Consider the following 56,838-nt stretch of genomic DNA (forward strand, 5'->3'; position numbering starts at 1 on the left):
AAAGCCTGCCCAGCCGCTCCATCACTTTATCTTGATACGTAAGAGCCTCGTACAAATAATCGGCTGAATCTGCCAACTTTCCTTTATACTTAGATAAATTAGGAATTAATTCTTTTACAGCTTGAAATTCTTTATTCCAGGCCTCATCATTAGGAAAAATATCCTCAAGTCTCCATGTGTCTTCTGCCTTTACCTCACTTCTGTCAGGCAGTTGATTTGCTTTTTTTTCCTCAGCCATGGTGATCCCCCTCGTTTTCTTTGATTCAAGCCAATTGAAAAAACCGCTGTTTCTCAATAAACTTGTGTTGTGAATATCTTCCGGTTTTTCACTGCCTTTTGTCAAATCATATGCAGTAATGAAGAGAACGAATGCCAAAAAGGCAGTAAAAACACGAAAAACCTTTCCTTTTGTGCCTCTCACAGCCAGCCCACCACCTTTGTCTTAGGGTGAGCCAAATGAGACAAACTCATTCTATAAAACAGCTGCGGTCTCTTTCCATGAGATCCTGTATTGAGCGTATACCCTCTTTAGGCTGATTCAGCATATATATTTCTTTCTGAGTCTCCCTTAAAAATCCCTTCTTGCACAAAAAATCAATGTACTGTTTCACCGCTTCTGAAAGACAATCTTCGCTGCATTCGTATCTGAGCGAAATGTTCTTTTTATAAATGTGCAGTTTGCACTGCTGTAAAACGGCGGAAAAGCGAATTGGCGCGCCTTTATATCCAAGATCCGTAATAAACAGATATAGAAACCCCTGCCACACAAAAACCGGACTATGAAAAACAGCCCCTTTTATAACAGGAACAAACACTTCAGTCGGAAGAAAAGAAAGGGGCGTCTGCCGCTTTTCATAAAACAGCAGCCTGAGGCGATTTGTTTCCTTGGAGATGAACCGGTGGGGTTTATGGCGAAAACGATGAATCGCTTTTGTCCAGCCGGAGTATTGAAATGAGGGCATCGGTTCAGTGAAAAAAAGATCTTTTACACCTGCCCGATGGATAGGGATCGTTTGAACGGAGGAATAAGAATGGTTTGTGTAAAACGGGATGATATGGCTGAGCCGGCGGAAAGAACGCGTTTCCGGGCAATAACAGATCAGTTCCCTGTACGGGCTCGCATTGATAAACTGCCAATGGAAAGCAGAAAGCTGATAAAAGGATGGAGCAGTTCGTTTTAAGCGGCTGTTTCCCACAATCCACTGCGGGATGATTCCTTCTTGTTTGAAGCCCTCTGTCCGCTTTTGAAAGACATCGGGAGCAAGATTGGCACATTGATACTCAACAGCAAGCATGTGTCTCTTGAACTTTGCCATGATGTCGGGTCTTTGATTGATTTTCTTGATATACGGTTCTAATAGTGGAGAAGCCTGTTGCGTTTTCAGCCATACATACAGCTGTCTTTTTCCTTCTAAGTGATAGGCGCTTTCCGGTTCTATGTATATCGAGCAGGACTTGTTCTGTTTATGGGCGAAATGCGGCGCTTTTTGAAGTCCGAGCTTCACATCAAGCTCTCCCCCGCACGCCGGACAGAAGAATCGTCTCTGCTTTAATTTCTGGCTTCGCTGAGCGCCTAGAAGGTGAACCATTTGGCCGTCTTCAGTCACAGCACTAAACACTTGTCATCTCTCCTTTCCAGATGAGGTATACTTTCTGGAAAAGATGATCAACTCCTGTTGGCTATATTTTTCGCCTGGAAGTATGATTTTGATTTCAGTTCTCAAAAATGGCATTTCAGCGCATAAAAAAAACCGATTTCCGGAAAGAAATCGGCTTTGCTATGATGCAAAGTGTTTTTTTATCGTTTCTAGAGCATGCTCTGAAATAATCAGCTTGCCGTACTCTTCAAGACGGTGTATGCTGATTGAGGATTCATTTGCGTACTCCAACAGGATGCTTAGCTGATTTTCAACCTCTTCATCAGTCATATTGCAAAAATCTACATATAAATAATATCGGTTCTCAAACGAATATAAAGTCGTTTTGCTTCCGTTAACGTTCAATTTAGATAGAGAAATAACATCCTCAAAATCGCCAAACCGCAAGACAAATTGAAGCTTTTGCTCCTTTTCTTCCTGATTGACGGCTTGCTCTTCTTTCTGGAAATCATCCAGCAAGGCGTCAAGATCCTCAGATGCTGGTTCTTGCTTTTTATCCTCAGGAATCGGCAGTTCGAGCTTTTGTCCGTCTTTGGAAAGCTGGGCTTTTGTGACGATGATTTCTAATCCTTTGTCCAGAGCCTGAACTTGGATCCAAAGAGGGCCTTCCACAGCGAATTCCTCTTCCTCATGAACTTCATCCATGACTTCCCAGAACAGTTCTTCACTGCGCTCACGGTTATACCAAATTTCTTCTCTGTCAAAACCGCGATCTTCAATATCTCCGTAAGACATATAAAATTTTACTGTATGCTCGTTAATTCTTTCAATTTCCATTTGCCAACCTTCCCTTCTATATAAGATGTTGAAGGGACATCTAAGCTCCCGATTAATTGTACTTTACTACACTTTACCCATTCCGTCCACATCTTAACCTTGAAGCAAGGCCAGTGTGAATTCCTTTGTATTTCTATTTTATGATAAAACAGTCACAAAAGAAATAAAAATGCACCTTTGCCTAAAAAACGGCAGATCTGCGGCTGATATCATAAAATACGACCTGTCTCATATAGTAGTAGTACAAGCGATGGAACGAAAGCGAGGTGCCGATTCATGGAGCATGACTATCTGATTTCTCTGCTTGTCATTGTTGGAATCGATCTGATCCTTGGCGGAGATAATGCGGTCGTCATTGCCATGGCCAGCAGAAATTTGCCGGACAATCAAAGACAGCAAGCCATTATTATCGGAACATTTATTGCCGTTGCCATGAGAATCGGATTAACAAGCGCAGCCGTATATCTTTTGAACATTCCTTTCTTGCAATGCGCCGGCGGAATTTTCCTGCTGTATTTGGGCTATCAGCTGCTGATTGAAAAAAAAGACACGCAGCACATCAAAAGCAGCACCTCCCTGTGGAGAGCGATACGAACGATTGTGCTTGCAGATCTCTTTATGTCGCTGGATAACGTTATAGCGGTTGCGGGAGCGTCACACGGTGAGTTTTCTCTTGTTATCATAGGTTTGTGTGTATCGGTGCCGGTTATTATTTGGGGCAGCAAACTCATCCACATTGCACTTGAGAAAATCCCCCTCCTGATTTACGCGGGAAGCGGGCTGCTTGCTTATACCGGCGGAGAAATGATTGTCAGGGACAAAAAGCTGTCTTTTTTTATGGCGCAGCACGGCGCAGTCGAAACGCTCCTCCCCATTTTAACGGTCGCGTTTGTCATCCTTGCGAGTATTTATTATCAGCAGGTTGAAAAATAAAAGAAGGCTGATGACTCAGCCTTCTTTTGATGTTACGATCTATTAGTTTGCCAAACGCTGTGCTTCTCTTAATTGGAAAGAGCGGACTTTTCTTGGCAGGAAACGTCTGATTTCGTCTTCGTTGTATCCAACTTGCAAACGTTTTTCGTCGATGATGATCGGACGGCGAAGCAAACCTGGGTGCTCGTTGATCAAGCGGTACAAATCTTGCAGCGGCATAGATTCAACGTTCACATTCAGTTTTTGGAATACTTTTGAACGGGTTGAGATGATTTCATCTGTTCCGTCCTCAGTCATTCGAAGAATTTGTTTTATTTCATCAATAGATAAAGGTTCAGAGAAAATGTTTCTTTCTTCAAATGGAATATCGTGCTCCTCGAGCCACGCTCTCGCTTTTCTGCATGAAGTACAGCTTGGTGATGTGTATAATGTAACCATTCATCTTCACTCCTCTAATTAGTAGGATGAACATCTATTTTATTCTTAAATTGAAATTACTCTAAAAAAGGAATCTTTATAGGTATTATACTATAAAAAAGTAAGTGTGAACAGTATCCTAAGAAAAAAATGTGTCAATCCAGCAAATTTTTAATTTTAATGATATGTTCTGATTCTCAATTAGCTTAACTGATCGAAAATATTTTTTTGTTTTTCTTCATCAATGAGTTTCAAGACCTCATCTGTTTTTTCGTACGATTCCCCGTACCATTTCTCATCTTTATAAGTATGAATGTTTTCATATGTCTGTTTCATGGCTTCAAGAATTTCTTCTTCTGATTCTGTTTTCGGTGACCAGTACAGAATCTCCATCTTGTTTACTTCATTCGTAGCCAATGACCGGCGCCGGTACCCAATTGACTGAGCATGCTTGAAATGCTCTCTTTGATAAAACCTCAGGCGTTTTTCTGTATCAGCATCATCTTCATCCACAGGCTCCACCTCGAGCAAGATCGGCTTATTTTTCTTTTTGAGCTTTGCGATCAATTTGCCGCCAAGCCCCTGCCCTCTTGCATCCTTAGACACATACAGATAATCAACAAAGATAAAAGAATCGAATTCCGCAAACATTAGTATATGATGCTTGCCTTCGTCTTTATGATAAATATCGCTCCGCTCTTTCAGAAGAGCTTCCATATGCGCTTTTGATTTCATTTCTTCAATTGGAAAGTACTCGCTAAGCTTTTCGTACCAGTTCATTGATTTGCTCCTTATGAGTTCATTGTCTTCATACTTTTAGATATACCCCATTTCTTCTTGTTTAAACAGTTTTACATCTATAAAGACGTACGAACTTCCGCCATGGTTTCATTTTTTTTCAGCAAAAACCGGAGCCGGATGCTTCGTTCATTTTGAAGCGTATGCAAAAAGCTCTCATTGAGCTCGGCTTTCCCGCTTGTAATGAAGCAAGCGGGGCTGTGCCAGTGCAATAAGAAACGTCATGCCATACAATACTCCAGCCGTGATAAAAGCCATTTTCGCACCAGCCGCATCAGCCACGAGCCCCATGATGGAGTAGGTGATGCCAGACCAAGGAGTCAAAATCGCATTTTTGGCAGCCATGATCCCGATACGCTTCTGTTCCGGAATGGCCTCCTGCAGCACGGTTTCCTGGCAAATATCACGCACCTGATAAAAAGGCCCCATTGCAGCACAAGCCAGAGCGCATAAAAACGGAATTGGAGAAAATGAAAACAAAAGGGTCAGCACCGACATCACAAGCGAGCTGAACATAATCGCATAGCCCATGTTCTGCTCAAAAAAAACAGAAAAACGAATGGCAATTATACTGCCGACAATTGCACCTATAAAATAAGAAGCGTTAAACATTCCCCACCACACCTCTGTTTCATGCAAAACAGCCGCAGTGAATGCGAGAAGAATAGCAGACGACCAAACTGAACCCGCCAAAGCTTCTATCATGTCCATTACAGTAATATCTCTTACAACCGGGATGATCATTAAATCCTTCCATATACTCCTGGCAGATGCTGTTTCAGCTTTTTCATCAGTCTCTTCTTCATTTATATGGAGCAAACTGATGGAAACCCCCGAAAGAACAAACAGGCAAATGGCTGCACCTACAACGAGTTCAAACGGTACGGCATACGTCAGAAGGCCGCCTAGGCCCCAGCCTGCTGTTAAAAACAATTGATTCGAGAGGGAGATCACACCGTTCGCTTTCACATATTGCTCTTTTGGAACAATAATCGGCAGCAGCGCGAATCTTGCCGGCTGAAAAAAGGCGCCCGCAAAGGAAAAACAGAAGACAAACAGCAGCGTGATCCAAAAGAAAACCTGTCCGTGATGACTGACGCTGTATGCCATTAGTATTGTAAAGACCGCCCTCAGCAGATTTGCGAACACAAGCACCTTTTTAAAACCAAGATTGCGAAGCACCGGAGAGATGCAAAAGCTTGCCGCTATACTCGCAAACGACATGAACGATAAAACAAGACCAGCCAAAAAGACAGAGTCTGTCATTTGATAGACCCGGACCATTAAAACGATTGTGACAAGGACTCCTGCTAAAGATTGAAGAGATTGAGACAGCAGCAGTGCAAAAACATTTTTGTTATGCAGAAATTGAATCGTATTTCGCCTCCGCTTTTTCCTCTACTTGTAAATGTTATCATTCTCACTTTCTATGTAGGCGCAAAAAAATCCTTCAAGACATTTATCTTGAAGGATTGATGAATCATGAAAAAGCTTTAAATTCTGCTTCCGTACACATCACAAAATGTCCCGGTTTGACTTCACGGAATTCCATCGTTTCCCCATCCTTTAATTGATGGACGGACGGATCGTATTTCTGGCGGACACGATTTCTCTCATAGTCCGGATCAGGAAGCGGAATCGCTGAAAGCAATGACTTTGTATATGGGTGAAGCGGGTTTTCATAAAGCTCATCTGCCGGCGCAAGCTCAACCAGTTTCCCGAAATACATGACTCCGATGCGGTCGCTGATGTATTTGACCATCGATAAATCGTGGGCAATAAACAGGTAAGTGAGCCCTTTTTCTTTTTGCAGTTCTTTCATTAAATTCACGACCTGCGCCTGAATGGATACATCCAAAGCCGAAATCGGTTCATCCGCAATAATGAATTCCGGATCAACAGCAAGAGCTCTGGCAATCCCGATTCTTTGACGCTGGCCGCCGGAAAATTCATGCGGATAGCGGTTCGCGTGTTCCTTGTTTAAACCGACTGTTTCCAAGAGCTCGTGGACCCGCTGCATCCGCTCTTTTTTCGTTTTCGCCAGCTTATGAATATCGAGACCCTCAGCAATAATATCTGCAACTGTCATTCTCGGATTCAGTGATGCGTATGGGTCTTGGAAAATCATCTGCATTTTGCGGTTGAATTCCAGCAGCTTTTTCCGCGATTTTTTCCCGTGCACATTTTCTCCGTTGAACAGCACCTCTCCATCGGTCGCTTCGTAAAGCCGAATAATGCTTCGGCCTGTTGTTGATTTACCGCAGCCAGATTCACCAACCAGCCCTAATGTTTCACCTTTATAGATATCAAATGATAAATCGTCTACAGCCTTAACCGTTCCTCTCGGCGTGACAAAGTGCTGTTTTAAATGTTTGATTTCTAATAGTTTCTCAGTCAATTTATTCACCTTCTCTCACTAAGACAGGTTTTTCATACGTGTTTGCCAGTTTCCGCATTTTCGCTTTTACCGCTTCAGGCGGCTCTACCTTTGGCGCGTCAGGATGAAGCAGCCACGATTTGACATAATGAGTATCAGACACCTTAAACATTGGCGGCTCCTGTTCAAAATCGATTTTCATCGCGTAAGAGCTCCGCAGTGCAAAAGCATCTCCTTTTGGCGGGTTTGTCAAATCAGGAGGCGTGCCCGGGATTGCAGTCAGCTGTTCCTCTCCTGAGCTTTCCAGTGTCGGCATAGATGCCAGCAGCCCCCAAGTATACGGATGTCTCGGATCGTAGAAGATCTCGTCTACCGTACCGGTTTCTACAATTTGTCCCGCGTACATGACAGCGACCCGGTCAGCAACGTTAGCCACAACACCAAGATCGTGTGTGATAAAGATGATTGACGTGTCAATTTTCTTTTGTAAATCCTTCATCAATTCCAGAATTTGTGCTTGGATCGTTACATCAAGAGCAGTCGTCGGCTCATCGGCGATCAGTAGCTTCGGATTCGCCGCAAGCGCCATGGCAATGACAACTCGCTGTCTCATCCCGCCCGAAAACTCATGCGGAAATTGATTGACCCGTTTTTCCGGCATCGGGATTCCGACTAAATCCAGCAGCTCAACGGCGCGTTTTTTCGCCGCTTCCTTTGAAACCTTCTCATGTTTAAAAAGCACTTCCGTAATTTGTTTGCCGACTTTCATCGTCGGGTTTAAAGAGGTCATCGGATCCTGGAATATCATCCCGATCTCTTTCCCCCGGACATTTTGCATCTCTTTTTCGGACAGCGGCACCAGATCCTTGCCGTCAAACAAGATCTCACCGCGCTTAAAATAACCCGGAGGCATTGGAATCAGCTTCATGATCGCTTGAGAGGTCACACTTTTTCCGGAACCTGATTCTCCGACGATGGCCAGCGTCTCCCCTTTATTCAGATGGAAATTCACTCCGCGGATCGCCTGAACCTCTCCGCCATATGTTTTAAATGATATCGCTAAATCTTTTACTTCTAATAGGCGTGTCACCCGTATCACTCCCTTATTTACGTAACTTAGGATCCAATGCGTCTCTTAATCCGTCGCCGACAACGTTAAAACCAAACATTGTAATGCAGATAAATCCGGCAGGGAAGAATAAACGCCACGGATAATAGGTCAATGCAGGCAATCCGTCAGAAGCCATCGTTCCCCAGCTTGCCAGCGGAGCCGGAACACCAAGTCCCAAATAGCTTAAAAAGGCTTCTGTGAAAATCGCAGTAGGAACTGTCAATGTCATCGTGACCAAAATAGAACCCATTGCGTTTGGCACGATATGTTTAAACAGAAGACGGGATGTTTTTGCACCAAGTGTCTGTGAAGCAAGCACATACTCCTGATTCTTCAGCTGCAACACTTGTCCGCGTACAATTCTGGCCATATTAATCCAGCCCGTAATCGTCATGGCAATAATAATTGTAAATAGCCCTTTCGGAAGAACAACCATCAGTAAGATAACCATTAATAATGAAGGAACTGCCCAAAGGATATCAGCGATACGCATCATAATTTCATCGGTTCTGCCTCCGCGGAATCCTGAAATGCTTCCCCAAATGACGCCGATCAGCAAATCAAGAACAGCGGCTGCAACACCGATAAAGATTGAGATTCGAGCTCCTACCCATGTACGGACGAAAATGTCCCGTCCAAGATCATCTGTGCCGAACCAATGATCTTTTGAAGGCGGCTTATCCGCATTTAAGAGATTAGTAGTTGAATAATCATACCTTGAGAACATCGGCGCAAAAATCGCCATAAGGATAATAAGCACGATAATGATAAGCCCGACCATTGCAAGCTTATTGCTGCGGAAGCGAAGCATCGCATCTTTCCAGAGGGAAAGGCTCTTTTTACTTATTTTTTCTGCATCGCCGGCATTCGCTGCGGCTGGTTCAAACATGTTTTTTGGAATGTTCTGCATGGCCTAGGCTCCTTTCTTTGCTTTGGAAAGCTTGATTCTTGGATCAATAATGCCGTATAACACGTCTACAATTAATACACACAATAGCAGGATGACACTAAAGAACACCGTTACACCCATAATGACTGTATAATCACGGTTTGTAATACTGTTTACGAAATGTGCACCAAGCCCCGGGATACCAAAAATGGTTTCAATAATGAAGCTTCCCGTTAAGACCTGCGCGGCCATCGGGCCCATGTATGTAACAACTGGCAAAAGCGCGTTTCGAATGGCATGCCGCACTGTAACTGCTGGACGGGACAGCCCCTTTGCTTTCGCTGTGCGAATATAATCACTGTTCAACACTTCGATCATGCTTGAACGGGAAAGTCTGGCAATGAACGCCATCGGCATGGAAGCAAGTGCGATTGAAGGCAAAAAGGTGTATGCCCAGGACTCCCACCCCGCGACCGGAAACAGCCCAAGCTTCATGGAAAACACATATTGCAGAACAGCCGCCATGATAAAGCTCGGAACTGAAATACCAAATATCGTTAAAATCGCGACGGTATAATCCTGCCACTTATTATGGTAAAGGGCTGCAATGACCCCAAACAATACACCTAACGCTAAAGCGAGGAGAATAGCTTCTGCTCCAAGAGTGAATGAAACGGGGAAACCTGAACTGATCAAGTCGTTAACACTCTGACCTTTATATTTAAATGACGGTCCGAAATCCCACATTGCAACTGATTTCAAATAACTGACATATTGTACAAACAGCGGCTTGTCCAAGCCATAATGCGCATTTAAGTTTGCTTCAATTTCAGGCGGAAGCTTTTTCTCACCTGAAAATGGCCCGCCCGGTGCTGCTTGCATTAAGAAGAATGTCACAGTTACAATCACAAATAGTGTGATAATCATATAGACTAAGCGTCTTCCGATATATTTTAGCAAGGGGGAACACCTCCATGGTTTTTACATTTTTATACTCCATCAGTAAGAAAGGTATATGGGGTTTTTCTCCCCATATACCTTGAGGTCTTTTATTTTCAGACGAAGCCTTATTTAAAATATGCGTTTCTGAAATAAACCTCACCAGTACCTGGCATGATAACACCATTTAAGTTTTCATCCTGTACCCAAGTATCTGTATAGAAATAGATTGGGGCAACTGGCATTTCATCAATGAAAATACCTTCTGCTTTTTTCAGCAGCGCTGCACGTTTTGTTTTATCTGTTTCAGTTTGTGACTGGTTCAGAAGCTTTTTGAATTCTGGATTTTCCCAGCCAGTATCGTTATTTCCTCCGTCCTTGTCACGGAACAATTCAAGGAAGTTAATAGGATCATTGAAGTCGCCGAGCCAGCCCATACGGCCGATTTGATAGTCTTGGCTGTGGAGTTTATCAATATATACATTCCATTCTGAGTTATCAAGCTCAACATTCACGCCTAAATTTTTCTTCCACATTTCTTGTACAGCTTGAGCGATTTTCGCATGTGCTTCATCAGTGTTATAAGACAATTTGATTTTCGGCAGGTCAGATGCCTTACTCAAGCCCATTTCTTTCAGGCCTTTTTCAAGGTATTCTTTTGCCGTTTTGATATCGTTGTCTTTGAAGTAGCCTTCTTTGTTATCTTCAAATCCCTTCATTGTCGGCGGCACCGCAGCCATTGCCGGGATTTGCTCTCCCTGTGTAACGTTTTTAACAATCGATTGACGGTCAAGCGAATATGTTAAAGCTTTACGGATATTTACGTTGTCTAACGGCTTAGCCTCAGTGTTGAATTTGTACCAATAGACACCTGCAATCGGCTCAACATGTAAAGAACCGTCTTTTTTCAAGGTAGGCAGAGATTCTGTCGGAAGCTGTCCGAGCGGCATACCGGCCCAATCAAGTTCGCCAGCTTGGAATTTTTTCAGTTCAGTATTGTTATTGTTGATCATAACCATATTAATGTTCTTCAGTTTGACTTTGTCTTTATCCCAATACTGGTCATTTTTTTCAAGTTTGATAGATCCGCTGTGTTTCCATGCCGTCATTTTGAACGGTCCGTTTGATACGTAATCATCTCCGGCATTTGTGTTCCACTTTTTATTTTTCTCTGCAATTTTCTTGTTGATCGGCATATACGTGTAGAACGCAGTTAATTCAGTGAAATATGGAGTCGGGTTATTTAATTCAACCTTCAGCGTTTTGTCATTTACAGCTTTTACTGCCACATCATCAAGGCTGCCTTTGCCGGTATTCGCCGCTTCAGCACCTTTTATGTAGTAGAGCTGGTAAGCGTATTGTGATTCGTTATTAGGATCAAGCGCCCATTTCCAAGCATATTCAAAGTCTTGTGCTGTTACAGGGTCGCCGTTTGACCATTTTGCACCATCACGAATTGTAAATGTATATGTCTTTCCATCTTTGCTCGTTTCAATTTTAGAAGCAGCGCCTTCTTCAGGCTCACCATCTGCATTGATACGTGTCAATCCTTCAAAAGTCTGACGGATGACACCGCCTGATACTGAATCATTTGCCAATCCCGGATGTAATGAGAACGGCTCAGTTTTAATATTAATGTTAAGTGTCGTCTTTCCTTTGCTGTCCTTTTTCCCTTCACCGTTTGACCCGCTGCCGCCAAAGCCGCAAGCGCTCAGCACGAGTGTGAAAATGAGCATCAACGTGACAATCGACCAACGTTTTTTCAATTCGCAAACCCCCTAATAATAATTTTTTCAGCTCCTTACGGCTAAATCCTCAGAAATATCAGACAAATGAACCTGAGTTTCCATAACTTTTATTCTGTTCCGTCTTTTCTGATTATTTTTGTAAAAAAGCTGTAACAATAGAGTGAACAAGTTCATTATAATGAAACAAATAATTTATTGCAATATTATTTTATCAATTTAAAATATTTAAACTTCGTTAGTTTTTCTTCCACGAACATAATATCCTTCTACCATTTAAAGCATAAATTGATTAAAAACTATTTTATGGGTTTTTTGCTCATATTGCTTTTTACATATAATATCTTGTTATTTTCACGCTGATAGCAGTTATCATTTAGGGGTTTTACAGCTCCCCTGGTATTTATATCATTACAATGTTACTGGAAAAAAGAATGTTTTTTCATGATGACAATTGGTTATAATTGATTTATAATGAAGCAATCAAAAGAAAAGCGTGCTATGAAAAAGAGTAGTACACATTTCACCCGTTTGAAGAGAGTCTGCGGTGCTGGGAGCAGATAACGGGCAATGTGGAATGGACTTTGGAGCAGCTGACCGAACCCGAAAAGTAGGCTCAGCCGGAGCAGACTCCGTTACAAACGTCAGAGTGATTCCATTTTAATGGAATAATCAGGGTGGTACCACGGTTCATTCGTCCCTTTTTTACAGGGGAAGAATGAGCCTTTTTTATTACGTTTTAAGAAATGAGGTTGATTTTTTATGAAACAAACGATTTTTTCAGGCATTCAGCCAAGCGGCTCCGTTACGCTCGGCAACTATATCGGTGCAATGAAGCAGTTTGTCGAACTGCAGCATGATTATAACAGCTATTTTTGCATCGTGGATCAGCATGCGATTACCGTGCCTCAAGACCGGCTTCAGCTAAGAAAGAATATCCGCAATCTGGCGGCGCTTTACTTAGCTGTCGGACTTGATCCAGAAAAAGCAACATTGTTTATTCAGTCAGAGGTTCCCGCGCATGCGCAGGCCGGATGGATGATGCAGTGTGTCGCATATATCGGCGAGCTTGAACGGATGACCCAATTTAAGGATAAATCCAAAGGCAATGAAGCCGTTGTTTCCGGCCTGTTAACGTATCCGCCGCTGATGGCCGCTGATATTCTGCTGTACGGAACGGATCTTGTGCCTGTCGGCGAGGATCAAAAGCAGCACCTTGAGCTGACGCGGAATCTCGCGGAACGCTTCAACAAAAAATATAACGACATCTTTACCATTCCGGAAGTGAAAATCCCAAAAGTCGGCGCACGCATCATGTCTCTGAATGATCCGCTGAAGAAAATGAGCAAATCCGATCCGAACCAGAAAGCTTATATTACATTGCTGGATGAACCGAAGCTCCTTGAAAAGAAAATCAAAAGTGCTGTAACAGATTCTGAAGGCATTGTAAAATTTGATAAAGAAAACAAACCGGGCGTTTCCAACCTTCTTACGATTTATTCAATCCTCGGCAATACGACAATTGAGGAGCTTGAAGCAAAGTACGAAGGGAAAGGCTACGGCGAGTTTAAAGGTGATTTGGCAGAAGTCGTGGTTAACGCATTAAAACCGATCCAGGACCGCTATCATGAACTGATTGAATCTGATGAATTAGACCGGATTCTTGATGAAGGCGCGGAACGGGCGAACCGGACAGCGAACAAAATGCTGAAAAAAATGGAGAACGCCATGGGTCTTGGCCGAAAAAGACGCTGATCAAAAAAAACCGCTCTATGCAAAGAGCGGTTTTTTTCAGTTTACCTTCGATTCGTTTTCCATTTCCCATAGCTTTTCGAAAAAAGGCTGTCCTTTTATCAGATTTTCGCAAAAAGCCAGATGCTTGTCCGACCAGCCTTCAATTGTTTCGTTATACAGCATGTCCCAAATCTCTTCAAAGCTCATCCGTTTGATTTGTTCATACATATGCGGGTTCCACTCTGTGTACCAGTAGCCGATTTCAGCGCGGTTTTTCAGCCCTTTTAATTGGTCAAGCGCCATAAACATCAGCTGCTTGATTTGCCGCTCTTTTCTTGTTAGTCCTCTGACGTGCTCTGGCGCTAATGATAAAATGTGATATTCTTTGGAGGATTCCAGCTTCTTTGGCTCAAATTCATATGTTTCAGGCTCCACATCTTTTACCATTTCATAAACGAGCTGCTCCTGTCTTGGGATCAGACGGCTTTTTCTGACAGGGATCGTGTAGCCGATCGTGTCGACAGCCAAAATGCCAATTCCGTCTGTTACGACAAAACAATACTCCAGCTTTGTCCGCTCGTGGTTTTTCCGAATGTACGATTTCTGATGTACGTCTTCAAGCAAACCTTTCGGAAGCTCAGACAGATCGTTTTCTATGTAATGAAACAGTACCGACGGCACCCTTAACAGCGGCACCTGATCCAAAAGCTCAACCGTATCTTCCTTGCGCCATTCGTGAAAGTGGCATACATTGTAGCCATTTTCTTCCCCTTCAAACCAATTGACCCACACATCATGAAGAAATAACATCTCTAACCCCTCACTTTTATAAAAACTGTTGTCCACAGTATAGGCAAGGGACAGAGAAATTATTCCAAAGAGATTGAGGAAATCTGGAATCTCTGGGTTTATGTAAGAATCATAAAAAGCAGATCTCTTTGTATATTTTCTGACAAAAAGAGATCTGCTTTTCTTCTGTTTTCGTTATATTTTGTAACCAATATTGTTTTCATTTTTATTTAATATTTTTCGGGTCCAGTGCATCCCGAAGGCCATCACCGACAAAGTTGAAGCACAAAACGGTAATTAAAATAAATAGCCCGGGAAATAATGGGTACCACCATGCTTGAATCATTAATGTAAAGTTTTGAGCATCCTGAAGCATATTTCCCCAGCTTGCGATTGGCGGCTGGATTCCGAAGCCCAAGTAGCTTAAAGTTGATTCAGCTAAAATGACACTGCCCACTTTTAAAGTAGCGGAGACAATTATTGGCCCAATACAATTCGGTAAGATATGCGAAAAAATAATTTTGTAATTTTTGGTGCCTATTGTTTTAGCAGCCAATACAAATTCTCTTGACCTAAGAGATAGAAACTCACCTCTGACAAGCCTCGCTGTTGTAGTCCAACCCGTCAGAGAAAAAATTAAAATTAACTTATCCATTCCCGGTTGAAAAATTGTCACTAAGGTAATAAGCAGAAAAATATCCGGAATAGATAAGACTACATCGACAGCCCTCATCAATACAGCATCTACTATTCCTTTAAAGTACCCTGCTAAGGCGCCAACAACGGTGCCTATAGTAATCGCACCAACTACTGAGACAAAGCCGACCAATAAAGACACACGAGCCCCATATAACACCCTTGTAAATATATCGCGTCCAAACTTATCTGTCCCCATTAGATTTTTAGGGCTTGGCGGCTTCAATTTATTTAAAAGAGATTGACTCTCAGGCGAGTAAGGCGCAATAAAAGGGGCAAAGACCGCCATTAAAATGATAACTGTTAAAATGATACCACCTATAACAGCAAGCTTATTTTTGAAAAACTTCTCAAAAAAGATCCTAGTCATTGTTTCTGGTTTTTTTCTAATATTTTCTTTTAGCTTTACCTCATTAGAGGGAGCCGCAGTGTTTGGATTTGCCATATGTGCCTCCCCCTTTTAATATTCAATTCGCGGATCAACTAATGCATACAAAATATCCGCAATCAAGTTTCCCAGTACAACCAAAACAGCAGAAATAACAGTCATGGCCATAATAACCGGATAATCTCTAGAGAATGCCGAATCAATAAATAATTTCCCTAATCCAGGCCAAGTAAAAATCTGTTCAACCACGACAGCACCTCCAATAAATGAAGGAATCATCAATCCGAAAATTGTAATAACAGGCAGAAGACCATTTCTCAAGCCATGTTTGAAAATAACTTTATTTTCTTTAAACCCTTTTGCTCGAGCTGTTCTTATATAATCCTGCTTTAATACATCTAGCATACTTGATCGTGTATAACGAGTAATACCAGCCATATCAGCAGTTGCTAAAACAAACGCTGGCAAAATTAAATGATGGATCCTGTCAAAAATGCTAAAGTCAGTGTTTAAAGTGCTGACACCCCCCGTAGGAAACCAACCGAGATTTACGGAAAGAACCATAATAAGAATTAATCCGAACCAGAAATTCGGGATAGCCAGCCCTAAAAATGATGTAACAGTTATCCCATAGTCAAGTTTAGAATAAGGGCGTTTCGCGGAAAGCACTCCGAAAGGAATTGAAATCAGAAGAGCAACAAGAGTTGAAAAAACCATAAGCACCAAGGTATTCGGTAAACGTGAAAGGATTAGATCGGAAACTGGTGTCCCCTTTTTAACAATAGATGTCCCGAAGTCACCCTGGAGCATATTTCCAAGCCATTTTAAGTATTGAACAGGCTCTGGGTCATTGAGTCCATACTTTTCAATAAATTTCGCTCTGTCAGCTTGGCTGATTGTCGGGTCCATCATTAATGACATCGGGTCACCTGGCGCCGCTTTCATAATCGCAAATGATAATATTGTAATGCCCAAAAGGATTGGCAAAGACATTAATGTTCGACGAACAATATATGTAACCATCTTCTTGTCCCCTTTTCTAAAATAGGATAAAGAGGAAAGGATGCTGGATCCTCACCTCTCTAGGGATTCAAAATTATTGTTCAAGCCACCATTTTTCAATATGATATAAGTCATTCTTTGGATGGAACACATAGCCGTGCATGTTTGCTGGGATTGCCCTATGATAATTGTAATAAAATAAGAATGAATAAGGCTGATCCTCTGCAATCAATTTATAGATTTCTTCGTATTTTTTCTGATATTCTTTTCTGTCTGTAATAGATTTAGCTTCTTCCAAAAGTTTATCGACTTTAGGGTTCTTATACCATATGTTATTTAATCCGTTCTTTGATTGACTGGAGTGGAAAATTGAAAATTGATCCGGAAATGTAGCCAAGCTCCAGCCAAGCAGCAAAGCATCATAGTCCCATTTCGGTGCACTTGTTTGTTCAATAAGTGCACTAAATTCTACAATTTGCGGTTTTGCTTCAATTCCCACTTCTTTTAGTTGCTGCTGAACAACAACCGCTAAATCTTCCCGAATTTTATTGCCTTGATTTGTCTTAATGGTAAACGAAAACTTCTTTCCATCCTTATCAAGGTAACCGTCTCCGTCTGTATCTTTCCATCCCGCTTCTTTCAAAAGCTTCTTAGCTTTTTTAGGATTGTAATCAAATGTAGGTACATCACTTTTCGGGTAATTCCAAGATAGCGGACTTTCAGGAACGTTTGCGACTTCACCATCACCGTTTAACACTTGATCCACCATTGCTTTTCGATCAAGTGCATGCGTAAGAGCTTGGCGGACTTTTTTGTCTTTAAATAATTCATTTTTTTCATTCCAGCCAATATAGCTGTAATTCAAACCAAGATCCGATTTAACTTGCACATTATCAAATGTCTTGACTGTTTCGAAATCAGTACCCGGAACAACAAAGAAATCAATATCTCCAGCCTTTAACTGGGCAACAGCTGCATTTGAATCCGGGATTGTTTTTACTGTAACTGTATCTAAATATGGTCTTCCGCCGTAATAATCTTCATTAGCTTCAAGTTTTACATAATCTCCTTTTTTCCATTCAGCAAACTTGAATGGACCCGAACCAATCGGATTCTTTCTATTAAATTCATTTTCGCCTAGATCTGAAACTGGTACTTTCCCTAAAATGTGTTTAGGCAGAATACCGTAACTATCTAAAACAACATTGTAAAAATACGCATCCTTTTTCTTTAATTTAAATTCAACTTCATAATCACCTTTTTTCGTCACTGACTTAAGTGACTCAAAACCAGAGCCGCGTTCACCATTATAATCCTTGTTTATGGGGATGCTGTATGTGAAAACAACATCATCCGCTGTAAGTTCCTTCCCATCATGGAATTTTACACCTTTTCTAATCTTGACATTATAAGTCAGACCATCCTTGGATTCTGTCACTTTCTCGGCTAGCGCAGGCTTCACATTTAGTTTTTCATCTGTTTCTAATAATGTACTATAGATCATCCCTTCAATATCTGAACTGGCGACATCTGTAGAATAGAGTGGATTAAACAAAGTTGGCTCCCCAGTTGAACCAACAACCAAATCCCCGCCTTGCTGCGGTTTGCCTGCTGATTTTTTCTCGCTGCTGCTGCTCGATTTTGATCCCGAGCAGGCCGATAAGAAGATGGCCAGAACCATCAATACACTTAGCATCATCAGTGCGGTTTTCCGTCTTTTCATTCGATATTCCCCCTCTTGAAATGTTCGTTCTTCTCAGCTGTTGTTTATGTAGTGCGCATACCCCCTCTCAAAGCTGTGCGGGCAATAATTAGCTATAAAGGTGACAAGCCACAAAATGGCTGGGAGCAGCTTCTTTGAATTCTGGTATTTGTTCCTTGCATATCGGCTTTGCGGCAGGACATCTTGTGTGGAAAACGCAGCCTTTTGGCGGATTGGCCGGACTTGGCAGTTCTCCCTTCAGGACGATGCGTTCCCGTTTGACAGATCCTTTTCTTCTTGTAACCGGGACGGACGATAGAAGTGCTTGGGTGTATGGATGAAGCGGATTGTCGTAAAGCTCATGCTTGCCGGTCAGTTCCATCATTTTGCCAAGATACATGACTCCGACTCTGTCGCTGATATGGCGGACGACACTTAGATCATGAGAGATAAATAGATACGTCAGATTAAATTCTTCCTGCAATTCTTCCATTAAGTTAATCACTTGAGCCTGAATGGATACATCAAGTGCGGAAACCGGTTCGTCTGCAATGATCAGCTCTGGATTCAAAGTGAGCGCTCTGGCGATGCCGATCCGCTGACGCTGTCCGCCGGAAAATTCATGGGGATAACGGCTGGCAAACGATGGGTGAAGACCTACTCTCGTAAGCAGTTCTTCGACTTTCTCGTTTCGTTCACGCATCGTATACATGTGGTGCGTATTAAACGGCTCCTTTATGATAGAACGCAGCGTTTTTCTTGGATTCAAAGAGGCAAATGGATCTTGGAAAACCATTTGAATATTTTTGCGGACACTTTTCCGCAGCTTCTCCTCTGACAGGTTGGAAATATCCTGCCCTTTAAAAAGGATTTGGCCTTCAGTTGGTTTATACAGCCTGATCATCGTCCTGCCGGCAGTCGATTTTCCGCAGCCGGACTCTCCAACGATTCCGAGTGTTTCTCCTTTTTTTAACGAAAATGAAACACCGTCCACCGCTTTTACATCGCCGACTTTTCTTTGAAAAAGGCCTGAGCGGATCGGGAAGTATTTTTTTACGTCACGAAGCTCTAAGATTGTTTCTTGATTAGCTGCTGTCATGATTGTTCGGCACCCTCTTCCTCATATAAAAAGCATCTCACTGTTCTTCCGCTTTTGTGCGTTAAAAGCGAAGGCTGATGTGTCCAGCATTTATCCATGGCTTTCGGACACCTTGGAGCAAAACGGCACCCCGGCGGCAGATTATCTGGTGTCGGCACGCTGCCTTTAATCGCATTTAATTTATCAATCTCTCCATCTATGACAGGAATCGATGTAAGCAGGCCTTCTGTATAAGGATGAAGCGGCTCTAAAAATAAATCGTCAACAGTAGCGTTTTCTACGACTTGTCCGCAGTACATGACAATCACTCTGTCGGCTGCTTCCGATACAACACCTAAGTCGTGTGTGATAAGAAGAATTGAAGTATTGAACTTCTGACAGAGATCTTTCATCAGCTCCAGAACTTGGGCTTGTATTGTCACATCAAGCGCTGTCGTCGGTTCATCGGCAATGAGCAGTTTAGGGTTACAGCTGAGTGCGATGGCAATCATCACCCTCTGTCTCATTCCGCCCGACAGCCGGTGCGGGTACTCCTTCATAATTTGCTCGGCCCGGGAGAAACCGACCATCTGTAAGAGTTCAACAGCTCTCTGACGGGCTTCTTTTTTCTTCATGTTTTTATGGTAAATCAGCACTTCGGTAATTTGTTCTCCGATTGTTAGCACCGGATTAAGGGAGGTCATTGGTTCCTGAAAGATCATGGATACTTCGTTTCCGCGGATTTTGCAATAGTCGTTTTCAGTGAATGAGGTGAGGTCTTTGTCTTCGAGTTTAATAGAGCCGTCCATGATTTTTCCGCCTGAGCTTTGGACGAGGCCCATAATTGATAAAGAAGTAATGCTTTTTCCGGAGCCCGATTCACCTACAAGCGCGACGGTTTCGCCTTTGCTGATGTGAAAATCGACTCCGTCAACCGCAGGGATCGGCTCCTTTTTTCTGAAAAAATAAGTCTTTAAATTATTCACTTCTAAAAGTGTGCTCATGCTAGCTCCCCTTCCCCCTCTTGTTTCGAACGTTTTCAAGAGAAAGCAATCCCTTTATTCAGAAATAATAAATAATATTGAATTATCGAAAAATTTTATAGTTGTATATTATTACAATCATTTTGCAAAATCAAGAATTTTTTAGGATAAATGTAATATTATTAATGGAATTCCATTATTTTATTCTTTTAAAGCGTTGCATCCAGAAAGGTTTCAGCAGGAATGGACAGCCCGTCTGCCGTGTTTGCCTTGTTGGCTGTTAAATATTTTTTTACAATATTGAATCCGACTGCGTATCCAAGCATTTTCGGCTGATATCCTTTGCCGAACAACAGCTGGGAGAATAGTCGATTGTCCCGTTTGATATCCTGATGGGGGGCAATCTTTTTTTCGTATAAAGCTTGCAGCTGCTCAGGGGTATACCAAGACGTCCATTCAGCCATTTGACTTCGGCCGAACCTCTCATATACAGCATATTCTGCAAGCCCTTCCATGATGATTGTATCAAGTAATGTGACATCCTTTTCCTCTTTTGTCAGATGATCTAACCGGCAAACGTGATGATATTCATGTGTCATCAGGGCAGATACCGATGCAAAATCCAAATCTGACGAGAGAAAGAGGAACATTTTGTCTTGAAAGGCGAGTCCTGATTTTGATCCGAATTCTAAACGAATTCTCCTGTTTCGTTCATCAACCGGCAGCGTGACAATTGGTACATCAGGACCTTGCCATTTGTTTTTCAGGTACTGTTCTTCCTTTTGAATATGCTCGTAAAAACCTTTTTCTTTCAGATTGGAAGCAGTATGAATTCCTTCTTTTATGTTTTTAAACATCCCATGATGCTGAAGGTGGCCCAGAATGCCTTTCCAGTTCTTTTTCTCCACACCTGAAAAAAGCGGTACAATGTAATGCGCCAAATCATCTATTGAAGCAGCCTTCCCGAGCCAGCTATATGTTTGTTCCACACTCATGTGATCGCCTCCTCTTTTTTATCCTATGCGCACAAAAAAAACCGGCTACCCTTTAAGGGCAGCCGGTTTGGCGTGATTATGATTGATATTTCTTAAAGATTAATGTTGCATTGTGTCCGCCGAATCCCAATGAGTTGCTGAGAACATAATTGAGATCCTGTCTGCGGGCTTCATCAGGCACATAATCTAGATCGCATTCTTCGTCTGGTGTTTGAATATTGATTGTCGGTGGGATCACACCTTCTTTAATGGCAAGGACAGAGAAAATCGCTTCAATACCGCCAGCTGCTCCTAAGAGGTGGCCTGTCATCGATTTTGTAGAGCTTACCGCAAGTTTATGCGCATGCTCGCCGAAGACGGTTTTAATCGCCATTGTTTCGTATTTGTCATTGTAATACGTGCTTGTCCCGTGAGCATTGATATAATCAATTTCTTCAGGGGTAATGCCCGCATCTCTAATGGCTTCTTGCATCGCTCTCGCTCCGCCTTCACCGTCTTGTGCCGGTGCTGTGATATGATAAGCGTCTCCCGTTGAGCCGTAGCCGACAATTTCTCCGTAAATCTTAGCGCCGCGGGCTAGGGCATGCTCAAGTTCTTCAAGAACGATAATCCCTGCACCTTCACCCATGACAAAGCCATCACGGTTTTTATCAAACGGACGGCTTGCTGTTTTCGGATCTGGATTAGTAGACAACGCTTTGTTGGCGCTAAAGCCCGCGAATGACATTCTTGTCAGCGGCGCTTCTGTTCCGCCTGTGACCATAACGTCTGCATCGCCGCGCTGAATGACTTTGAACGCGTCACCGATTGAATTCGTTCCTGTAGCACATGCTGTAACGGTACAAGAGTTAACCCCTTTTGCTCCTAATGCAATAGAAATCTGGCCTGTCGCCATATCAGGAATCATCATTGGCACGAAAAACGGGCTTACACGTCTTGGGCCTTTTGTTAAGAAAATTTCAAATTGAGACTCTAGTGTTTCAAGTCCACCGATTCCGGAGCCTACCCAAACACCGACTCTCGGTGCGATCTCATCGGTAATGTTGAGATCTGCGTCTTCAACTGCCATTTTCGCAGCTACAACCGCATATTGAGTAAAGCGGTCCATTTTTCTAGCTTCTTTTTTATCCATATAATCTTCAACATTGAAGTCTTTTAACTCAGCGGCTACTTTTGCCGGATATTCTTCAGCATCAACACGAGTGATCGGACCGATTCCGGACACACCGTTGATTGCGTTATTCCAACTTGTATCGACGTCGTTGCCAAGCGGAGATAATGCTCCAAGTCCTGTAACAACTACTCTCTTTTTACTCATCTTGTGTGCACCTCACCTTTTTTTATCGGCCCCAGCGGATTGCAATGGCGCCCCATGTTAATCCTCCGCCGAACCCTACCATGACGATCACATCGCCATCTTTGATTTTACCGGCTTCCAATTCTTCTACAAGAGAGATCGGAATGGATGCGGCAGAAGTATTTCCATATTTATGAACGGTTTTAGACATCTTTTCGACAGGAAGCTCTAAACGCTCGCGAGCGGCTTCCATAATGCGGATGTTCGCCTGATGCGGAATCAAAAAGTCGACGTCCTCTTTTGAGAGTCCGGCTTTTTCAATGACATTTACGCATGATTCACCCATTTGGCGGACTGCAAATTTGAAAACTTCTCGTCCATTCATGATTGTATGTCCTTTTTCATTCAGATACAAGTGCTGACCGCCTGTGCCGTCTGCTCCTAGTTCAAATGAAAGGATTCCTCTGTCATCACTGACTGGCCCGACTACCGCAGCGCCCGCTCCGTCTCCAAACAGAACGGCTGTGTTGCGGTCTTCCCAGTCTGTAATGCTTGAGAGCTTTTCTACACCGACAACAAGAACATGCTTGTAGGTTCCGGATTCAATAAATTGCTTACCGGTTACAACCCCGTACATGAAGCCTGCACAAGCCGCGCTGATATCCATAGCACACGCTTTCTTCGCGCCGAGCTGTTCTTGAATCATACAAGAGACCGTAGGAAAAGCCTGATCAGGTGTAACAGTTGCAACCAGGATCATATCCAGGTCCTCGGCTGCCACTTCAGCTTGTTCCAGCGCCTTTTTCGCTGCTGCAACAGCCATATGTGATGAATACACATCATCTGCGGCAATTCTTCTTTCTTCTATTCCTGTTCTTGTACGAATCCACTCGTCAGAAGTTTCAACCATTTTTTCAAGATCTTGATTTGTTAAAACCTTCTCAGGAATGTAACGTCCAACACCAAGTATTCCAGCTTTCATAAGGGAAGACTCCTTTATATCGTAAATTTAGAAGATCAATCGGTTGTGATCAATTATTAGTATCAGGTACTAATTCTATCCTATTTTTTTTCACATGGCAATATATTCGTCTAAACTATCAGTTCATCTTACTCATAGAGTATGGTATATGGAAAGGAGGCGTATGCAGTTGGATGTGTTTTCAAAGATGATGTTCGGCGATTCCGCAAAACAAACAGCAGAGAAGGAAGAACAGCAAGAGGAGGTTTCCCAGACAAACGAAGAAGAAACGATTAATTACATGCATATTATGGACCAAATCGGTTCAATTATGAACTCTCTTGATCAAATCAAGCCCGCTTTAAAGGAGCTTGCACCGATGATTTCCGCTATTAAAAAGAAAATCATGTGAAAAGCCACTTTCAAAAAAGTGGCTTTTTCTTATTCGGTTTCAGATTTCGCGTCAGACTTGCCAAGCTCATAAGCTTCCGCCATTACCGTTGTAAATAGATTCATAAACGGCTGGATGGCCTCCATTGACAGCTCAATGCCTGATTTTTCAAGCTGTTCTTTCGCTTCAGGCAGATATTTCATGGCAATTTGCAAGAACTCCAGTGATTTTTCGTGCTGCATGTGAAGTCACTCCATTACTCATTTTTTGGCAGTTCGCCTGTTTTGTTGTACGTTTTGATCAGCTTGGTGATTCTTTGCTGAAAGTCTTTATCGACAAGCGGACTGAATGTTCCCATTTCTACAACTCCCGTTTTCAGGTCGTAGTAATGATCTCCGCCTTCAAGGGTGCCTTTGTTGAATTGCTCAGCGATGATTTCATAGGCCTTGTCCACATTTTGCACCGTGCTGGTTAATACGGTATTCTCGCCGAGATCTGATTGATCTGTGACATAGCCGATGGCATAAAGGCCGTCTTTTTTGATTTGCTGAATGACAGGAACATTATACCCGTCTCCGGCGGGATACACAACATCCGCGCCTTCGTTCTTCATTTTCTGATAAAGCTTTACTGCCGTCGAATCATCATCCCAATGATCCGTATATTTCGTGTTTACTTCTATATCAGGGTTTTCATATTTGGCACCTTTGATAAAACCGTCAACCTCTGGCTGCCACGTAAAGGAAGCAATCACGCCGACCTGATTCGTTTTCGACATATGGGCAGCTGTCATTCCTCCAAAAAAGCCCATTGCTTCGCCGCTGAAATGGACACTCGTCACATTATCACCTTTCGCTTCCGCATTAGAAATGACAAATTCCATATCTGGATAATCTTCGCTGACCAAGTTAAATACCTCTGCATATTCACTTCCATGGCCATAGAGAAGGTTGACGCCCCGCTTATGAAAATCCTCAATCGCATTTATGATATCTTCATCTGTTTTAACGCCTTCTTTATAGTAGACGTCCACATTGTATTTTGATTGTATATTCAGTAATCCTTTATACCCTTTTGTGCCCCATACGAGGTCATTAATCGTATCAGGAAAGAGCATGCCGACCTTCTCAATTTTTCCTTTAAACGGAGTTTGTCCACATCCGCTCAATAAAAGGAGGACAGAAAAGATCATGACAAGCCTTGTGATCAAGTCATGTTCAACTCCTTTTGACAAGCTATAACATGTATTATTTTTATACGTTTATTGTATCTAGAAACCTCGAAACATGGAAGGTTTTTCTTAATATTTGTCGAAAATTGATGAAAATTGTCTTTTCCACTCGACAATTTTTGTTTTTGCTTCTTCTTTCGAGGTTTTTTGTGTGACTTGCAAATTAAAAATCTGATTATTGCTTTTATCACGGCTTGGTTCAAGCAGAAACCTCAGCAGTTCGTCTGCCACATCGTCTGTGTAAAAGCCGTCTTCCTCAGTTTCTTCTTTCCAGGGCCCATACATTTTCGGCAGGATCACCGCTTTTTCTGAACCTGACTTTTTCATTTTTCCCCATTCTGTTCGGTCTTGTTCATATACTAATACATAGGGAGAATCATATTGGTCTAAGGGCAAGCCGTCGAACTGGATACAAATTGTATCATATTTTTGATCTCCAATACGTTCAAGCTGGCGAAAGAGTCCATTTCTCCCAAGCCACATGAGTCTTTCTTCTAGGTACATTTGCCTCATTTCATCTTCTGTTTCAGCCAGAATAACGTCAACATGTATGCCTTCATCCATCATTCGCTCGCATAATGAAAGGCCGAAAAATTCGTCCGCACCTACAATCAGCGTTGATTCCATTGCATCTGCCGCCCTTCCGGTTTTTCATTTCCCAAAGCAAAACAGCCTCCGCAAAAGAGAAGGCTGTTGTTATTGTATTCTCTATAACTCTTTTTCATGACTGTGAAAGAATTTGCAGATTGATGCATATATTCTGCTTGGATGCTCAAATAAGTGAAATGTCATGTCGACCGGTGAGCCTTGCTTCTGCTGTTTTTCCTTGAATACTTCGGCATGTACGCTGTACGGATAGGGAGCTCCGGTCATTCGCTGCCATATATGAACCGGCACGCCGCTCGGATAGCTTTCAATTGTTTTGTAACACAGCGCTTCCGCTTCTTTTTCAGAAATTCCGTAGCTTTCCGATACTTCTCTCAAAAATTGCTTATAGAAAAATTTATTTTCTTTCTCCGATTCATAATGTGCATGAAGATCGAGACAAGGATTCAACATTGCGGCTGAGCGGATATGATCCGGGGAAAAACGAAGCAGTTCATCGGCCACGAGAGCACCCATGCCTTCTGCTAAAATATGAATCTTCGGATTGAGGATTTCCTGCTTCAGCACGGAATGTATGAGCTGTTTGGCATAGGTGACCGCTTTTTCCGCACCCCAATGCCTTCCGAACAGATTGCTGTTAAAAAGGGTATATCCTTCATTCCTCAGCATGTTCAGAAGCTGATTTCGGCCGTAATGCTGAAGCCAAAAGCTTGAATCATTCCCGACAAAGTGGGTTCTGTCCCCTAAGATAAAGATGCCGAAGCCGTTCGGGCGATAGGGCAGATGAATGACGTTATGCTCCGTTCCCAATTGAAAATACCTTTCCGTTATTCCCATCGCTTGCCCGCCTCCTTTCACACTTCATCTCACGCTATCATATGTAGAAAGAAAAGAAACGAATAAGGTAAAGTCCTAGCCTTTTACAGTTTTGGCTATTATACCGATTGACGATTTTTTATATTTTACCATTAAAATGTGACGAATCAGACTCTTTTGTCACCTCACTTTCTTCTAAAATTGGATTCCCCCTTCGCTTTTTGTATGGTATGATAGCTTCTAGAATAGAATGAGAAGGACGAGGTGGAAACGTGCGATATATTATTGCCTTTATTTGGACGTTCCTTTTATCACATATGGCATGCTACTTGATTGCCAGCATGAACAGCGCTGCGTATAATTTCAAAACATCATCTGTAATTGCTGTTGTACTGTATGTCTTAATCATGGTTTTAGCAGAAATCATGCCTATGAACAAAAATGCAAGCCAGCATTAATGCCAAAAACCCAAAACATTTCATTGTTTTGGGTTTTTTCTTGATCACGGCTTTCTTTTATATGTCCACAGCCGGTTGTGATTTGATGTTTCAGGAAACATATCCCCTGCTGATAGATGGACCTTTTGAGGGTTTTTAACCATACTCCCCGTCTCGCCGATTTCAACGTAGATGCCATTGTTGGGCGCTTTTTGTCCGGGCCGGAATTGATGCTGCTGTCCCACTGTTTTTCCTCCTTTTCCTTTTTGCTGTAGTATGCGCCTAAGCGGCTGTGAATATGTTGCCATCAAAAAAACTGCTGAGTGCGGCTCAGCAGTTTTTTTGATTATTCTCCTTTGTATAAAATGGCCTTCAGCAATGCTTTTTGCACATGGAGACGGTTTTCCGCCTGCTGGAATACTGCTGAATTTGGCCCGTCAATAATCTCCGCAGTCACTTCTTCCTCACGGTGCGCAGGGAGACAATGTAAAAATGTATAGTCAGGCTTGGCGTGGCTGACAAGCGCTGCATTCACCTGATAAGGCGCAAAGACAGCGAGACGCTCTTGTTCTTCCGCTTCCTGCCCCATGCTGGTAAACACATCAGAATAAATCACGTCCGCGTCTTTTACAGCTTCAATTGGATCAGCCGTAAGCGTGATAGAAGCACCGGATTGAAGTGCAGCTGATTTTGCCGCTTCAACTGCTTCATCTAACACTTCATACCCCTTTGGCGAAGCGATCGAGATATCACAGCCCATTTTCGCGCAGCCGATCATTAATGAGTGCGCCACGTTATTTCCGTCACCGATGTACGCGACTTTCACGCCTTTAAGCTTCCCTTTCATTTCCTTAATCGTCAAAAGATCCGCCAGTGCCTGGCATGGATGGTATTTATCCGTAAGTCCGTTGATGACCGGAATGTCAGCTTCTTTGGCAAGCTCCTCCACCTTTTCATGCTCAAAGGTCCGAATCATGATGGCATCCACATAGCCTGACAGCACTCTAGCCGTATCAGCAACAGTCTCACCGCGCCCCAGCTGCAGATCTTTCTGGCTTAAGAAGAGGGCACTCCCGCCCAGCTGCGCCATGCCGGCTTCAAATGAAACACGGGTTCGCGTTGATGACTTTTCAAAAATCATCGCCAAGGTTTTGCCTTGAAAAATAGGCTGGATTTTGTTTTGTTTCAGTTCACCGGCTTCTGCGAGCAAGGCGTTTATATCCTGTTCACTAAGATCCTTTAACGTTAATAAATCTTTTCCGTATAAACTGGTTTGCGTCACTGTGTGCATGATGCCACTTCCTTTTTATAGAGATCTTTGAGAGATACAGGCTGCGGATGGCCTGAACCGCTTTGTAAAAACGCCCGCACGGTTTCTTCTTCTGTAAAGACGGTGATGCCGTGCGTCATGGCTTCCAAACGTTCTTTGCGCGCTTCTTCAGAGGCGCTCAGATTGATGTGGAGCGCTTTTCCTTCCTGTTCCATCCATGAGGCAAATGTCCCTTCATGAACTGTAAAACCGGCTTTTTCCGCTAACTCCTTGACATCTTCCGGCCCGTTTTGCAAATAAATTCTGCCTTTTTGATTCCAGACACGCGTATAGATTTTTTTCAAGGCGCTGTCGGCATCATATGCAACACACATGCCTTCTCCCGTTGATTTCATTTCCGGTCCAAGCTTGACATCCACATCCTGGATCGCATGAGAAGAAAAAACAGGGAACTTCACGGCAACCCCATGATGATTTTGAACTGCAGGGTTTACATCTTTTAAAGACGCCCCCGCCAGCAGACGTGTAGCGAGCGGGATCATCGGAACGCCCATTACTTTGCTGACGACAGGAACCGTTCGGCTCGCTCTCGGATTGACTTCAAGAACGAGAATGTTTCCATTGTCGATCACAAATTGGATGTTCATGATGCCTTTAAATGAAAGCTTTCGGGCAATTTTTTGCGCGGCCTCTTTTATGCCCTGCTGCAGCCCGCTTGTGATGGACGGTCCAGGAAGGATGGCAAAGCTGTCTCCCGAATGGACACCTGCCCGTTCAATATGCTCGATATATGTCGGGATAAAGACATCCTCGCCGTCGGAAATCAAATCAATTTCGACTTCCTTTCCTGACACATACTGATCAATTAAAATCGGGTACGGCATGCTGTCCTCACCGTTCAGAAGCTGAGAAAGCTGAGCTTGCGAATCAACTATGATCATGCCCATTCCGCCGATAACGTAAGATGGGCGGATTAGCACCGGATAGCCGATCTCATCTGCTTTTTCAGCGGCCTCTTCTTTTGTATAGGCGATTTCTCCTTTTGCGTGGTTCAATCCAAGCTCATCAAGAAGCTGATAGAATTGATCCCGATCCTCTAACACATCGAGCGTTTCAAACGAGGTGCCGAGAAGGGTAATACCGGCTTTTTCGAGTGCTTCAGCAGCATTGATCGCGGTTTGGCCGCCGAATTGCACGATTGCAAAATCAATGTTTTCCTGCTCCGCCACGTTTAAAATGTGCTCAGTTGTCATCGGTTCAAAATACAGGCGGTCCGCAATTTCATAATCGGTGCTGACCGTTTCCGGGTTATTGTTGATCATGATGGTCTCAAACCCAAGCTCTTGCAGTGTCAGCACGCCGTGTACAGCACTGTAATCAAATTCAACGCCTTGGCCGATCCGAATCGGGCCAGATCCGATAATCAGCGCGCGTTTTTTCTCTTTGCGGCTGATGTCCCCATCAGTCTCTCCGAAATATGTGGAGTAAAAGTAGTTTGTTTTCGCATCAAATTCAGCCGCGCATGTATCTACAATTTTGAAGGAAGGCGTAATACCCATCTCCTTGCGAAGCGTACGTACCTCTTCTTCTGTTTTGCCGATCAGCGAGGCAATCGTTGCGTCTGAAAATCCTTTTTCCTTTGCTCTTTTCAATAATTCAAAAGAGAGATCGCTGCCCGCTTCCATCATGCGATTCTCCAGTTTGATGATGTTGTCAAAGGTATGCAGGAAAAACGGATCAATTTTTGTTTTCGCATGAATGTCATCAATCGTCACGCTTCGGCTCAACAGCTCCATGACAACGAAAAATCTGCGGTCGTCCGGAGTGACTGCCAAATCCCAAAGCGCTTCAATCGACAAGCCGCTGAGCTCTGGAAGGTGCGTACCGACATTTTTCAGTTCAAGGGACGCTGCTGCCTTCTGTATCGCCGCTTCTAAATTCCGTTCAATCGCCATCACTTCACCGGTGGCTTTCATTTTTGTGCCAAGCTTGCGGTCTGCATTTTTGAATTTATCAAACGGCCAGCGCGGAAATTTGACGATCACATAGTCCAGCGCCGGTTCGAAGCTTGCGTAAGTCGAGCCTGTGAGCGGATTTTTGAGCTCATCAAGGGTGTATCCGACTGCCAGTTTCGCAGCCATCTTTGCAATCGGATAACCGGTGGCTTTAGACGCGAGAGCCGATGACCTGCTTACCCGCGGATTGACTTCGATGACGTAATATTGCTTGCTGAATGGATCAAGCGCGAATTGAATGTTGCAGCCGCCTACGACATCAAGTGCTGAGATGATCGTCAGGCTTGCCGTCCGCAGCATTTGATAGTCTTCATCCGTCAAAGTTTGTGAGGGTGCTACAACAATGGAATCACCTGTATGCACACCGACCGGATCGATGTTTTCCATATTGCAGACGGTAATGCATGTGTTATGGCTGTCACGCATGACTTCGTATTCGATTTCTTTAAAGCCGGCAATGCTTTTTTCCACAAGGCATTGATTGATCGGGCTTGCTAATAGCGCCTGCTTGATCATGGCTGTAAAGGCTTCTTTATCAGGAGCGATTCCTCCGCCCTTTCCGCCCAATGTGTAAGCAGGTCTGATAATGACAGGAAAACCGATGGATTCCGCAAAACGGATGGCGTCGGTCACGTTATCAACAATTTCACTCTCCGGCACGGGCTGGTTCAATTCGTTCATTAACGAACGGAATTTTTCCCGGTCTTCTCCTTTTTGTATCGTCTCAACGGATGTGCCGAGAAGTTTGACGCCGTGCTCTTTTAAAACACCTGTTTCTTCAAGCTCCACTGCTAAATTCAAGGCGGTCTGCCCGCCTAAATTGGCAAGAAGTCCATCAGGCTGTTCTTTCTTAATGATGGCTGTCAGGCTTTCTGCTGTCAGCGGCTCGAAATAAATTTCATCAGCGAAGGCTTCATCGGTCATAATTGTCGCCGGATTGTTATTGACGAGGATCACCCGATAGCCTTCCTCCTTTAGCGCGATGCACCCTTGAGTGCCTGAATAATCAAATTCTGCCGCTTGGCCGATGATGATCGGGCCTGAGCCGATTACTAATATGCTTGAAATACTGGTGTCTTTAGGCATGAGCGATTTCTCTCCTTGCTGGTATCACATTCTTTAGATAATCATCAAAAATCCATTCGCTTTCCGCAGGTCCGGGATGGGCTTCCGGGTGGAATTGGACACTCATGACAGGAAGTTTTTTATGGGCAAGCCCTTCAATTGACGTATCATTGACATGATGAAACCTGATCGTGAGCTCTTCTTCATTAATGGACTGTTCATCAACCACATAGCTGTGATTTTGGCTTGTCATGAAGACGCGTTTCGTTTCACGGTCGATGACCGGATGATTTGCGCCCCTGTGTCCGAATGGCAGTTTGAATGTATTCCCTCCGAACGCGAGCGCGATTAGCTGATGGCCGAGACAGATGCCAAGAGTCGGATAACGGCTGATGATGCTTTTGATCTTTCCTAAATACGGCTGAATGGCTTTCGGGTCTCCAGGTCCGTTCGATAGCACAATGCCGTCCGGCTTCATGTCGTATACAGCTTCCATTTGCTGATACGGCACCACTGTGACCTTGCAGCCTCGTTTGACAAGTGATGAGGCGATTGATTTTTTATAGCCGAAATCGATGAGGGCGATATGTTTATGTCCGTCGCCGAATGTGCTGATTTCCTGTGCGGATGCCTGTTCTGCCACGTTCTCTGGCTGAAGGGCGATCTCAGCTGCTTCTTTAGAGGCTGTGACAGTCGCACCCATCGTTCCGTTTGCCCGGATTTTTTTCACGACAGCCCTCGTATCAACATGGGTCAACAGCGGAATGTTCCATTTCTGCAAATACTCTTTGAGGCTGTATACCGCTTCATGATGAGAAAAATGATCACACGCCTCGTAGACAACCGCGGCTTTCACTTGCGGTTTTTTGCTTTCAAAATCCTTTTCATTAATGCCATAGTTGCCAATCAGCGGGTAGGTAAATACGATAATCTGTCCTTTATATGATGGATCTGTCAGCACTTCCTGGTAGCCTGTCATTCCTGTAAAAAAAACAGCTTCTCCCGTGCAGTTTTCATGACCGTCCAACTCGCCGCTGAACGCTGTTCCATCTTCTAACACTAAATAACCTTCCATCTAACAGCCCACCTCTTGATGAATAATTAATTATAAAAATGAATTTTTATACTTTCATACCGAAAAAAAATTACTGGTTTACAGCGGAATGATGAGTGATTGCCTGTTTCAGCTTGCTGACAGCTTCTGCTATTTCATCCTTTGTCACGGTGAGCGGCGGCAGCAGCCGAATGACGTTCGGGCCGGCCGGCAATACAAGCAAGCCTAATGTCTGCAATTCAGTAATAATGTCAGCAACCGGACCATCACACTCAATTCCAAGCATTAATCCTTTCCCGCGTATTTGTTTGACAAACGGGCTCTTTAGCTCAGCCTCAAGCTGTTCTTTTAAAAATGTCCCTTTGTCAGCAGCCTCTTGCAGAAAGTCAGGCTGGAATACAATTTGCAATGTGGCATTCACAGCAGCCATCGCCAACATATTTCCTCCGAAAGTCGTTCCGTGAGAACCAGGGGTAAACGCTTCTCCCAGCTGTTTCTTTCCGATGACAGCGCCGACTGGAAAGCCGTTTCCCAATCCTTTTGCGGCTGTGATGATATCCGGCGAGAGTCCGAAGTGCTCGTATGCGAAGCCCTTTCCCGTCCGTCCGATGCCGGTCTGTATTTCATCAACGATCAGAAGAGCTTTCTTTTCCTTGCAAAACGACTGTACAGCTGTTAAAAATTCAACGCTCGCCGGATTGACTCCGCCTTCTCCCTGCACTGTCTCAAGCATCACCGCGGCAATGCCGTCTTCCTCCCTAAGAGCCTCAAAGGCGGAAGGATCGTTGTATGGCAAGTAATGAAAACCTTCCAGCATCGGGCCGAAACCTGTTTTGATTTTATCCTGTCCGGTCGCAGCCATCCCTGCATACGTGCGTCCATGAAACGACTGAAGAAAAGTGATGATTTTCGTTTTTCCAGTTGCTTTTCGGGCGAGCTTGATCGCGCCTTCATTCGCTTCCGCACCGCTGTTGCAGAAAAAAACGAGATCTCCCGCACTGTGCGCCGCCAGCTTCTGTGCCGCTTGCTCCTGTAGACTGTTTTGAAACAGGTTGGATACGTGCCATACGCTGTCGAGCTGTTTTTTGACTGCTTCTGTGACCGCTTCATGGCAGTGGCCTAGGTTAGATACCGCAATCCCCTGAATGAAATCGAGGTACTTTTTGCCGTTTTGATCCTCAACGTACGTCCCCTTTGCTTTTTTGATATCAATATCCCAGCGGCCGTAGGTTTGAAATAAGCTGCTCATGAAACAGCCTCCTTTGCTTTGACGATTTTTGTTCCTTGAAAGGTTTGGTCTGTGAAGAATGATCCTTTTCCGTTTACAATCATGACTTCAGACACCTGATCTGATAAAGCCGACAAGGCTGAATTGACCTTCGGAATCATTCCCCCTGTGATTACTTCCTGTTTGATCAGCACTTGAACCTCCTCAGGGGTCAGGACGTCGAGACGCTGCTTTTCCTTCATGATCCCATCGACATCAGTGACGAACATCAGCTTATCAGCTTCAAGCGCTCCGGCGACTGCTGAAGCAGCCAGATCGGCATTCACATTCAGCGTCTTGCAGTCACTCGTCATAGACAGCGGCGCAATAACAGGAATGATGCCCTTTTCCATCAGCGCGTTCACCATGGATGCATCGACCTTTTTGATTTCTCCGACTTCCCCGTATGTTTCCGGATCGAGATAATCCGCCTCCAAAAGACCGCCGTCTTTACCAGAGATGCCTGCGGCTCGCAGTCCGTGTTTGGCAAGCTCGGCAACGAAAAATTTGTTAACAGAACCGGATAAAACCATTTCAGCCACTTCCAGCACCGGCTTCGTTGTTTTTCGCTGCCCTCCCGAAAACTCGGTTTTGATATTTAACCGTTTCAACATATTTGTGATTTCCGGGCCGCCGCCGTGCACGATCGCCAGTTTCCATCCTGACGCCATCAGTTCTTTCAGGTTATGAAAAAATTCCTCCGACAGCTCACGGATGACACTTCCCCCACATTTAAAAACGATTGTTTTCTTCATTGCGCTCCCCTTTATTACGTGCGATAGCTCGCGTTAATTTTGATATAGTCGTAGGTCAGGTCACAGCCCCACGCTCTACCGTTCCCGTCACCTTCATCCATCTTGATGACAATGGTGATTTCATCTCCTTCAAGGTATTCCTTGGCGAGAGATTCAGAGAATGGCTGGGGTTCATTATGCTTAAACAGGCATTGGCCCCCGAGATAAACCTCTACTTGTTCTGCCGTCACCTGAGCTGCGCTGTGTCCGATGGCTCCGATAATGCGTCCCCAGTTGGCATCTGTTCCGTAGACCGCCGTTTTCACGAGACTTGAGCCGACAATTTTTTTGGCAATCACGTTTGCATCAAGATTGTTTTTTGCACCTTGCACTTGCGCTTCGATTAGCTTAGTCGCGCCTTCTCCGTCTCTGGCAATCTCTTTAGCCAAGTCCTCGCAAGTCAGCAAGAGCGCTTTTTTAAAGACCGGCCAGTCTGGATGATCTTCCGTCAGGCACTCATTTTCCGCGCAGCCGTTTGCCATGACCAAGACCATGTCGTTCGTGGATGTTTCACCGTCAACTGTGATTTGGTTAAATGAAACGTCAGTGATTTCGCGAAGCGCCTTTTGCAGCGCTTTTTCTTCGATTGCCGCATCTGTTGTCACAAACCCCAGCATCGTTGCCATGTTCGGGTGAATCATTCCGGAGCCTTTAGCCGCTCCGCCGATCGTGACTGTTTCGCCGCCGATTGTCAGCTCATAGCACGTCTGCTTGATCACCGTATCGGTTGTTAAAATCGCTTCCTCAAAATCTCCTGATCCCGCAGGTGTTTGTGTCAGCAGCTCGATGCCTGCCTGAATCTTTTCCATGTCTAAATGTTCGCCGATGACGCCCGTTGATGAAACAGCGACAAGCTCCGGCTCAATGCCAAGCTGTGAAGCAAGGCTCTCCCGCATTGCGTATGCATCCTTTAAGCCCTGTTCTCCCGTGCAGGCATTGGCAATGGCGCTGTTGACGATGACGGCTTTCAATGCTGATCCATGCTTTAAGCTGTCTTGTGTGACTTTGATCGGAGCAGCCTGAAAATGGCTTTGGGTATAAACTGCGGCACTTACTGCCGGTGTCTCGCTGATAATGACGCCGAGGTCTTTTTTCGAGTAGCGCAGCCCGCAATGCACACCCTTTGCCTGAAACCCTTTTGGCGAGGATACATCACCTGTTACTTTTACAATTTGATCTTCACTTAACTGAATCATGGTTCGATTCTCTCCCGTTCTATGGATAAATTGGCGTCATGGTGAGACCGGTCTCTTCATTCCAGCCATTCATCAAATTAAAGTTTTGCACAGCCTGACCGGCGGCACCCTTCATTAAATTATCGATTACCGAGACGATCGTGACTCTGTTCGTTCTCTCGTCGAGGGTAACAGCGATATCACAGAAATTGCTGCCGTACACTTCCTTCGTTTGCGGATATTGCCCTTTTGGCCTTACTCTCACAAAATATGAATCTTGGTAAAATTCCGAATATAAATCATGCAGGTCATCTGCCGATAGATCAGAAGTTGTTAATTGCGTATACATCGTCGCCATGATGCCCCTTGTCATCGGAACCAAGTGAGCCGAAAATGTAATAGGCCCGAGCCCCGGCTGCCATTCATTCAGCGCCTGTTCAATTTCCGGCGTGTGCTGATGTTCATTGACTTTATAAATTTTAAAATTGTCGTTCAGCTCTGAAAAATGAGTTCCCATAGATGCTTTTCTTCCCGCCCCGGAAACACCGGTCTTCGCGTCAACGATAACGAAAGACTCATTGAGCAGTTTCTTTCGAGCCAATGGCGCGAGGCCGAGCAAAACAGCAGTTGGAAAACAGCCCGGATTAGCGATGAGTTTCGCCTGTTGAATTTGCTTTTGATTCAGTTCCGCCAGGCCGTAAACCGCCTCATGAATCACTTTCTTCGGTGCCGCTGTCCGTTTATACCACTTTTCATATTCAGCCGGCTCTTGTATCCTCAGATCACCTGACAGATCAATAACCGGAATTCCCGCATCTGCCAGCTGCGGAGTCAATTCACTTGATACCCCGGGCGGCGCAGCAAGAAACATGATATCTATTTCGTGTTTGATCGTATTCATATCAATGGGCTTCAGCTTCTGATCGGCTAAGCCGGTAAGATGAGGATAAACCTCGCTATAGACATTCCCTTCACCGCTGGATGAATAAAGTATACATTCCTCTGCATGAGGGTGATGCGAGAGAATCCTGACAAGTTCGGTGCCTCCATAACCTGTAGCGCCTACAATTCCTATTTTCAAAACAAGTTCACCTTCTTGGTCTTTGTGAAATTATTTAACATTATAACATGAATAAAAATTAATTCAATCGTATATTTAATATTTTTATTCATTTGTAAATTTTCTGTTCAATAAAAAATTCGCTCTGAAAAAATGGCGCTATTGCAGCAGAAAACGTTGATCTCCCGCTTTTCTCAACCGCATAAAAAAACAGGCTGACGCGGTCAGCCTGTTTTCATCATCATTAATCCGCTCAAGAAATAAAGAATAGAGCTTGCATAAAAAATCATTTGTACCGTAAAAAAGTCGGCGAGAAAGCCGCCGAGCATAATGGCTGCCGCTGAAAAGACAGCCGTCCAAAAATGATAATTCCCAATCTTCTTTCCGCGCTCTCCGCTGTCTGTAAAATCGGCGATCAACACTTTTTCTCCATGCTTCTGCATCGCCCCAAAGAGCCCTAACAGCACTTGGACGATATACACTTGAACGATGCTTCCGATATGCGGGACATACAAAAGCAGCACAGCCATGCCCCAAGAGTTCGCAAGCAGAAAATAGCGGCTGTCGAGCCTTTCAGACAGCCGTCCGAGCAGCGGATAAATGAGCGCCCCGCTCAGCCCGAACAATCCGTAGGAAAAACCGAACTGTGTGTAGCTTGAGCCGATGTTTTTCACAAACAGAATATAAAACGGAAAGATTAAGCTGCTTGCGAAAAACACGCTGCTTTGTGATAATGTCAGCCATTTTAATTTGTTTTTCCCCATTATTTATACCTCTGATAAAAATAATTCATAAAGCGCTCATCCGGATCATACATACGTTTTTTCTGAAAAAACGCTTCGCTTTTCGGATACGCCTGCCTCATTTGCGCTTTTGTCTGATAAGTCATATACGGCAGATAATAGCTGCCGCCGTGCTTGATGGCAGCGTCGGTCATGCGCCTGATGATCCGGGCAGTGTCTGCCTGGTCTTCTTTTGAAAAGCCTTCGTTTATTAAAAGCACGAGCGAAAACATATCATCCTTCGCATAAGAAAGGTCGGCTTTTTCATTTTTCTGCACGTAGCGGAGCGTAATGTTCAGCAGGTTCAAGTCCTCGGCCGACAGCGTTTGTCTCAGGTCGTCAATATAGGACGCATACTCCTTTACCGGCACAAAGTATTCTTGCAGGACATCTGTGTTGTCATTGTTTTCATATTCGAGAAATTTTGATTCGGACCGCATGACGTTATTGCGTGAGATCATTGTGCCGTTTTGGCTCAGGAAATAGGATTGCTGCGTGTCCCACAGCCAATTTCTGCCCCATTCATACCGTCTTGACAAACCGAGTGCAAACTTTGTGACTCCCGTATACTCGTCTTTTTTAAGATCGCTGTATGATGACAGCTCATCCTGATGATCAGCCAATACGTAATTCGTGACATACATGTCTTTCAGAAATCCTTTTTTCCCTGTTGAAATTCGCGCCAAATGCATTCGGACATCCGGATCGCCTTTTACGTGCTTTGTAAAATAGTCTGCGTATGCGCTGTAATTCATTTTTTCAGTCTGCATGACATACAGCTCATCATCCGTCAGCTCAAGCGTTACATCAAGAATCACGCCGAAAAGACCGTATCCTCCGATGACTGCCGTAAACAAATCATCTTTTGGAGTGACGGTGACGATCATTCCGTCCGCTTTTAAAAGCCGAAATGATTTGACTGTATCAATCAGCGAGCCGTAGCGGATATCACGTCCGTGGGCATTGGCGCTGAGAGATCCCCCAATTGTAAAAATATTTTGTGACTGCATGACTTTTACCGCGAGTCCGTATGGATTCACGTATTTCTGGATGTCATTCCACGTCGCACCGCTTTGCACTTTGATGGTTTTCTTCTCTTGATCGAGTGACAGGATTTTGTTGTAGCCTGTCATGTCGAGAACGATGCCGTCCTCATAATATGTATGGCCGCCCATGGAGTGCTGGGCCCCGGCGATTGAGATCTTTATGTTTTTTCGATTTGCTTCTTCTACCGTGTCAATGAGCGTTTCCTCTTCCTGCCCTTTCACTGTCTGCTTAATTTTCACAGGCATCAGGCGGCTGACATCCGTCATCTCGCTTGTGTCTGTTTTTTGATCTGAATGCACAGAGTACGCAAACAGGGCCGCATACGCGCCTGTACAAAGCGCGAATGCAAGCAATTTCTTTTTCATGGCGCTCTCCCTGCTGTTTTTTTATGACCATTATACCATGTCTGCGTCCTCATTTTTCCAGATTATCTTCTTGCCCGTTTTTCGGCACGGCGGTCGGCGACGATAAAGCAGGCATGAATCGCGCCCGGCAGCCAAAAGATACAGGTCAATATGAGATTCAGCAATGCCTGAAACGGTTTTCCCGAAAACAAAACAGCGAGCGGCGGGCATAGGACAGCAAGCAAGTACATCATTTCCTTTCACTCCTTTCAGCTGTAAAAAAGACAGCCTCACATGTCAGGCTGTCCTCTTTTGTTTTGTTTTATTGAATGCCAAGCGCGATTTTCGCGTATCTGGACATTTTATCTCTTGTCCAAGGCGGATTCCACACAATGTGAACCTCCGTCTCTTTTACTTCCGGAATGTCCGCTAACGCTTTTTTCACTTCATCAACGATAATTGGCGCTAAAGGGCAGCCCATTGATGTCAGTGTCATCGTCACGTGCGTTAAGCCGTCTTCATCCATGTCAACATCGTATACCAAACCAAGGTTCACGATATCAACGCCAAGCTCAGGATCGACAACCTGTTCCAGGGCGCCCATAATGTTTTCTTTTAATGCCTCTTCCATGTTCCCTCACTCCTTTTTTTCTACAGTATAACGTAAATTCAGCTCTTGTTAATAACTTAGTGCTTTATAAGTACATATCAAACCATTCAATCGTTTTTAACACAGCTGTCCGCGGGACTTTATGGTCGGCGTGCTCATCTCCGATAAATTGGAGGCGTTCCGGCTGCTCGCTATAGTGGGATTTGATCGTGTCATAAAATTTCCGGGTCGGCGCGTAAGGCACGACTTTATCTTTTACGCCGTGCCAAAATAATAGCGGGCGCTGGCGCAGTTTCTCCGGCTGAAGGCTGAGATCACGCAATTCAAGACGCTCCATCAGCTCCTGCACCTTTTCTTCCGGCACATCGATCTCAATGCCCTGAGATTGAATATGGTCAATCTGCTGCTGAAACAGTTCCACGTAATTCGGGCTCCCCATCAGACTGACGCCGGCTTTTATCCAATCATAAGCAGTCAATGCGCCAAGCGTTGTGATGCCGCCCATCGACGTGCCTGCAAGCCCGATGCGGCCGCCGTCTATCAGGCCCTCTTTTTCAAAATGAGTTTTGAGTACGCCGATCTCTTCAATCTCGTTGAGAACAATGTCCCAAAAATGGCCGGCGAGCTCTTCAACAGCCATTTGCTCTCCCCGTTCGCCATGGTGCAGAGCCTCCGGCAGTACAGCTCTGAAGCCCTTCTCCGCAAGCAGGTAAGCAATATGAAGGTTGTGTTCCTTCGCGCTAGTAAAACCATGTATAAAGATCACAAGAGGAACAGCGCGGTGTCTGTTCTCTTCCTTTACAATATGTAAAAACGGAATACCGGAAACGGTTTGATTTTCAATTTGAATCACAATGTGCACCTCCTTAGGATAACCATAATCATAAGTGTAACATGTAGACAATAAAGATGGTAAAAAGCTACACTGTAATTAAGGCAAAACAAGCAAAATCTAAGGTAAAAGGAGCTTTTCATGGAGACAAAACCTTATCTAATCGCATTAGACTTAGATGGAACGCTATTAAAGGATGATAAAACCATATCAGAAAACACCCTTCAGATCATACAGCGCCTAAAAGATGACGGGCATTATGTCTGTATCGCGACGGGTCGTCCGTATCGTTCAAGTTCCATGTACTACCAGCAGATGGAGCTGACAACGCCGATTGTCAATTTTAACGGAGCGTTTGTCCATCATCCGCAGGACGACAGCTGGGGACGGTATCATACCTCGCTGCCGCTTGATGTTGTCAAACAGCTAGTGGATATCAGCGAGAACTACAACGTACATAATGTGCTTGCTGAAGTCATTGACGACGTGTACTTTCATTACCATGATGAGCACCTGATTGATGCCTTTAACATGAACACAACGAAGGTGACGGTCGGAGACTTGCGGGAAAATCTCGGTGAGGATGTTACATCCGTACTCATTCACGCAAAAGAAGAAGATGTTCCGGCAATACGCTCCTATTTATCGGATGTGCATGCCGAGGTGATCGATCATAGAAGATGGGCCGCGCCGTGGCACGTCATTGAAATTATTAAAAGCGGCATGAACAAAGCGGTCGGCCTGCAGAAAATCAGCGATTATTACGGCGTGCCAAGGGAACGGATCATTGCTTTTGGCGATGAGGATAACGATTTAGAGATGCTTGAATTCGCCGGCTGCGGCGTTGCCATGGGAAATGGAATTGATGCTGTCAAGCAGATTGCAAACCGAACAACAGCTGCAAATGAAGAAGACGGCGTGGCAAGGTTTTTGAAAGAATATTTCTCCCTTTAAAGGCCGGTCCGTATTAATTTTTCCCACTCATAAACCTTACTTCGCCCCACCATACTATTGAAGACGACTCATCTCGTCAAAGTATGGAAGGGGGCAGTCTCAAAATGGGTAAACGAAGCAAATCCAGAAGGTTTATTCAGCAGGGTAAAGACTCCATCGGGCTACACGCCGCTAGATTTCCATATCGGTCTACATTAGAAGAAGCTCACCAGCATGCCGCGGCACGAGACTCGGCCGAAAGACAGGTTGAATATTAAATGAGAAACGAACTGTTTCAGCAGGCAAAATCATTTGTTCAACAGGCTGTCATGGTGACAAACGGCTTTGAGGAAGGCGATCAGGAGCAAGCGATTCTGAGAGCCAAAAACGCTGTGTCTTCTGCGTATGCCAACTCGACAGATGCGGAACGTCGCCAGCTCCATCAATTTCAGGATCAGCTGGACAAACTTCAATAAAAAAAGGCTATGGCGATTCGCCATAGCCTCTTATTTGACTTCAAACTGCTGAACAGCCTGAACCTGCTTCAGATTCTCCGCTCTGCCCTTAAATGTCACCTTCACCTCGTAGGTTCCGGGCTCAGGGACTTCCTTCCACACATCAGAGAAATCATATGTTTCTCCAGGCTCAAGCGTCAGGTTTTGAAAAGCCTGCGTAAACATTTTGTCTTTCGAATAACGGTATCTTTCTTTGTTCTCAGAATCATACACGACAAGTTCAAATTTTTGTCCTGTGCTGAATTGAAACTCGACAGCACGTTCGCTTTGGTTCTTCAGCGACATGTTAAACTTGATTTGTTCAGGCTCCTGAATTGCGTCAACAGATAAAACAACCTCTTGATTCTCCATTCCGCCTGATACCTCCTTATCGGGTTCTGTCTGCTCATCTTTCCCGCAGCCTATCAAAAGCAGCACGGGCAGGAGCATCACAAGCAGCCGTTTCACGACTTCCACCTGCTTTCGTCAGTCTTTTCTAAAGAAACCAAAAATCCCAGTCGTTTGAACAATGTTCGTAAATGCTTTCGGATCAACTTCTTTGACGATCTTCTCTAAATCGTACAGTTCATACCTTGTGATGACGATAATCATCATTTCTTTCTGTTCGTTCGTAAAGGCGCCTTTGGCCGGAACAGTTGTGATGCCGCGCACCATTTTTCCGTAAATGGCTTCTTTGATTTCGTCCGCTTTTTTCGTCACGATCATTGCCGTAAGCTTCATGTGGCGGGTGTGAATAGCGTCGATCACCCTCGTTGTCACATACAGTGTAACCAGGGTATATAATGCTTTCTCCCAACCTTGCAATAATCCTGCCGTCAAGATGATAATCCCGTTCAGAATGAAGAAATACGTGCCGACGGGTTTATCCTTCCACTTTGCAAGCACCATGGCGACGATATCAAGCCCGCCTGTCGAAGCGCCGTATTTTAATGTTAAGCCAATACCGACAGCGGAAATGACGCCGCCGAACACCGCGTTCAGCAAAATGTCATGCGATAAGCTTGTTTCCGGCAGGATCCCCATAAACACAGTAGTCAGTGCGACACTTAGAATGCTGTACACCGTAAACGATTTGCCGACCTTCAGCCACCCTAAAATACCGACCGGAATGTTTAAGAGGAACAAGAGCGTTCCTGTCGATATGTAAAAGGGGGCGTATTGCACAATGACGCTTGATAAAAGCTGGGCGACACCCGTAAATCCGCTGGCATATACATCTGCCGGAATCAAAAATAAGTTCAGCCCGGCCGCATTGAGTAAAGCGCCGATGATGACGATGAGTAATTTTTTTGTTTGATCTAGAACCATGGCATGTTCCTCCGCTCTTTCTTCTTTATTATGTTTTCCCTTAAAACAAATATTTGAACACGATTTTGGCAAATTAATATGATATAGTTGGCTTAACTCTCTTGATAACGAACGATAACGGAAAGAAGGGAAGCAATATGACAGTTCATCTCATCGCTGACAGCGCCGCCGATCTGCCCCGTTCTTATTTTGAAGAAAACGGCATCGGCTTTATTCCGCTCAGAGTTTCTCTCGGAGATAAAGAATTCGAAGATGCAGTCACGATTGATGCGGATCAAATATTTGATGCGATGCAAAATGGAGAAACGCCTAAGACGTCCCAAGCCTCACCGCAAGCGATTAAAAATGTGTTTTTGCATTATGCCGAAACAGGTGATCCCGCTCTTTACATTGCCTTTTCCTCAGGCCTCTCAGGCACGTATCAGACGGCTGTGATGATCGCCAATGAAGTGAAGGAGGAATTCCCCGATTTCGATTTGCGGGTCATTGATTCCAAATGTGCTTCATTAGGATACGGTTTGGCCGTCCGGCATGCCACCGATCTCTGTATCAACGGGAATACAATACAAGAAATTGAAACGTCTGTAAAGAACTTTTGTGAACAGCTTGAGCACATTTTTACCGTGGATGATCTCACGTATCTTGCAAGAGGCGGCCGCATCTCAAAAACATCCGCTTTTGTCGGCGGTCTGCTGAATATTAAACCGCTGCTTCAGATGGAGGACGGCAAGCTTGTGCCTCTGGAAAAAATCCGCGGACAGAAAAAACTTTTCAAACGGATCATCGAACTCATGAAAGAGCGCGGTGATGATTGGAGCAATCAAACCGTAGGGATCAGCTACGCCGCGAACGAAGAAAAAGCCACTGACATGAAACACTTGATTGAAGATGAGTTTAAGCCGAAAGAGATCATCATGCATTCGATCGGTTCTGCGATCGGCTCGCACGCCGGCCCCGGCACATTAGCGATATTCTTTTTAAGAAAATAAGCAAACAAAAACAGTCAGACTCATATGTCCTGACTGTTTTTGTTTGCTTATTGAATTTTTAAGAAAATAAGCAAACAAAAACAGTCAGACTCATATGTCCTGACTGTTTTTGTTTGCTTATTGAATTCCGACAGCTTTATACGCTTTTTCGACTGAAGCGGATTGCTTCGAGCCTTCACCGTATAAATCATTGGCCGCTTCGATTGCCGCTTGCTTCATCATGCTGAAATCTGTAGACGCCGTTACATAATATGTTAAAGCCCGATAGTAAATTTGTTCACATGCTTCACGCCCAATCCCTTCAACCTGTACATCGTGGTGCACGCCTCCTTCTGCCAGAAGGTAAGCTGCTTTATTGTGGATGGACGAATTGATATGGACTCCGCCATAATCCTCTGTTCCTGTGTAACGGTTCGAGTAATGATCGGGATTTCCCTGCTTGGATGGGTCCTCTAATGATCGTAATGAGTCTCCCGCAATATCCGGGGTATAGACATCCTCGCCGATTTCCCAATCATCACGGTCTGCCATCGCCCCCATAATGTCGGAAATGGACTCGTTTAATGCACCGGGTTCTCCTTGATATAAGAGACCGGCGGAATACTGCGTGACTGCGTGTGTGATTTCATGTGCGACAATGTCGAGCGATCCGGACAGCGGCTTAAATGTTGAGCCGTCTCCATCACCGTATACCATCTGCACACCGTTCCACGCCGCATTGTTCCACTGTTTGCCGACATGCACGGTAGACGTAATCCTTGCTCCGTTTTGATCAAAAGAATCACGGCTAAATGTCTTGCTGTAATAATCGTAAACGGCTTGCGCATTTGCATGCGCGTCTACAGCCGCCGGTTCTTTAAATACAGATGTGCCGCTGACTATTTCTTTGCCCGTATACCCGATCAATTGAGACAAAAGCGTAAACAAGGTTTCATTCAGGTTCTCCGCGTCAAACGTATTGATCCCTTTTCCCCTTGTTTCGTCCGCCAAATAAAAGCGCCCATTCTGTTCAGTGACTTCAAAGCTTTTTTCATCGCCTGAGACGCCGATTCCTGTACCTGCCGCTTCATGAATGGCGTTAAAAGACTCAATAACCTTTCCATTTTTGGCATCGATGAAATAATGCCAATAGCCAGGCTCAGGTTCAGATGTCGAGATTCTCACAAGGTAGGCAAGATCATATGCCCCGTCGTGCGGATAGATATATAATTCGCCTTTCGGTTCCCCGTCAATATATTCGATTTTCCCTATGGAAGCCTCGAGCTCACGCCGCGCTGTATGTATTGCTTTTTCTTCAGAAATGGACGGTGTGACGGATACGTTTTTTATTTGCGGATGCACCTTTCCAAAGAAACTTTTCACCTGTTTGTTTTCCTTCATTGCGACCGCTTGTTCAAAGCCGTAAATCGGAATTCCTTTGTAAACTTCCGTTAATTTAAAAAACGTTTGTTTTGTCTTTGGATCCTTTATTGTTTTTGAAATGCGAAAATGGCTGTTCGCATCCCCTTTGAGCTTAAAATGCGTTTGATGCTTGTTAAGATAGGAAAATAGCGATTCTTTTTGGGTTGTGTTTTGTGCTTGCTTCGGTGATGACTTTTCGATGATGTATGAAGGGGTTTGATACGCATTGTCATATTTGATGCTTTGATCAGCTGAGGCCTGTGTTACAAAAACCATTTGGGCCGCCGTGCATAAGCCGGCCAGCAATAGAGACGTCTTGGCTAGGTTGCGCAAAACACCACATCCTTCCTATTTTGGAATCTATCATTTTTCTTCATCCTATCAAAAAAATAAACACTTGTATGTGGTGCTTCGTTCTTATTTTCCCAAAAAAGAAGGGCAGAGATATTTCACTCTGCCCTTCTTTTTCTACTCTACTAATTTTTTATTGACATAAATAATAACCCCTGCTCCATATGCCAAAATAAGCGGCGGAATGAGCTGCTCCTGGCCTTGAAACGAGATAAAGCTATTCAGCAAAATGAACAAACCGGAATTCAAGAAAAAGTAGCCTGCTATTCTGGCCAGCCGATCTTTATCCCGGATACGGGCCTCATTAAATCCGGCCAGCATCCACGTTTGTTTTTTGATCCCGACAAAATAGGCAACTACAAAGAATAAAAGCGCGATGACTATTAACAGATAATTGATGCCGATTTCCATATTTGAGCCTCCTACAACATTACTTGACGTTTAGAAAAAGAAAAAAAGCGGCGCAGCTTACTGCAATCAGCAGCAGGACGACGGATGCATTGAGGAACGGCTGCAAAAGAAGCAGCACAGCCAAAAACAGCAAATAAGCCGCACCGACTCGCGAAATCGTGACAATCTCCTTTTGAGAGCGCAATTTGTTTTTTCTGACGCCAGCAAACATCATCAGTTTTTTCCGCTTCCACACATATCCGGCGAGCACCGTTAAATAAACAACCAGCGGCAGATGTCTGTAATCGGGCGGCAGCAGCGGCAGGGCGATAATCGCGGCAATGAGAAGGACCGAAAGCCAGCTTTTGCCCAATAAAGACCCCCTCCTTTTCATCTCTCCCCCATCATCCCTCATCGCTTCGGCAAGCTCCTTCGGATGAGAAAATTCGGTTTCAACAGCTTCCTGCAGTTCCTCTTCACTAAGGCCGGCTTTGATTCTGTCTTGTACAAAAGCGGTTATATGTCCCTTTAATTCGCAGATGGCGTTTTCTCTCTCTACATCAGGCATATTCGCCAGCTCTGCATTTAGTTCCTCCATGTACCTGTCAATGATGTGCTGTGCATTCATAGCAAATCCTCCGATAAAGACAGTAAGGCTTGATGGGTTTCCAGGTATTTCTCCAGCCGTTCTTTTAACATTTCTTCTCCTTTTTGCGTCATTTTGTAATACTTTCTTTTCGGGCCGTCCAATGAATCCTCCCAAAAAAATTCGATCCATCCCTTCTCGGTCATTCGTTTCAGAATCGGATAAATCGCTCCCTCTGAAATAGCCAGTGCCGAGGTTGTTTTTAAGGATGACGTCAGCTCATAACCGTACATCGGTTTAGAGCGCAGCAGGGAAAGGATGGCCAGCTCGAAAATCCCTTTTCGAAATTGAACAATCCAGCGGTCATTAACTTGATTCGTTTTCATAGTTTAAATATATCGAAAAAACCACTATATATCAATCACATATAGCAGTGAAAAAGGTCCTGTTTTTCCATTTAACAAAAATGGAATTTCTCATACTTTTTAACCTTTTTATTACATAAATGTTTTTATATTATGAAAAGGGAAAAAACGATTCTTGAGGTTAAAAGGAGCAGTCGAATGCAGAAATCGATATCATTTTTCGTCATTTTTTCAGTCCTTTGGGGCTCGTTATTTCTGTTTTCTATTATTGGCAGCTTAGGGACAACCCCTATTCCGCTGACAAAGGACGCCAAATTTCTCATGTCCAGCGTCATTCCTCAGGGCTGGGGCTTTTTCAGCAAAAATCCGCGTGATACTGCGATCGGATTATATGAGGATGGAGATGCCAGCGCCAAGGTCAGATGGCCCAATATGAGGGCTGATAATCTATTCGGCCTGTATCGGTATGGGAGATCTCAAGGCGTTGAAATGGGCGTCATCTACAGCCAAGTCGGCAAGGAACAGTGGACAGCATGTAAAGAAAAGGACCTCGGCGCCTGCAAAAGCAAAGCCAAAACCGTGCAATTAAAAACACCCGCTCCCCGCCCGCTACTTTGCGGCAGCTACTTTTTGACGAAAGAGGATATTGTTCCTTGGAGCTATTCTAAATACACCCCTTCGTCTTATCAGGTAAAAAGCATAGTCAAGGTTGTGATCTCATGCTCGAAAACATAAAACAGACCATCACCGGATGGGACGAAAGAAACCCGTGGACAAATGTATACGGCCTCGCGCGAAGCATCATTGCGCTATCCAGCCTGCTGACGCTGCTCGTCAATCATCCGAGCCTCATCATGAAGCCAGCGAGCGGAATCAGCAGTTATCCTGCTTGTAAAATGAATCTCAGCCTCTTTTGCCTCGGCGAAAATAACTATATGATGTTAAATCTTCTCAGATGGGTCTGCATTGTCATTCTGGTGCTTGTCGTGATTGGCTGGCGCCCCAGAATCACCGGGGTTCTCCATTGGTATGTGAGTTACAGCCTACAGTCATCGTTAATCGTCATCGACGGAGGCGAGCAGGCAGCAGCTGTCATGACCTTTTTATTGCTCCCCATCACGCTGACCGATCCGAGAAAATGGCATTGGAGCACGAGTCCTCTAAAGGACAAAAGAACACTTGGAAAAATTACAGCTTTTATTTCTTATTTTGTGATCAGAATCCAAGTGGCGGTGCTTTATTTTCATTCTACCGTCGCTAAGCTGTCTCAGCAGGAATGGGTGGACGGAACAGCCGTCTATTATTTCGCCCAGGAAAAAACCATCGGCTTTAACGGCTTTTTTCAGGCGTTAACGAAGCCGTTTGTGACAAGTCCGTTCGTGGTGATTCCGACATGGGGGACGCTGTTGGTTCAGATTGTCATCTTTGCGGCGCTGTTCGCGCCGAAGAAGCATTGGAGATTGATTTTGATCATCGCTGTTTTTATGCATGAGATTTTTGCAGTCATGCTGGGCCTCATCAGTTTCTCGCTTATCATGGCCGGCATTTTGATATTGTATCTCACTCCTATCGATTCCACGATTCAATTTACATATATTCGAAGACTGTTGTGGAATAAAAAACAAAAGAAGGGAGAGGTTTCAGTTTGAAGAAGGCGTTTCTAGTGTTTTTGTCGGTTGTATTGGTGACGACTGTGTTTTTGGTGAAGCAGCAAGAAAGTGTGGCACAGGCAAAGCAGCTCGAGTATTCAGGTGAGGAAATTTTTAAAGGGTTTGTATTTGCTCAGGGGGAAGTAGGCAAACAGCTTCCAGAGGTCTTCAATAAAGCCATGACTGACAAACTCAACACAAAAGAGGCAAAGGCATTTGCCAATCAGGTTGTTGCTGATATTAAAAAAGAGGATGCTGACTTCTTTGATAACCTGAAGAAAGCTGTTTACAGCAAAGATGCATTGAAAGTGGATGAACTGCTGAAAAAAGCGGGTCAAATCGTTGAAGAAAAAGTGGAAGCCGCAAAGGAAATCGCCGCTTCCAAGGATGATACGTCCAGAGTTCAGGCCGAGCTCGTCAACACGGTCGATACCGCTAACTATTTCTATTATGTTTCTTATGTTGCTGCAGCCGGTGCCCTGATTCTGATCATTCTTGCCATTGATATTACGCCGATTGCGATTTCAGACAATGTCGATCGCGAAATGGCAATCAGAACGCTGGTTGATGAATTAAACTAGAAATAAAAAAGGCTCGCTCTGCAGTCCTGCTGCAGGCGAGCCTTTTTTATGCTATTTTTTCTCGTATGTCCATCCGTCTTCCTGATACACTTTTCCGTTTTTCATCAAATGGCCGAGCGCGCGTTTAAAGGCGGCCTTGCTCATGTTAAAACGTTCTCTGATATCGTCAGGCTGGCTTTTGTCGCTGTACGGCATGGCGCCGTTTCTTGTTCTCATATACGTCAGAATGTACTCAGCATCAACAGACATTGCATCCTGTTTTCTCGGAAGCAGCGACATGTTGACTGAACCGTCTTCTTTGACTTGAATCACCCGTCCCGTGACTCTTGAGCCGAGTCTTGGCTCCTCTTTTCTTTCTGAAGGATGGATAAACCCGCGTATACCGTCGTCCGTGATGACGAATGAACCTGTTGCGATCAGTCTGTACACCGTACCTGTCAGCTCTTTATTCATCATATCTTCTGTGGCGTCGGTAAACAGGTCGCTGATGATATCTTCCGGCGCTGGTTTCGCGAACATGCGTCCCCGGTTTGTCACCTTCAGCATACAGTAAAGCTTATCCCCTTTTTGCGGCCAGACATCTTCGTACGGAGGCAAATGCTCGGTTGCGACAAGCGCGTCCTTAGATAAACCGACATCAACGAAAACGCCCATATCTTCCACTGTATCCACCACTTCGACCCAGCCATACTCATCAGCGCTGATGACCGGAATTTTCATCGTGGCCGCAAGCCTTTCCTGCTGATCGACGTATATAAAGACCTCTACTTCATCTCTGTCCTCGATATCCTCAGTTATTTCACTGTTATGTAAGAGAATCGTGTCTTCTCCGTCGGTTAAAAAGTAACCGAAGTCAGTTTGGTGATCTATACTCAAGGTTAATTGCTGCCCTGGTCTCATGCTATCGTCCTTCCTGTTCCGCTTATTTTTCTGCGGATTCTGTTAACATTTTTTCCAATCATCACAAATTGATTCTTTGTTCTGTTGGAAGTTTCTCTTTATTCTACTATAATCAACACATAAGTTAAATGTTATGGAGGTTTTCATATGGCAAAAGAAAGTTCATTTGATATTGTATCTAAGGTGGAATTGCCTGAAGTGCAAAACGCGATCCAAATCGCATTGAAGGAAATCAGCACACGCTATGACTTTAAAGGAAGCAAAAGCGATATTTCTTTAGATAAAGAGGAGCTTGTCCTCGTTTCTGATGACGAATTCAAATTAAGCCAGCTGAAAGATGTGCTGGTCAGTAAATTAATTAAACGAAATGTACCGACAAAAAACATTGATTACGGCAAGGTTGAAAACGCATCAGGGGGAACGGTACGCCAGCGCGCAAAGCTTGTTCAAGGCATCGACAAAGACAACGCCAAAAAAATCAATACGATCATCAAAAACTCCGGACTGAAAGTAAAGTCTCAGGTGCAGGATGATCAAGTGCGCGTCACTGGAAAAAACAAGGATGACCTGCAGCAGATTATTACAGCTGTGCGGGGTGCAGATCTGCCGATTGACGTTCAATTTATAAATTTCAGATAAATTTTCTGAATCCTATTGATTATTGTCTTTATTTTCGGTAAATTTGGAGAAAGGGAAAAAGCCCGGCATCTTTTGGCATTTCCTGAATACGAAAACTTCATATCCGTTCTTATCAAGAGAAGCAGAGGGACTGGCCCGACGAAGCTTCAGCAACCGGTGTAAATGGCGATCAGCCATGACCAAGGTGCTAAATCCAGCAAGCTCGAACAGCTTGGAAGATAAGAAGAGACAAAATCACTGACAAAGTCTTCTTCTTAAGAGGACTTTTTTTATTTCTCTTTTTTCCTTGCTGAATGTGAATAAAGGAGGCAGACAATGGGACTTTTAGAAGATTTGCAAAAACAGGTGTTAATCGGTGACGGCGCCATGGGGACGCTCCTCTACTCCTATGGCATTGACAGGTGTTTTGAGGAGCTCAACATTTCGAAGCCGGAGGAAATTCAGCGCATACATAAAGCGTACGTTGAGGCAGGAGCCAACATTATTCAAACGAATACGTACGGGGCCAATTATATTAAATTATCGAGACACGGCCTTGAGGATGACATTAAAAAAATGAATCAAGAGGCAGTAAAAATCGCGCGGGCTTCAGCAGGCGATGCGTACGTGCTTGGGACGATGGGCGGCATCCGCACATTTAATAAAAACGCGTACAGCCTTGACGAAATCAAACGCAGCTTTCGCGAGCAGCTGTACCTGCTGCTGCATGAAGAACCGGATGGCTTGCTGTTAGAAACGTATTATGATTTGGAAGAAGCCCGTGAAGTGCTGAAAATTGCGCGCAAAGAGACTAGCCTTCCGATTATGCTCAATGTATCGATGCACGAGCAAGGCGTACTGCAGGACGGAACGCCGCTTTCTGAAGCATTGCGATCGATTGCGGATCTCGGGGCTGATATCGTCGGCATTAACTGCCGGCTCGGCCCTTATCACATGATTGAAGCGCTCAGCGAAGTGCCGATTTTTGATGACGTGTTCTTATCAGTTTATCCGAACAGCAGTCTTCCTTCGCTTGAAGAGGGACGGCTCGTCTATGAAACAGATGACACGTATTTTCAAAACAGTGCATCAGAATTTCGCAAACAAGGCGCACGGATTATCGGCGGCTGCTGCGGCACCACACCGAATCACATCCGGGCGATGGCGGAAGCAGTTGGCGGGCTGGCTCCGATTACGGAAAAAGTAGTCAAAACCCGGGCGAAGGAATTCATTTCCGTTCAGCACGAGCGGACAGAGCCCGGCCTGAATGAGATCGCGGCGGAAAAACGCTCCATCATCGTAGAGCTGGACCCGCCGAAAAAATTGAGTTTTGACAAATTTCTGTCCGCTGCTGCCGAATTAAAAGAAGCGGGAATTGATGCCCTGACGCTCGCTGACAATTCACTGGCTACCCCGCGGATCAGCAATGTTGCCTGCGGCGCCCTTGTGAAGCAGCAGCTCGATATGCGGTCCCTTGTCCATATTACGTGCCGTGACCGAAATATTATCGGCTTACAGTCACATTTAATGGGCCTTGATACATTAGGGCTGAATGACGTGCTGGTCATTACGGGTGATCCTTCTAAAATCGGGGATTTTCCGGGTGCAACGTCTGTTTATGATTTAACATCCTTTGATTTAATCAGGCTGATCAAACAGTTCAATGAAGGACTGTCCCTGTCTGGAAAGCCGCTTGGCAAGAAAACGAATTTCTCAGTCGCCGCTGCATTTAATCCGAACGTCCGACATCTGGATAAAGCGGTAAAACGGCTGGAGAAAAAAATAGATTGCGGGGCCGATTATTTTGTTTCACAACCTGTCTATTCCGAGCAGCAGCTTGTCGATATCCATAACGAAACAAAGCATCTGAAGACGCCGATCTATATCGGCATTATGCCGCTCACAAGCAGCCGAAATGCTGAATTCATCCACAATGAAATTCCGGGCATTAAGCTGTCTGACTCTATTCGCGAAACAATGGCCCTCGCCGGTGAAGATAAAGAGAAGCAAAAAGCGGAAGGCCTTGCGATTGCCCGCTCCCTGCTGGACACGGCATGCGAGCTGTTTAACGGCATCTACTTGATTACGCCTTTTCTCAGATCTGACTTAACCGCTGAGCTCACTTCGTATATCCAGCAAAAAGATGAGCAGCGCCAAAATATCTATTTGCATTAATACCTAGATGACTGCCTGAGCCAATCGGGCGGTCTTTTTTTACCGCATTCGTGTTACGATATAAAAAATCGGTTTATGAGGAGGAACATCATGCTCGAAGTTAAAACCATTTCCGCGGAAGATACATACGAAATCCGGCACCGTATCCTGCGCCCCCATCAATCCATCGAACAATGCAAATATGAACAGGATCATGCGGAAGGCTCTTTTCATCTCGGCGCGTTTTTTGAAGGAACACTGATCAGCATTGCTTCTTTCTCCCCTCAAAATCAGCCATTATTAACGGAATCCCCTGCGTATCGGCTGAGAGGCATGGCGACGCTTGAGGGATATCGCGATCAAAAAGCCGGGAGCATGCTGATCAAACACGCGGAGCAGAAACTGGCAGAGAAAGGCGTGCAAGCGGTCTGGTGCAATGCAAGACAACATGTCAAAGGCTACTACGCAAAGCTTGGCTGGGAAGAACGCGGCGAACCGTTTGAGATTCCCGGCATTGGCACTCATATCGTCATGTGCAAAAAACTCGGAACAAGCAGGTGATCTTATGGACGTAATGGATGAGCTGATTGAGCATCATGAAGAACATGTCCCCGGCTTATTGCGGCTTTGCAGGCAGGCCGGGTGGCCGGATTATGGTGAACAAGAGCTGGTACTGCTGGTCCAGCAAGGGCGCTTTTTCGGTTATCAAAACATCCGCGGGGAGATCATCTCCTGCATCGGCTTGTTTTTGTTTGGCCGTCTTGCTTCTATCGGCCTCGTCATCGTCGACAAAGAATACAAACGGCTCGGTCTCGGGCGACGGATGGTAAACGCGTGTATCACCCAAACGGATAAAAGCACCGCCATCAGGCTTTGCGCTACAAAAGAAGGTTTGCCGCTTTATGAAAAAGCAGGTTTTCATAAAGCGGGTTCAGTCCGAAAGTACAGCTGCCACAGTTTTCAACCTTTTGCAAAGCACCTTGACGCTGAACTGACGTCCTTTAGAGAACAAGACTTTCAAGACTTAGCAGCAGCGGATCTGGCAGCTTTTGGCGGAGATCGATCAAACCTTCTTCAGCAGCTTATTTCCACTTCGGAAGAATGTGTCATCATCAGAAACAAGAAGGGACAGCTGATTGGCTACGGCCTGTCTGTACAGACACCGGCCAATCTGAAATTCGGCCCCATCGTCGCTCCATCATCAGACATTGCTGCACGAATAATCAACAGGCTGGCCGCCGGCAAACAAAGTCCGATGCGAATCGATATACCGGGTGAACACACATCTCTTCATGACAGACTGATTGAAATGGGATTTCACGCAGACGCAGAGCTGCCGCTTATGCTTTACCAGAAAAAGAGGCTTCCTGACCAAAATGGACACCTATATTCGTTAATTTCACAGGCACTCGGTTAACCCTCCTTTTTCCCGAACAGGTATTTTCTGTTCGGTTTTTTGCTGTCTGAACGTTGAATAAACGAAGCCAGCAGGGACATTCTAAGCAGAAGAAAAGGAGTGTGCTCTGAGATGGAATCATCAAAACAAAATAATGGAATGACGATTGTTGCAATCGGTTCAATCCCTTTAATATTAACACTTGGAAACTCGATGCTTATTCCGATTTTGCCAAAAATGAAATCTGAACTTCATTTATCACAATTTCAAGTCAGTCTCGTGATCACAGTATTTTCCTTGATTGCGGCGTTTGCCATTCCGATTGTCGGTTATCTCGCTGACAGATTCTCAAGGAAAATCATCATTATCCCTTGCTTAATTTTGTACGGTGCCGGCGGCTTATTAGCCGGGTTTGCGGCGGGTTTTTTTGATAATGCATACCCTTGGATCATGGCAGGACGAGCGCTTCAGGGAATCGGGGCAGCCGGGACCGGCCCGATTGCGATGGCACTGACGGGAGATCTGTTTAAAGGCGCCCAGGAAAGCAAGGTGCTCGGCCTCGTTGAAGCTTCAAACGGCATGGGGAAAGTGCTTTCGCCAATCATCGGCTCGCTTATCGCCCTGCTTGTCTGGTATGGCGCGTTTTTTGCCTTCCCGGTGTTTTGTATCATTTCGATTGTGCTGACGTGGATTTTTATTAAAGAAAAGAAAAAGGAAAAAGAACCGCCCCCGATCGGAAAATATGCGAAAGGGCTGTTAAGTGTTTTTAAACATGAAGGCAGATGGCTGTTTACCGCTTATTTAGCAGGGGCAACTTGTTTGTTTACTTTATTCGGCATCCTGTTTTATCTATCAGATGTCTTAGAAAAAACATACGATACCGACGGCGTCAAAAAAGGCTTGATTTTGGCAATCCCGCTTTTGGTTATGTGTGTGACATCTTATACAACCGGAAGCAAAATCGGCCAAAAGCAATCATTAATGAAAAAGCTGATCGTACTCGGATTGGCGTTTATGACTATTTCTTATGCGGCATTGTCTTTCATTGAGAATCTTGTGCTCTTTATCAGCGTTCTCGTGCTGAGCAGTATAGGCTCCGGCCTTGTCCTTCCTTGTGTGAACAGTTTTATTACCGGAGCTGTCGGCAAAGAAAGACGGGGATTTGTGACCTCGCTGTACGGATCGGTTCGTTTCTTAGGGGTTGCCATCGGGCCTCCGATTTTCGGCCGCCTGATGCAATGGTCCAGACCCGGCATGTTTTTGAGCATTGCGGGATTGACGCTTGTTGTCGGCATTCTCGTGATGTTGCTGATCCATGTGAATCAAAACAAAGAAGAAACAAAAGAAAAAGAAGATCCTAAAATGGCTGGCAATCGGCTTCAGCCAGCTGAGGAAAGGTAGCATCCCATTTGAAAATCGAACGGGTTGAGACCTTTCCGCTTTTGCATCGATTAGAAGAGCCGTACGGCGACGCAAACGGGTTTAAACGATATCGAACTTGCTATCTCATCAGAATTGTCACAGAAAGCGGGATGGACGGCTGGGGAGAGTGCGTTGATTGGCTCCCGGCTCTCCATGTCGGTTTTACCAAACGGATCATCCCGTACCTTGTAGGAAAACAGGCCGGCAGCCGACTGCCATTAGTGCGCACGATTCAAAAATGGCATCAACGGGCGGCCTCTGCTGTGAGCATGGCGCTGACAGAGATTGCGGCCAAAGCTGCGGATTGTTCAGTTTGCGAACTATGGGGCGGGCGGTACAGAGAAGAGATTCCTGTATACGCCTCTTTTCAATCGTATTCTGAACAGCCGCAATGGATCAGCCATTCGGTTTCCAGTGTCGAAACCCAATTAAACAAGGGCTTTAAGCAAATTAAAGTCAAAATCGGCGGGACTTCATTTGAGGAAGATGTCCGTCACATCAATGCCCTGCAGCATACGGCCGGCAGCTCCATTACGATGATTCTGGACGCAAACCAAAGCTACGACGCCGCAGCCGCTTTGAAATGGGAACGCTATTTCTCAACATGGACGAACATCGGCTGGCTTGAAGAGCCTTTGCCCTTTGATCAGCAGCAGGATTACGCTTTGCTGCGCAGCCGTTTATCTGTTCCTGTTGCCGGTGGAGAAAATATGAAAGGCGCGGCACAATTTGTGCCTCTCCTTTCACAGCGGTGTTTGGATATCATTCAGCCCGATGTCATGCATGTCAACGGAATTGATGAATTTCGGGACTGCCTCCAGCTCGCACGTTATTTCGGCGTTAGAGCGTCCGCCCATGCATATGATGGTTCTCTTTCACGGCTCTACGCTTTATTTGCGCAAGCCTGTCTGCCTCCGTGGTCTAAAATGGAGAACGATCAAATTGAACCGATCGAGTGGGACGTCATGAAGAATCCTTTTACAGATCTCGTCAGCCTTCAGCCTTCAAAAGGAGCGGTTCACATCCCGAAAGGAAAAGGCATTGGAACAGAAATCAATATGGAGATCGTCAATCGCTACAAGTGGGATGGCTCAGCATATTAAACTGGGCCATTTCTTTATTTGCAGACATAAATAATGGACAGCCTCATAAAATGGAAACAGCGGACAAGTCTTTTCATAAAGGAGTAAATGACTTAATGGCTGAACTGCTGAC

The 56,838-nt window shown here is 44.6% G+C and carries 61 protein-coding genes, 2 pseudogenes, 1 riboswitch and 1 other annotated feature (2 of these 65 only partly in view); of the genes and pseudogenes, 18 read left to right on the forward strand and 45 right to left on the reverse strand.

The features are described 5' to 3' along the window. The 4 genes from pepF to BSI_RS22775 all read right to left on the reverse strand — a co-directional run. A protein-coding gene (gene pepF / locus BSI_RS09180) for an oligoendopeptidase F (protein ID WP_166638382.1) crosses the window boundary here: on the reverse strand, positions 1–238 show its start. Its footprint begins 1,592 nt before the window's first position; only the first 238 of its 1,830 coding nucleotides appear in the window; the start codon lies at positions 236–238; the stop codon falls past the left edge of the window. A 229-nt stretch (positions 239–467) separates the two neighbouring features. Then, on the reverse strand, positions 468–1,589 hold the full coding sequence (gene coiA / locus BSI_RS09175) for a competence protein CoiA (protein WP_249033929.1): 1,122 nt from the start codon (positions 1,587–1,589) through the stop codon (positions 468–470). Positions 1,590–1,778: 189 nt separating this feature from the next. Then, positions 1,779–2,435, reverse strand: coding sequence for an adaptor protein MecA (gene mecA, locus BSI_RS09170; RefSeq protein ID WP_003239278.1), 657 nt, complete (start codon positions 2,433–2,435; stop codon positions 1,779–1,781). Next, positions 2,402–2,527: a hypothetical protein gene (locus BSI_RS22775; RefSeq protein WP_119913679.1), complete on the reverse strand. Its 126-nt coding sequence runs from the start codon at positions 2,525–2,527 to the stop codon at positions 2,402–2,404. The genes mecA and BSI_RS22775 overlap by 34 nt, the downstream gene beginning before the upstream one ends. Before the next feature lie 184 nt (positions 2,528–2,711). Between BSI_RS22775 and BSI_RS09165 the strand changes: the two genes are divergently transcribed. After that, entirely contained in the window at positions 2,712–3,368 is a 657-nt protein-coding gene (locus tag BSI_RS09165) for a TerC family protein (RefSeq protein ID WP_003239279.1), read from the forward strand. A gap of 42 nt (positions 3,369–3,410) precedes the next feature. Here BSI_RS09165 and spx read toward each other — a convergent pair whose 3' ends face one another. From spx to oppA, 8 genes are all read right to left on the reverse strand, one after another. Next, positions 3,411–3,806 carry a transcriptional regulator Spx gene (gene spx / locus BSI_RS09160; protein ID WP_003239281.1) on the reverse strand — a complete coding sequence of 132 codons (396 nt, stop codon included), beginning with the start codon at positions 3,804–3,806 and terminating at the stop codon, positions 3,411–3,413. Between the two features lie 180 nt (positions 3,807–3,986). Beyond that, positions 3,987–4,565, reverse strand: coding sequence for a GNAT family N-acetyltransferase (locus BSI_RS09155; protein ID WP_003239283.1), 579 nt, complete (start codon positions 4,563–4,565; stop codon positions 3,987–3,989). A gap of 174 nt (positions 4,566–4,739) precedes the next feature. Then, on the reverse strand, positions 4,740–5,957 hold the full coding sequence (locus tag BSI_RS09150) for an MFS transporter (RefSeq protein ID WP_080030839.1): 1,218 nt from the start codon (positions 5,955–5,957) through the stop codon (positions 4,740–4,742). A 106-nt stretch (positions 5,958–6,063) separates the two neighbouring features. Continuing rightward, a complete protein-coding gene (gene oppF / locus BSI_RS09145) occupies positions 6,064–6,981 on the reverse strand; it encodes an oligopeptide ABC transporter ATP-binding protein OppF (RefSeq protein ID WP_003239287.1) in 918 nt (305 codons plus the stop codon). 1 nt (position 6,982) lies between these two features. Then, positions 6,983–8,059, reverse strand: a complete 1,077-nt coding sequence (oppD, locus tag BSI_RS09140; protein ID WP_080030840.1) for an oligopeptide ABC transporter ATP-binding protein OppD — start codon at positions 8,057–8,059, stop codon at positions 6,983–6,985. A gap of 4 nt (positions 8,060–8,063) precedes the next feature. Beyond that, positions 8,064–8,981: an oligopeptide ABC transporter permease OppC gene (gene oppC / locus BSI_RS09135; RefSeq protein WP_003232954.1), complete on the reverse strand. Its 918-nt coding sequence runs from the start codon at positions 8,979–8,981 to the stop codon at positions 8,064–8,066. 3 nt (positions 8,982–8,984) lie between these two features. Continuing rightward, a complete protein-coding gene (gene oppB / locus BSI_RS09130) occupies positions 8,985–9,920 on the reverse strand; it encodes an oligopeptide ABC transporter permease OppB (protein WP_003239289.1) in 936 nt (311 codons plus the stop codon). 107 nt (positions 9,921–10,027) lie between these two features. After that, entirely contained in the window at positions 10,028–11,665 is a 1,638-nt protein-coding gene (gene oppA, locus BSI_RS09125) for an oligopeptide ABC transporter substrate-binding protein OppA (protein WP_003239291.1), read from the reverse strand. Between the two features lie 471 nt (positions 11,666–12,136). Then, positions 12,137–12,349: a binding site (T-box leader), on the forward strand. A gap of 57 nt (positions 12,350–12,406) precedes the next feature. Here oppA and trpS point away from each other — a divergent pair. After that, positions 12,407–13,399 carry a tryptophan--tRNA ligase gene (trpS, locus tag BSI_RS09120; RefSeq protein WP_003239296.1) on the forward strand — a complete coding sequence of 331 codons (993 nt, stop codon included), beginning with the start codon at positions 12,407–12,409 and terminating at the stop codon, positions 13,397–13,399. Between the two features lie 36 nt (positions 13,400–13,435). On the opposite strand, the gene BSI_RS09115 is transcribed toward trpS, so the two are convergent. From BSI_RS09115 to fabH, 9 genes are all read right to left on the reverse strand, one after another. After that, a complete protein-coding gene (locus tag BSI_RS09115; protein ID WP_003239298.1) occupies positions 13,436–14,188 on the reverse strand; it encodes a YjbA family protein in 753 nt (250 codons plus the stop codon). A 205-nt stretch (positions 14,189–14,393) separates the two neighbouring features. Beyond that, positions 14,394–15,308 carry an oligopeptide ABC transporter permease gene (opp4C, locus tag BSI_RS09110; RefSeq protein WP_003239300.1) on the reverse strand — a complete coding sequence of 305 codons (915 nt, stop codon included), beginning with the start codon at positions 15,306–15,308 and terminating at the stop codon, positions 14,394–14,396. Between the two features lie 15 nt (positions 15,309–15,323). Further along, on the reverse strand, positions 15,324–16,274 hold the full coding sequence (locus BSI_RS09105; protein ID WP_003239302.1) for an ABC transporter permease: 951 nt from the start codon (positions 16,272–16,274) through the stop codon (positions 15,324–15,326). A gap of 73 nt (positions 16,275–16,347) precedes the next feature. Next, complete coding sequence (locus BSI_RS09100; protein ID WP_003239304.1) at positions 16,348–17,976, reverse strand: peptide-binding protein; 1,629 nt, start codon at positions 17,974–17,976, stop codon at positions 16,348–16,350. 88 nt (positions 17,977–18,064) lie between these two features. Then, positions 18,065–19,054, reverse strand: coding sequence for an oligopeptide ABC transporter ATP-binding protein AppF (gene appF, locus BSI_RS09095; protein ID WP_003239305.1), 990 nt, complete (start codon positions 19,052–19,054; stop codon positions 18,065–18,067). Further along, positions 19,051–20,037: an oligopeptide ABC transporter ATP-binding protein AppD gene (gene appD, locus BSI_RS09090; RefSeq protein ID WP_003239306.1), complete on the reverse strand. Its 987-nt coding sequence runs from the start codon at positions 20,035–20,037 to the stop codon at positions 19,051–19,053. Before appD ends, appF begins: the two co-directional genes overlap by 4 nt. Before the next feature lie 188 nt (positions 20,038–20,225). Continuing rightward, entirely contained in the window at positions 20,226–21,011 is a 786-nt protein-coding gene (locus BSI_RS09085) for a DUF2268 domain-containing putative Zn-dependent protease (protein ID WP_003239307.1), read from the reverse strand. Positions 21,012–21,087: 76 nt separating this feature from the next. Next, positions 21,088–22,329 carry a beta-ketoacyl-ACP synthase II gene (fabF, locus tag BSI_RS09080; RefSeq protein ID WP_003239308.1) on the reverse strand — a complete coding sequence of 414 codons (1,242 nt, stop codon included), beginning with the start codon at positions 22,327–22,329 and terminating at the stop codon, positions 21,088–21,090. A 22-nt stretch (positions 22,330–22,351) separates the two neighbouring features. After that, positions 22,352–23,290: a beta-ketoacyl-ACP synthase III gene (gene fabH / locus BSI_RS09075; RefSeq protein ID WP_003239309.1), complete on the reverse strand. Its 939-nt coding sequence runs from the start codon at positions 23,288–23,290 to the stop codon at positions 22,352–22,354. 163 nt (positions 23,291–23,453) lie between these two features. On the opposite strand from fabH, the gene yjzB reads away from it, so the two are divergent. After that, entirely contained in the window at positions 23,454–23,681 is a 228-nt protein-coding gene (yjzB, locus tag BSI_RS09070; RefSeq protein WP_080010764.1) for a spore coat protein YjzB, read from the forward strand. Between the two features lie 29 nt (positions 23,682–23,710). On the opposite strand, the gene comZ is transcribed toward yjzB, so the two are convergent. The 4 genes from comZ to BSI_RS09050 form a co-directional block, all read right to left on the reverse strand. Then, entirely contained in the window at positions 23,711–23,902 is a 192-nt protein-coding gene (gene comZ, locus BSI_RS09065; RefSeq protein WP_003224559.1) for a ComG operon transcriptional repressor ComZ, read from the reverse strand. A gap of 14 nt (positions 23,903–23,916) precedes the next feature. Beyond that, positions 23,917–24,870, reverse strand: coding sequence for a transcriptional regulator Med (gene med / locus BSI_RS09060; RefSeq protein WP_003239311.1), 954 nt, complete (start codon positions 24,868–24,870; stop codon positions 23,917–23,919). 90 nt (positions 24,871–24,960) lie between these two features. Then, positions 24,961–25,518 (reverse strand): hypothetical protein, encoded by a 558-nt coding sequence (locus BSI_RS09055; RefSeq protein WP_003239313.1) that lies wholly within the window; start codon positions 25,516–25,518, stop codon positions 24,961–24,963. 81 nt (positions 25,519–25,599) lie between these two features. Beyond that, a complete protein-coding gene (locus BSI_RS09050; RefSeq protein ID WP_003239317.1) occupies positions 25,600–26,334 on the reverse strand; it encodes a hypothetical protein in 735 nt (244 codons plus the stop codon). Between the two features lie 251 nt (positions 26,335–26,585). Here BSI_RS09050 and BSI_RS09045 point away from each other — a divergent pair, with 251 nt between their 5' ends. After that, positions 26,586–26,771 (forward strand): YjzD family protein, encoded by a 186-nt coding sequence (locus BSI_RS09045; RefSeq protein WP_003224551.1) that lies wholly within the window; start codon positions 26,586–26,588, stop codon positions 26,769–26,771. Between the two features lie 44 nt (positions 26,772–26,815). On the opposite strand, the gene BSI_RS09040 is transcribed toward BSI_RS09045, so the two are convergent. From BSI_RS09040 to BSI_RS08980, 13 genes and pseudogenes are all read right to left on the reverse strand, one after another. Next, the gene (locus tag BSI_RS09040; protein ID WP_003239319.1) at positions 26,816–26,995 is read right to left on the reverse strand and encodes a YjzC family protein; all 180 of its coding nucleotides are present in this window, start codon (positions 26,993–26,995) and stop codon (positions 26,816–26,818) included. A gap of 85 nt (positions 26,996–27,080) precedes the next feature. After that, positions 27,081–28,041 (reverse strand): annotated as a pseudogene (gene argF / locus BSI_RS09035) (ornithine carbamoyltransferase). Beyond that, a complete protein-coding gene (carB, locus tag BSI_RS09030) occupies positions 28,029–31,121 on the reverse strand; it encodes a carbamoyl-phosphate synthase (glutamine-hydrolyzing) large subunit (protein ID WP_003239322.1) in 3,093 nt (1,030 codons plus the stop codon). Before carB ends, argF begins: the two are co-directional and overlap by 13 nt. Next, a complete protein-coding gene (locus BSI_RS09025; RefSeq protein ID WP_003239324.1) occupies positions 31,114–32,175 on the reverse strand; it encodes a carbamoyl phosphate synthase small subunit in 1,062 nt (353 codons plus the stop codon). Before BSI_RS09025 ends, carB begins: the two co-directional genes overlap by 8 nt. 70 nt (positions 32,176–32,245) lie before the next feature. Then, positions 32,246–33,403, reverse strand: coding sequence for an acetylornithine transaminase (gene argD, locus BSI_RS09020; RefSeq protein WP_003239327.1), 1,158 nt, complete (start codon positions 33,401–33,403; stop codon positions 32,246–32,248). Next, entirely contained in the window at positions 33,400–34,176 is a 777-nt protein-coding gene (argB, locus tag BSI_RS09015; protein WP_003239329.1) for an acetylglutamate kinase, read from the reverse strand. The genes argD and argB overlap by 4 nt, the downstream gene beginning before the upstream one ends. A gap of 14 nt (positions 34,177–34,190) precedes the next feature. After that, positions 34,191–35,411, reverse strand: coding sequence for a bifunctional ornithine acetyltransferase/N-acetylglutamate synthase (gene argJ, locus BSI_RS09010; RefSeq protein WP_003239331.1), 1,221 nt, complete (start codon positions 35,409–35,411; stop codon positions 34,191–34,193). Positions 35,412–35,430: 19 nt separating this feature from the next. After that, positions 35,431–36,471: an N-acetyl-gamma-glutamyl-phosphate reductase gene (argC, locus tag BSI_RS09005; protein WP_003239333.1), complete on the reverse strand. Its 1,041-nt coding sequence runs from the start codon at positions 36,469–36,471 to the stop codon at positions 35,431–35,433. 203 nt (positions 36,472–36,674) lie between these two features. Beyond that, complete coding sequence (locus BSI_RS09000; protein ID WP_003239335.1) at positions 36,675–37,214, reverse strand: MFS transporter; 540 nt, start codon at positions 37,212–37,214, stop codon at positions 36,675–36,677. Next, positions 37,214–38,644, reverse strand: a complete 1,431-nt coding sequence (locus BSI_RS08995; RefSeq protein WP_003239337.1) for an FAD-binding oxidoreductase — start codon at positions 38,642–38,644, stop codon at positions 37,214–37,216. The genes BSI_RS09000 and BSI_RS08995 overlap by 1 nt, the downstream gene beginning before the upstream one ends. A 62-nt stretch (positions 38,645–38,706) precedes the next feature. Next, a complete protein-coding gene (locus BSI_RS08990) occupies positions 38,707–38,877 on the reverse strand; it encodes a YqaE/Pmp3 family membrane protein (RefSeq protein ID WP_003232996.1) in 171 nt (56 codons plus the stop codon). A 68-nt stretch (positions 38,878–38,945) separates the two neighbouring features. Then, positions 38,946–39,254, reverse strand: coding sequence for a metal-sulfur cluster assembly factor (locus BSI_RS08985; protein ID WP_003224525.1), 309 nt, complete (start codon positions 39,252–39,254; stop codon positions 38,946–38,948). A 64-nt stretch (positions 39,255–39,318) separates the two neighbouring features. After that, positions 39,319–40,086 (reverse strand): prolyl oligopeptidase family serine peptidase, encoded by a 768-nt coding sequence (locus BSI_RS08980; RefSeq protein WP_003239341.1) that lies wholly within the window; start codon positions 40,084–40,086, stop codon positions 39,319–39,321. A 120-nt stretch (positions 40,087–40,206) separates the two neighbouring features. Here BSI_RS08980 and yitU point away from each other — a divergent pair, with 120 nt between their 5' ends. The 3 genes from yitU to BSI_RS08965 all read left to right on the forward strand — a co-directional run bounded on the left by yitU (position 40,207) and on the right by BSI_RS08965 (position 41,474). After that, positions 40,207–41,019 carry a 5-amino-6-(5-phospho-D-ribitylamino)uracil phosphatase YitU gene (gene yitU / locus BSI_RS08975; RefSeq protein WP_003239343.1) on the forward strand — a complete coding sequence of 271 codons (813 nt, stop codon included), beginning with the start codon at positions 40,207–40,209 and terminating at the stop codon, positions 41,017–41,019. A 104-nt stretch (positions 41,020–41,123) separates the two neighbouring features. Next, complete coding sequence (locus BSI_RS22780) at positions 41,124–41,276, forward strand: hypothetical protein (protein WP_003239346.1); 153 nt, start codon at positions 41,124–41,126, stop codon at positions 41,274–41,276. Continuing rightward, positions 41,277–41,474 (forward strand): DUF3813 domain-containing protein, encoded by a 198-nt coding sequence (locus BSI_RS08965; protein ID WP_003239348.1) that lies wholly within the window; start codon positions 41,277–41,279, stop codon positions 41,472–41,474. It begins immediately after the preceding gene. 30 nt (positions 41,475–41,504) lie between these two features. On the opposite strand, the gene BSI_RS08960 is transcribed toward BSI_RS08965, so the two are convergent. Together BSI_RS08960 and BSI_RS08955 are read right to left on the reverse strand one after the other, a co-directional pair. Continuing rightward, entirely contained in the window at positions 41,505–41,960 is a 456-nt protein-coding gene (locus BSI_RS08960; RefSeq protein ID WP_003239350.1) for a BsuPI-related putative proteinase inhibitor, read from the reverse strand. Positions 41,961–41,978: 18 nt separating this feature from the next. Next, a complete protein-coding gene (locus BSI_RS08955; RefSeq protein WP_003224514.1) occupies positions 41,979–42,821 on the reverse strand; it encodes a YitT family protein in 843 nt (280 codons plus the stop codon). 137 nt (positions 42,822–42,958) lie between these two features. Here BSI_RS08955 and BSI_RS08950 point away from each other — a divergent pair, with 137 nt between their 5' ends. Next, positions 42,959–43,810 carry a DegV family protein gene (locus BSI_RS08950; protein ID WP_003239352.1) on the forward strand — a complete coding sequence of 284 codons (852 nt, stop codon included), beginning with the start codon at positions 42,959–42,961 and terminating at the stop codon, positions 43,808–43,810. Between the two features lie 117 nt (positions 43,811–43,927). On the opposite strand, the gene nprB is transcribed toward BSI_RS08950, so the two are convergent. The 4 genes from nprB to BSI_RS08930 all read right to left on the reverse strand — a co-directional run bounded on the left by nprB (position 43,928) and on the right by BSI_RS08930 (position 46,924). Further along, positions 43,928–45,544, reverse strand: a complete 1,617-nt coding sequence (gene nprB / locus BSI_RS08945) for a neutral protease NprB (protein WP_003239354.1) — start codon at positions 45,542–45,544, stop codon at positions 43,928–43,930. Between the two features lie 135 nt (positions 45,545–45,679). Beyond that, positions 45,680–45,973, reverse strand: coding sequence for a DUF3784 domain-containing protein (locus BSI_RS08940; RefSeq protein ID WP_003239356.1), 294 nt, complete (start codon positions 45,971–45,973; stop codon positions 45,680–45,682). 19 nt (positions 45,974–45,992) lie between these two features. Next, positions 45,993–46,580 (reverse strand): HAAS signaling domain-containing protein, encoded by a 588-nt coding sequence (locus BSI_RS08935; protein WP_003239358.1) that lies wholly within the window; start codon positions 46,578–46,580, stop codon positions 45,993–45,995. Further along, a complete protein-coding gene (locus BSI_RS08930) occupies positions 46,577–46,924 on the reverse strand; it encodes a PadR family transcriptional regulator (protein ID WP_003239360.1) in 348 nt (115 codons plus the stop codon). Before BSI_RS08930 ends, BSI_RS08935 begins: the two co-directional genes overlap by 4 nt. A 177-nt stretch (positions 46,925–47,101) precedes the next feature. On the opposite strand from BSI_RS08930, the gene BSI_RS08925 reads away from it, so the two are divergent. From BSI_RS08925 to BSI_RS08915, 3 genes are read left to right on the forward strand one after another with little or no spacing between them, the layout of a single operon-like run. Further along, positions 47,102–47,638 (forward strand): SdpA family antimicrobial peptide system protein, encoded by a 537-nt coding sequence (locus tag BSI_RS08925; RefSeq protein WP_003239361.1) that lies wholly within the window; start codon positions 47,102–47,104, stop codon positions 47,636–47,638. Beyond that, positions 47,623–48,552, forward strand: a complete 930-nt coding sequence (locus BSI_RS08920) for a sporulation-delaying protein SdpB family protein (RefSeq protein ID WP_003239363.1) — start codon at positions 47,623–47,625, stop codon at positions 48,550–48,552. The genes BSI_RS08925 and BSI_RS08920 overlap by 16 nt, the downstream gene beginning before the upstream one ends. After that, on the forward strand, positions 48,549–49,133 hold the full coding sequence (locus tag BSI_RS08915; protein WP_003239365.1) for a sporulation delaying protein family toxin: 585 nt from the start codon (positions 48,549–48,551) through the stop codon (positions 49,131–49,133). Before BSI_RS08920 ends, BSI_RS08915 begins: the two co-directional genes overlap by 4 nt. 51 nt (positions 49,134–49,184) lie before the next feature. On the opposite strand, the pseudogene BSI_RS08910 reads toward BSI_RS08915, so the two are convergent. After that, positions 49,185–50,082: pseudogene (locus BSI_RS08910) on the reverse strand (CvfB family protein). Positions 50,083–50,180: 98 nt separating this feature from the next. On the opposite strand from BSI_RS08910, the gene BSI_RS08905 reads away from it, so the two are divergent. From BSI_RS08905 to BSI_RS08875, 7 genes are all read left to right on the forward strand, one after another. After that, a complete protein-coding gene (locus tag BSI_RS08905; RefSeq protein WP_003239368.1) occupies positions 50,181–50,672 on the forward strand; it encodes a YajQ family cyclic di-GMP-binding protein in 492 nt (163 codons plus the stop codon). A 106-nt stretch (positions 50,673–50,778) separates the two neighbouring features. Continuing rightward, positions 50,779–50,897, forward strand: a riboswitch (SAM riboswitch). Positions 50,898–50,987: 90 nt separating this feature from the next. Next, positions 50,988–52,826, forward strand: a complete 1,839-nt coding sequence (locus BSI_RS08900) for a bifunctional homocysteine S-methyltransferase/methylenetetrahydrofolate reductase (RefSeq protein WP_003239373.1) — start codon at positions 50,988–50,990, stop codon at positions 52,824–52,826. 90 nt (positions 52,827–52,916) lie between these two features. Continuing rightward, the gene (locus BSI_RS08895; protein WP_003239375.1) at positions 52,917–53,366 is read left to right on the forward strand and encodes a GNAT family N-acetyltransferase; all 450 of its coding nucleotides are present in this window, start codon (positions 52,917–52,919) and stop codon (positions 53,364–53,366) included. Positions 53,367–53,370: 4 nt separating this feature from the next. After that, positions 53,371–54,222, forward strand: coding sequence for a GNAT family N-acetyltransferase (locus tag BSI_RS08890; protein ID WP_003239376.1), 852 nt, complete (start codon positions 53,371–53,373; stop codon positions 54,220–54,222). Between the two features lie 111 nt (positions 54,223–54,333). Further along, complete coding sequence (locus BSI_RS08885) at positions 54,334–55,602, forward strand: MFS transporter (protein WP_003239377.1); 1,269 nt, start codon at positions 54,334–54,336, stop codon at positions 55,600–55,602. A gap of 8 nt (positions 55,603–55,610) precedes the next feature. After that, a complete protein-coding gene (locus BSI_RS08880) occupies positions 55,611–56,726 on the forward strand; it encodes a mandelate racemase/muconate lactonizing enzyme family protein (protein WP_003239378.1) in 1,116 nt (371 codons plus the stop codon). Between the two features lie 95 nt (positions 56,727–56,821). Then, positions 56,822–56,838: the 5' end (the start) of a YitT family protein gene (locus BSI_RS08875; RefSeq protein WP_029316808.1), read on the forward strand. The gene runs 613 nt beyond the window's last position; only the first 17 of its 630 coding nucleotides appear in the window; it begins with the start codon at positions 56,822–56,824; the stop codon falls past the right edge of the window.

Origin of the sequence: Bacillus inaquosorum KCTC 13429 (assembly GCF_000332645.1) — a bacterium.
GTDB classification, from domain to species: Bacteria; Bacillota; Bacilli; order Bacillales; family Bacillaceae; genus Bacillus; species Bacillus inaquosorum.

Bases quoted from the DNA above. Each gene is read 5' to 3' on its own strand.
- coiA (WP_249033929.1), bottom strand. From the start codon at position 1,589: ATGGTTCACCTTCTAGGCGCTCAGCGAAGCCAGAAATTAAAGCAGAGA.
- mecA (WP_003239278.1), bottom strand. From the start codon at position 2,435: ATGGAAATTGAAAGAATTAACGAGCATACAGTAAAATTTTATATGTCT.
- BSI_RS22775 (WP_119913679.1), bottom strand. From the start codon at position 2,527: ATGTGGACGGAATGGGTAAAGTGTAGTAAAGTACAATTAATCGGGAGC.
- BSI_RS09165 (WP_003239279.1), top strand. From the start codon at position 2,712: ATGGAGCATGACTATCTGATTTCTCTGCTTGTCATTGTTGGAATCGAT.
- spx (WP_003239281.1), bottom strand. From the start codon at position 3,806: ATGGTTACATTATACACATCACCAAGCTGTACTTCATGCAGAAAAGCG.
- BSI_RS09155 (WP_003239283.1), bottom strand. From the start codon at position 4,565: ATGAACTGGTACGAAAAGCTTAGCGAGTACTTTCCAATTGAAGAAATG.
- oppC (WP_003232954.1), bottom strand. From the start codon at position 8,981: ATGCAGAACATTCCAAAAAACATGTTTGAACCAGCCGCAGCGAATGCC.
- trpS (WP_003239296.1), top strand. From the start codon at position 12,407: ATGAAACAAACGATTTTTTCAGGCATTCAGCCAAGCGGCTCCGTTACG.
- BSI_RS09115 (WP_003239298.1), bottom strand. From the start codon at position 14,188: ATGTTATTTCTTCATGATGTGTGGGTCAATTGGTTTGAAGGGGAAGAA.
- opp4C (WP_003239300.1), bottom strand. From the start codon at position 15,308: ATGGCAAATCCAAACACTGCGGCTCCCTCTAATGAGGTAAAGCTAAAA.
- BSI_RS09105 (WP_003239302.1), bottom strand. From the start codon at position 16,274: ATGGTTACATATATTGTTCGTCGAACATTAATGTCTTTGCCAATCCTT.
- BSI_RS09100 (WP_003239304.1), bottom strand. From the start codon at position 17,976: ATGAAAAGACGGAAAACCGCACTGATGATGCTAAGTGTATTGATGGTT.
- appF (WP_003239305.1), bottom strand. From the start codon at position 19,054: ATGACAGCAGCTAATCAAGAAACAATCTTAGAGCTTCGTGACGTAAAA.
- appD (WP_003239306.1), bottom strand. From the start codon at position 20,037: ATGAGCACACTTTTAGAAGTGAATAATTTAAAGACTTATTTTTTCAGA.
- BSI_RS09085 (WP_003239307.1), bottom strand. From the start codon at position 21,011: ATGAGTGTGGAACAAACATATAGCTGGCTCGGGAAGGCTGCTTCAATA.
- fabF (WP_003239308.1), bottom strand. From the start codon at position 22,329: ATGAGTAAAAAGAGAGTAGTTGTTACAGGACTTGGAGCATTATCTCCG.
- fabH (WP_003239309.1), bottom strand. From the start codon at position 23,290: ATGAAAGCTGGAATACTTGGTGTTGGACGTTACATTCCTGAGAAGGTT.
- yjzB (WP_080010764.1), top strand. From the start codon at position 23,454: ATGCAGTTGGATGTGTTTTCAAAGATGATGTTCGGCGATTCCGCAAAA.
- comZ (WP_003224559.1), bottom strand. From the start codon at position 23,902: ATGCAGCACGAAAAATCACTGGAGTTCTTGCAAATTGCCATGAAATAT.
- BSI_RS09055 (WP_003239313.1), bottom strand. From the start codon at position 25,518: ATGGAATCAACGCTGATTGTAGGTGCGGACGAATTTTTCGGCCTTTCA.
- BSI_RS09050 (WP_003239317.1), bottom strand. From the start codon at position 26,334: ATGGGAATAACGGAAAGGTATTTTCAATTGGGAACGGAGCATAACGTC.
- carB (WP_003239322.1), bottom strand. From the start codon at position 31,121: ATGCCTAAAGACACCAGTATTTCAAGCATATTAGTAATCGGCTCAGGC.
- BSI_RS09025 (WP_003239324.1), bottom strand. From the start codon at position 32,175: ATGGAAGGTTATTTAGTGTTAGAAGATGGAACAGCGTTCAGCGGCGAG.
- argD (WP_003239327.1), bottom strand. From the start codon at position 33,403: ATGAGCAGCTTATTTCAAACCTACGGCCGCTGGGATATTGATATCAAA.
- argB (WP_003239329.1), bottom strand. From the start codon at position 34,176: ATGAAGAAAACAATCGTTTTTAAATGTGGGGGAAGTGTCATCCGTGAG.
- argJ (WP_003239331.1), bottom strand. From the start codon at position 35,411: ATGATTCAGTTAAGTGAAGATCAAATTGTAAAAGTAACAGGTGATGTA.
- BSI_RS09000 (WP_003239335.1), bottom strand. From the start codon at position 37,214: ATGGGGAAAAACAAATTAAAATGGCTGACATTATCACAAAGCAGCGTG.
- BSI_RS08995 (WP_003239337.1), bottom strand. From the start codon at position 38,644: ATGAAAAAGAAATTGCTTGCATTCGCGCTTTGTACAGGCGCGTATGCG.
- BSI_RS08990 (WP_003232996.1), bottom strand. From the start codon at position 38,877: ATGATGTACTTGCTTGCTGTCCTATGCCCGCCGCTCGCTGTTTTGTTT.
- BSI_RS08985 (WP_003224525.1), bottom strand. From the start codon at position 39,254: ATGGAAGAGGCATTAAAAGAAAACATTATGGGCGCCCTGGAACAGGTT.
- yitU (WP_003239343.1), top strand. From the start codon at position 40,207: ATGGAGACAAAACCTTATCTAATCGCATTAGACTTAGATGGAACGCTA.
- BSI_RS22780 (WP_003239346.1), top strand. From the start codon at position 41,124: ATGGGTAAACGAAGCAAATCCAGAAGGTTTATTCAGCAGGGTAAAGAC.
- BSI_RS08965 (WP_003239348.1), top strand. From the start codon at position 41,277: ATGAGAAACGAACTGTTTCAGCAGGCAAAATCATTTGTTCAACAGGCT.
- BSI_RS08955 (WP_003224514.1), bottom strand. From the start codon at position 42,821: ATGGTTCTAGATCAAACAAAAAAATTACTCATCGTCATCATCGGCGCT.
- BSI_RS08950 (WP_003239352.1), top strand. From the start codon at position 42,959: ATGACAGTTCATCTCATCGCTGACAGCGCCGCCGATCTGCCCCGTTCT.
- BSI_RS08940 (WP_003239356.1), bottom strand. From the start codon at position 45,973: ATGGAAATCGGCATCAATTATCTGTTAATAGTCATCGCGCTTTTATTC.
- BSI_RS08935 (WP_003239358.1), bottom strand. From the start codon at position 46,580: ATGAATGCACAGCACATCATTGACAGGTACATGGAGGAACTAAATGCA.
- BSI_RS08930 (WP_003239360.1), bottom strand. From the start codon at position 46,924: ATGAAAACGAATCAAGTTAATGACCGCTGGATTGTTCAATTTCGAAAA.
- BSI_RS08925 (WP_003239361.1), top strand. From the start codon at position 47,102: ATGCAGAAATCGATATCATTTTTCGTCATTTTTTCAGTCCTTTGGGGC.
- BSI_RS08920 (WP_003239363.1), top strand. From the start codon at position 47,623: ATGCTCGAAAACATAAAACAGACCATCACCGGATGGGACGAAAGAAAC.
- BSI_RS08905 (WP_003239368.1), top strand. From the start codon at position 50,181: ATGGCAAAAGAAAGTTCATTTGATATTGTATCTAAGGTGGAATTGCCT.
- BSI_RS08900 (WP_003239373.1), top strand. From the start codon at position 50,988: ATGGGACTTTTAGAAGATTTGCAAAAACAGGTGTTAATCGGTGACGGC.
- BSI_RS08895 (WP_003239375.1), top strand. From the start codon at position 52,917: ATGCTCGAAGTTAAAACCATTTCCGCGGAAGATACATACGAAATCCGG.
- BSI_RS08890 (WP_003239376.1), top strand. From the start codon at position 53,371: ATGGACGTAATGGATGAGCTGATTGAGCATCATGAAGAACATGTCCCC.
- BSI_RS08885 (WP_003239377.1), top strand. From the start codon at position 54,334: ATGGAATCATCAAAACAAAATAATGGAATGACGATTGTTGCAATCGGT.